Here is a 55,469-nt window from a genome sequence, read left to right on the forward strand (position 1 = left end):
GGTGAAGGTGGCGTACTGACTGAAGCTGCTCGTCGTAAACCTTATTCCGTGATCCTGCTGGACGAGATGGAGAAAGCACACCCAGGGGTGCAGGACATCTTCTACAACCTGTTCGATAAAGGCACGATCAAAGATGGTGAAGGTCGCGATATCGACTTCAAAAACACCATCATCATCATGACCTCGAACGCCGGTGAAGACGCCATCCGCGCCATCTTCAACCAGGTGGAAGAGAAACCAGAGCCTGAAGTACTGCTCGACAATATCCGTCCGTATCTGCTCCAACACTTCAAACCAGCATTCATGGGCCGTGCGAACACCATCGCCTACTATCCGCTGGATGATGAGAACCTGATGAAGATCGCAGCGATCAACATGCGTCGTATTGAAAAGCGCCTGACCGAGAAATACGGAGCAGAGTTCAGCTACGACGAAGACGTGCTTATCAACATCGTGGCTCGTTGTCAGGAATCAGATACCGGAGCACGTAACATCGAAACCATTCTTAACCGTACTGTGTTGCCAGCACTGGCATCTGAGTGTCTGGCTAAGATGGCTGAAGGTGAAGAAGTCACGAAAGTGCACATCGGAGCCACCGAAGACGGTGACTTCACTTACCAGGTGAGTTGATTATCTGGTAGGAATTGAAACGGGGCAAAAGCCCCGTTTTTTTTGTATTGGTCAATGTATATCTTGAGATTAACTTTATGAGGATGATTGATTTCGGATTATGACTGCTGTTTATAGCGGAATATATTCTATGAACTATTCAACCGGTAGTAGAGGGCTTGTCGAATTCGTATCTTTTTCACCGCTCTGATTTGCGTCGAAGTAACGGTAGATTATATTTCCTCTTGGTATGCTTCCAGGTAGCGGGCGAGGATTTATCTTCGATTCAATGAAACTCGAAACGTCACCCTTATCGGCTCTATGATCTGACTTTATAGGGCTTTTTGTGTCGGTATATTCTCGAGCACTCCACATATAAAGGACGTGCTTTGCCAGCTCGATGTAGTCTGGAGAGGCTTCAATAACGGGCATGTCTGAGGAATCTTTGCTGTTCCAGGTCTTTAACTCACTAGCTTCTGGAGGAAGATCTAATTCTACGGAGTCCATAATTTTATCGATCAGGGAGGTGAAGTTAGTAAGAGGCACTCTATCCTCGATCCGATAGGGATTTCCGGCATTTATTGCGGAACGAGAGATCAGAAATTGAAATGATATGTACACATCATGAGAAAGAGGTGTATAGAATGTGATAATAGTTTTGCCATTTACTAATGGCTGAGCTTCACAATATAACCATCGGGTATTACCCTTATCCACCCATTGGCTATTTATTGGGGCGAGATAATTAGGCCATTTTATGTCAGTCAGGTCATACGGGTCGTCGAATCGGGCCTTATGGTGTTTTGAAATAAATGAAGAATCATGCTCTTTTATGATGGCATTGGCCATCTCTTCTGGCGAGTATAGGGTGCAGTTAATGGCTGGATTTATCAATCGGCTGGCTGTTATGAAAAACCGAATACCCCCACAATATCCCTGTAGAACAGGAAGCCCTCGATATTTCCAGGAATTTGAATAGATTATTGTGCTATGTCTATTTTCGTATTCCTCAAGATATTTCTGAGCAATCAGGTTGAAATCTGGCAGCGGAAAGTGATCATCTTCGCAAGCCCAATTCCGGTCTGGAAATGGTGGGGAGGATGGTGGTACTTTAAATTTTAGAGTCGCTATTGACAGATCTTTGACGACGATTTGTGCCTTTGACCAGTCAGGCCCCTTTGGATTTTTTTCACTTCCAAAAATCATGATAGTACCTTGGAAATCTTCCTGCTAAGTTCAAGTGCGAATCTGCACTTTTTTGAAACTTATGGTGTCATATGACTGGAGTCGATGCGCGCTTGCCAACGAAATTTTCATAAATTTCAATGTTCGAGTTTTTAAGGTCATCTCTTTTGTTGCTAACGCCTCTGCCACTCCAGGCCATTAAAACCTCAGGTGCCAATTTCAGATCTTCTGGTTTTGGACTTAGTGTTGGCAGATCGTATTTATGATCGTTATTTACGCTAACTTTTATCGATTTGATTATATTTTTAACCAACTTCGAAAACTCTGAGATATCGACTATGGATTCGGTTGTGTATGCGTTTGAAGACTTTGGTGTCGACCTTACGATAGTGAATGAAACCTCAATGTAAGTGTCGTGACCTATTGGGGTGCTAATTATTACATTTGTAGGACCGTCAACCAGAGGCTGAGAATCATAGTATAGCCAGTTTCGGCTATTGACTCTTATTGTTTTACAATTCAGTGGACATAGATAACTCGGCCATTCGTCAGAATTTATCTGAAATGAATCGACGTTGGGCTTTGGGTGCTTATTTCCGAGAAATGAGTTGCATATTTCGCTATTAATTACTCTTTCAAAAACATCCTTGGTATAGATGCTCTCATTCACTGGAAGATCATTACACTTAACGAGTTCCACAAACATATTTACGTGGCCTTGATAAGATCTAAGTAAACCAGTAGTCGTGTACTTCCATGAACTTGAGTGGATGATCAGTGCAGAAACATCGCCGCGTTGCTGTATATCTTGGCTATAAACTAAATCAAAATTATGGGGAATAGTATCTGGCTCCATTTCCCAACCTCTATCAGGAAAGGGCGGATTCGACTTCGGAGCCTGAAACGATATGTTTCCGAGTTCAAAGTACTTTGTGAAATTATTTAGATCTTTCCACTTGGGACCTCGTAATGATTTCATGGTCATCTTGTTCACGATATAAGCTTATGAATCTTCTTGCCAGCTTCTATGTATGGCTGGTCTTTTGTATGGAAGCCCTCATTTAATGAAGGTACCGAGTTTATAGCAATATTGGGAGCTTTGGTTGCTATTGCAGCCGCAGAAAGTAAAGTTACAGCTAAACCGCCTGAAATACCATTTGTGACGACGGCTGCGCCAATTGGAGGGGTAACGCATACCCAGATAAAACCTACGATGGTATCAACCATACTACTCACAACATCGCTGAAAATTTTACTGCTACATGTCAATAGTTCTAAGTGGATATGCCCATTGGACTACGATGGTTAATATCGAGCCTGATTGAATTGATAATCGCATTCGCTTCCATAGATGCAGATCGGATAATATCTTCTTTCTTAGCCTCGGAGGCCTGCCTTACAAGTTTGATAAGAAAGTTAAACGAGATCATCGTATCTTCTGATGCGGCAATGTAGAAGAGCAAGCGATCGGGTGACGGATTGTGTGCATATATAGGTCGGCCGCCAACATCGATAACATGTACGTGTGGATCGATGACCGGAGTGACTTCATCGTCTGTATCTTCGAAATCTATCCGGTACATGCCATCGATTTCAGTAATTGCAACTTTTGCTAAAGTAGACGTTGACTCTCGACATTGGTTGATTACCCAAGCCTTTGTATTCTCGGGCACCATCAAGTGTTGAGGGGGACAGTCCCTGAGGTTTCTGGTCAACGCTGATGCACTGAAAACCAGTTCCGCTGCGGGTTTCCGTAACCAACCTTCAGGAAGAAGGTAACAAGCACGCCTTAAAAAGGTCTGACTGAAATAAAGAGGATCTCCATCTTCAGGATCGGGGCTATAGTCAATAGCGCTTAAAGGATTAATATACGGTCGCTCATCTATATGAGTGTATCCGTGTAGATCAGCCTTTAAGGGGGCATTGCCTTTGGGGCAATAGAAACTCAGTTTTGTTTTTAACAAGTAGATTTCGAAGAGTTCTTTGTCTCGTTCACTTACTTTGAATAAGCTTCTTGTATAGAGGCCCAGATTCCCTGTCACTCGTTATACCTCTGCTTCTGCCTTATCTCGTAGCGACTTCTGTGAGAGGCGGAGTACACAACGATCCATAAAGTCATTCATGGTCTGGTGGGTAACTTCTTCAAGATTATGCTCGGGGCTGTAGTACTTATAGCCAGAGTGGCGCTGCAAGCTGAAGTCGACAAGTAAGTAGTGATTTTTACTGACGGGCGCGACAAAGAGGTATTCAGGCTCTTCATGATGGTACTCAGATTTTGCCACCAACCAACGCGTAGAGTTGAATTCTTTATATTGAAAATCTTCACTTTTGACCGGATATACGTGATCCGCAGATCCCAGACTACCTAGCTTGGCTCCCGTATTGTTGCAAGCCCAGAACTCATTGCAAAGCTTAAGTATTGAAATCTCAAGATCGGACTGATCGAAAAAATTCAGTTCGGGATGAAATTGCTCAGGGAAGTGCATTAATGTGATTGTTAGTACAGTACTGCCAATAGAACTTGCTCTGTATCCCTTATGAGACCACCCTCGTTCGTATATGCGCAATGCATACACGTTTCCTTCTGATTCATAGAAATTTCTTAAATTGTAAATATCAGAATCTTCAGGGAATGCTGATATCGGATACATCGCAGTATGTTTTACGTCAGGCATTGCCAGAATGTTCGAAGACAGGTCGACCACAACATCCCTGAATCGTTTAATGTCCGGGCGGGAAAGGTCTGAGTCCGAGCCAAAGAGGCTTTTCAGGATATTCATTATTAACTCTTCAGCTTCATCTTTATGACATCGTAAAAGGTCTTGGCGAGGCTACCTGAGGCTTTCTCGGCGGTCAGGTTGAGCTCTGCTACTGTCATGTGGGGATTGAGATGAGGGTTGAAAGCCTCGTTCGTGAGCCCGTTAGCACTGATGTTACGTGCCATATGAGCAGTCTGGATCCCTTTATGCATTGATAGTATGCCGCCAATAGCCAATGCTGCGATCCCAAAACCTGTGGCGGGTAAAGTTAACGCGACTCCGCCAATTCCCATTGTTGCTACACCGGATACACTCGATGCCATGTTCACTAAGTCCTGGCGTCTTTCTCTGTGAAGCAGTATACCCTCGTCTCTATGACCCATAGCCTCTAGTTGCTGTTTCAGGCTGTCGCCAGACATAAGTTGAGTTTCACGGCTCTTCTGGTCATGAGGGTGAATTTTCATAACATTGCTATGCAACTGAATATTTGTTGACCTTATTGCAGGTAGAACATCAGCTACTGGCGAAGTAGGGGCCATGAATATAACCGTATGATTGCTTAAATTCGTCTGCTTTATACCAGAAATCGCTTTATGAAATACGTCGATACCTGATCCGTGGATAACCCACGAAACTTCCTTTTCCTCTTTTGCTGCTTTCTTTAATACGTGTTGCAGTCTTGCTGATGCAATCTCCAGAGTGGTCGTTTTCTGAGCAGGTGTTTTCCACCTTGTTGCACCCTTCTGAAGGTAGGGAGGATTATAGAACATTGAGTAGTTATTTATTTTTTCGCGCGCATCTTTATTGGAATAAGCATTTACGAGCATAGGAGGGATGATATTTTCGGAAGCTTGTTTTAAATTTTCACATAGTCCATTAACGGCTGCATAGCTTCTCTTTACTTCAAGATTGCAGGTCGTTCCTGATCGCCACGATCCATCTGCGTTCCGCTCAATATCATAAACCCCAGGTTTGGAATCTCTCGAAAAATCAGCAAGATCAACATCTGTGATGTAGACACCGGGAGCCTTTGCTTCATCGCTTGCATACTGAAAGATCTTATACTTTATCTTTGCTCTTCCGATGATGCCCATATGTTCTTTTGGATTAGCAACGTTGGTAAAGGAATCTATACCACCGGCTGTAGCACGAAGTTGTTTGATTCGTGAGAATGCCTCGTCAAGATCTGCCTGGCTATCAAATCCGGAGAATTTACGGATAAGATCAGATTTTATGAAAATGGCACGCCCCACGCGGCCATCGGTATCCTTATCCAGTAAAACATATTGGTTACCCGCTTTTTGTATTCCTTTGCTGAAGCCGGCATTTTTTGCTGCATTGTTAAGTGTCGCGCTATTCATATCGTTCCTTGAGAATAAAATTACATGTTTATCTGGTTATCAGCTCACAACCTGAGCTGCTTTCCTGACCAGCTCAGACACATTGTGATGCAGTCGGGTGAAGATCATCCTAATGAACGACACACTCAGGGTCGCGGTTTCTGACACGACTATGCCTAATGCCCGCGCCATACGGATAATCAGGCGCATCACCCAATACCCGAGATCCTTGGTGAAGTCGTACGCTTTGTGCATCAGGTAGGCCAGCCGGTCGAGAATAGTGAAGGTTGTCGTGCCTACTCCTACCAGTACTGCGACTCCCGCATGTATGATTTTCTTCACAACCCACATTAAGGCCGCGTCCAGTACGCGTGCAGTGTTAAGGCAGAGTGATACCGGACCATCGGATTTCAGCCAGTTCTCAACTGACTTTTCCAGCAGCTCTGGCGGACGCAAGGCTTTCAGGGTTGGCCACTCCAGGCTTGCGGTACTACCACCAGAAACGGAACTAATATAGTTCTCCATCTTGTGATATTCCCAGGGCAGTAGCGCTAATCCGGAGTTGAGAAGGTAATCTGTTCCCGTGTCTGGGACATGGGTGAAGGGCCAGGTTGGCACCATAGGGACTGGATCTGTCTTATGGTATACGCGATATACGTTGTCCGCGGTTACCCGATTCGTCAGATCGCTAGCGAAGTATGGAAAGCCTACACGCGGTGAGCCAAAGGTGTACAGTTTGACTGGTACTGAGGTATTGCTATTCAGCCAATCGGCAGCAAGGGTTGCGAGCGCGCCCCCGAGGCTGTGTCCTATGCAATGGACGACCTGAATTTTGTTGCGCTTAGCCAATTCTGTCTGAAACGCCTTCAGCTGCGGCAGAAAAGACTCAAATGTGTACTGGAACCCCTGATGGACCTGACCGCCAGAGTTTGAGCGTGTTATCCCGGCATTAAGATCGGTTAACGCATCGAAGCCACTAGCCGTGCCTTTCAGTATAACGAATGCCTGATTTTCGTACTGTTTGATCCCGAAAGCACATGCACCCATGATGTGACTGGATTTGAGAACGATGAAGGCTCCGGTTTTTCCTTTGAGCTCCTCTTCAACTTCAAACCTGTCTTTATGCTCGAACAACACAATTTTACGTGTGATATCGTCTTTCAGACGGTAAGCGTCCTGAGCGAGTGTGGCGGCGAATCGTGCATCCAGAGTTCCAGTACTCATACTCGGTTCCTCTAATTATTTTTCTTCCCAGGTGCAGTTGGTCAAAATCAACGAGCTGGCGGTCCTGTGTGTACGCAGTTCGTCACTAAGCTCACAGTTGAGGTTCAGTGGACGACCATCCAGTTCGGAATTTTCTTCAGCATTCATTTTCCCATTCGCCCAGATCTCATAGGATTCACCCTGGTATTCAACAATGATCTGTTGGGATATTACGATCTCGACGGGCAGAAATTTTTTTACTGATTTTTCGTAGTTTGCAGGGAAAGTGAATTCACCGTTACCGTCTGTATTCGTCGATTCAGTGATTGGGTCTTTCCACTTGGTAGTTCGTGTAACAGTTGCTCCGATCGCCGGACTCCCGTTTAAGGTGACTTTCGCCTTTACCGGTGAAAATGTGCATATTTTTCCTGCATCAAATAAAGACATAGCGTGTCCCGTTGGCGTTATAAGGAGTGAAATTAATAGGGTGGCGGAGAGGTGTCTGATCATATTCTTAATCGACCATTCACCCGCCCACCAACACTGTCGGGCAACCAAGCACGATCTTTCCTCCGTGCGCTGTGGAGTCCCCCATGCGGGCCGCTGGCTTATTACTCAGTAAAACGGTCGTGCTACCCATTGCTACCGAATCAGGTGGGCCGACACAAACACACATACTTCCTGCGGTTGCCGCTGGTAAGTTGCCAATTAATACGGTCGGTGCGCCGGGAGATACTATCGGGCCACCAACGTGGGGTACCGGGCCGGAGGACATCGGACAGACGTGCATATCAGTAATGCGTGAAGCGGGTTTACCCATGATCAGGCTCCTTCTACCATACCGTTTCCGCCGCGGGCGAGGTCGAGCCCTTGTGCGAGAAAGAGTTCGTAGCAATCTTCGAGATTTTCTGGGTCAATACTGGCAGCGGCAAGAGCGATGCTGCCAGCAACTGCGTGAGCATAGAGATACGGTGGTGGTGGCACTTCTGGCTCACCGGCTGGAGTCATGCTGCCAGTGCACCAGCTGGCAGCCGTTGCTGCCCAGCTCGCGGCTGTTTTGTACTGAGTTTTTTCGCCCAGTTCTTTGCAGCGCATGCGGTGATCTTCTGTTGGCTTTCTGGCCCAGGTTTCAGTGGCCAGTAAGGCATTGATGTTGTTTTCATCAGCGTCTGGCTTCTGTGCTTTACGAGCTGCAAGGCAAGCCCACCAGACGGCTTCGCGTTTGGGCAGGCCGTGGGCGAGTAACTTGATGGCATCTTGGTAATATCCTGCGGCCATCAGTTTTTCAATGCTGATCTGAGGTGCCGTGTCCGGAATCACCACGTCTTCAGCTTCAGGTTCTGTCAGCTCAAATTCTTTCAGTAATTCGGCGGCTGTCAGTGCTTCTATTTTGATCAGTTGGCTCATGTTACTGCTACCAGTCAGTTGATCTTAGTCAGTGCGCCTTTCACGGTGAGAATCCCGCCGGCGGATACTTCGCCCATTGCACTTGCCTTGGCTTTCACCATAGTGCCTTTGATCTGAATTCCGCTCTGGTCAATTTTAATGCTGTTTGCACCGACCTTGAGTTCGATTGAATTCTTAGAGGTAATCTTAATCGCGCCCATAGCATCGATGGTTGATGTACCTTTACTGATCTTCAGGCTGTGGTTGCCACTATTGATTTTGGTTGCCTGATTACCCTTGGCGACGGTCAGGGTGTCGTTACCCTTACTGATGGTCGCTGTCCTGTTCTGTTCTACCGTCAGGGTCTGGTCATTTTCTACGGTGCCGGTCTGGTCGTTGTGAACGAGCCAGTTGTGGTCTTTTCCGGCTTCCATATATATTTCTTCGCTGCCACCCTTGTCATCGAAGCGGAGTTCATTGAAATTGCCGCCTTTGATCATGGTTTTCCAGCCGCTCTGAGTTGCGGTGTAATTCGGACCTTCATTTGTTCCGTTATAGAGAGCTCCGGTAACAATCGGACGATCAGGGTCGCCGTTTATGTAGCTAACCACGACTTCCTGAAATACTCTTGGGACAAAATTGGCCCCCCAGCCTTTTCCAGCGAATTGTTGTACTACGCGGATCCAGCAGGAATTCTGTTCGGTGTTCCAGGGAAAGGTAACTTTTACCTGGGTCAGTTTGTCGTCTGAACTGTCGCTGCCAGTGGCTTTTACTTCGGCAACAGTTGCCAACTGAGGGGTCGTGATCATCCGGCGCTCGCCTTGGAACGACGGCCGTACCATAGTTTCTGAAGGTACTGCAGAAAAACGGTTGGAGAAGTGTGTATCTTCACCGTTACCATCGCGCGCAACGATGCTGAGCTGGGTCACGATGTGCTTTCCACACTCGCTTTTTATTGGATGATCCGTCTCGAATCGTCCGCCTGCGGTCAGAGTGATGACATTGCTGGTGCCCTGTGCAACGTCGTGACCGCCCTCAATGGACTCCATGGCCCGGCTTGCAATCGCTTTGTTGTACTGATCACTTAGCCGATGCTGTTTATTGCCATCGTCCTCCATGTGGTACCGACCAAAGGCTTCCAGCACAGTTCCAGAGATTTTATTGAGCTCTGATTTTGTTTTAACAACCTGCTTGTTGTCTTTGGTGGTCGTAAATTCGGAGTAATCTCGGAAGTCGACCGAGCCTGTATGGTAGTTGTATGTGCGCTGCCAGCTGTGAATCGAGTTCTCGGCAGGCTGAACGCCACCTCCGTCGTATTCAATTTTCGTGCTTTCGGCGTCAAAGAAGTCCTGCGCATCGCCAGCAAAGACGAGTTTATGCTCTCCGTCTTTGTGGGTGAAATAATAAGCGACACCCTCTTCAGCAAGTAGGCGGGAAATGAACTCGAAGTCAGTCTCTTCATACTGAACGCAGTATTCGCGCTTTACGAAGGGGCCTGATGCTTTAAAGTCGCTTTTGATCGCAGCGCCATAGTCAGCGAGGACATTGTTGATGATATCTTTTGAGGTTTGATTTTCGAAGATCCGGTTTTTCGCACCCAGAGTCGTGAACCAGAGCCCAGGTACAACTTCGATACGATAGCGGCGCAGGCCTTCGTCATTGATATCCAGCATGGCCAGATGATTGATGTAGCCATGGATAAATCGTTTATTCGGATTTTTGTCAGACAGAATGCTGATAGTGACGTCTTTCGCAAGGAGATCTTTCTGGCTGATGTCATGGTTATCCGAGAGAAGATCCAGGGTATACCTGAATAGATCCGATACCCTCTCTTCACCAGTGAGTTCACTGACGATCATGGCGTCTTTGCCAATGGGGGTTTCGATCTGAATAAGACGTTTGTTCTGGCTGAGTACCGTCATGCTATATCACCACCGCGCTTGTGATGGGTAGCGTAATGATGGGGGCTACGCTTCCGCTTGCGTTAGAAATTCCTTGATAAAAAGGGTGGTCAATTGCTGACCACCCTTCGCGAGTATAAGGGATTATGGCCCTTATTACAGCGGTTTTGCAGTGGTCAGGTCGTAACCCACTTTCATGTTCTTGGTGTTCTTGTTGGTCTTGTCTGCGTGAGTCAGATCTGCTTCGATTTTAGCGAAGCTCAGAGAGATAGACTCAGCAGGTGCACCGCCAGCGCTTGCGCTGATGCTGTAAGAAGAGATGATTACTTCTTCCAGAGTGTAAACAGCGTATTTCTCAACTTTTTCTGCGCCAGTCTGTACAACGTGGATTTCAACTTTAACACCCGCGTCGCCAGTAACGGAGGACTTGAACAGACCACCAGAAGCAGCATCCAGAGGCTTAGTCACAGTGACTTCGCTGATGCTTGGACGAGATGCTTCACGGTTAGCCATTGCACCAGCCTGCATGGTGATAGAACGACCTACGCCGAAGCTCATGCTGTCTACTTCGATCCAGTTTTCATAACCAGCAGCAGTCACGTTACCTTGTGGGTTGTTGCTGTTGAAATTCATGTAAATAGCCATTTAACAATTCCTCTATGTTATCGATGATTTTCCCTGTAGCCATGGCTGTGCACGCCGTTCCTGTGGCGTAATAACCACGGCCATATGGCAGGTGCGATGAAGTAAAACAGAATTCTTCGGGCCGTAAAACCCTGAATTTCAAAGTTTAATTCGACTCTGGCACGAATTTAATTGATTCCATCTGGGGAGGGTGAATGGGAGTCACAGCATGATATTTGCTCAGCGCCCGCTATAGCTGTTCCCGGGGAGCGAACCCCTGCCACCGCAGTGAAGATTTTCACTCTGACACGATTTAATGAAAGAAATTTTGTAAAGAAATGGGGCTGCGGGAATCGTTAGGTAATAACGCGCCAGGTCAGCAGGCACGCCACTCCTCAGGCTGATGCTTTTGACTTTTTCTTCTTAGGGCGTCCGCGCTTAAGTGGGCGGACTCTGTGGTTGGCGATCTTTTCGATCTTTTCTGTGAACTGGTCCCCACCGAGTACCTGCCCCAGTTTGATGGTCTCAGCAATGTAGCTCAGCAGGCCGCGATCAAATTCATACCGGAACAGGGTGCTGTATTCATTTGCTCTGTCTTCACGGGTGTCGCCCAGCGCCAGATACAGTCGATGATCAGCAATGAGGTCGCTCTTCCGTCGCCCGGTGTGATAGTTGAAGCTTGACCATTTATAGAGCTCTGGGCTTTCCACGAGTCCTTCGTGCATAGGTTTCAGCTCAACGTAGCGATAACAGGTCAGCAGGTAGGCTTCAGAATCAATCACGCTGGATTTGTAGCGGCCAGCCCAGAGGGTGCCGGAGCGTTGATAGCGGTGATTAACATACTGCACGTAGCGTCGGCCGAGCGACTGCATCATTGATGAGATGCCATTGGGGATATTCGGGGTGGCGACCATCTGTACCGCATTCGGCATGAGGACATAGGCATGAATGTTTACGTCGTACTGCTCGGCGGCTTTCTTCAGGCAGGATAGGTAGAAGTCGTAATCTTCATCGTCAAAGAAGCAGTTCAGATTATTGTGACCAACCTGAATGATATGCTGTGGGATGTTGGCGATGTTTATTCGCGGCAGTCGTGCCATGACGTTTCTGATTCCTTCCCTGTTCTGATTCACTACGCCCAGAAGCGCTGCCACGCCTGAGAGGCCAATTATGATGAAGGCATGTGCCAAAATCAACCGCGCTCATCCCGGCAAAATATCTGTCCCTGTCCGGTTTTATTTGTTTTAATCGGGCGGCAATCCAAGCAGAGCCGCTGTTATCCGCAGTCCGCCCGGAGGGAGAGTGCTCTGAAAATCTGATTTATGGAATATGGAATGAGCAGAAGTGTCACTCTAGCGGTGAATGGCCGTACGGACATCGGTCAGGTCAGGGAAGAGAATGAAGATTCTATTACCTGGTATAACCACCCGGAACATCCATTTGCTTATGTCGTCGTCGCTGATGGCATGGGTGGTTATAGTGGTGGAGCGCTTGCCAGCAGGATTGCAGTACAGACTCTCAGCCTCCAGTTCAGCCAGTTGTTGACGCCAACCTTTCTGGCCTGCTCGCCTGATCAGCAGAAGCTGATGATTCAGGCTGCCGTCCGTAACGGCATTCATAAGGCCAACCACTCCATAATTGAAGCCAAAGCTGAGAACCCTAACTTTGCTCACATGGGCACCACAGTGGTTCTGGTAGTGCAATGGGGGGATCAGCTCACGGTCGCACATGTTGGCGATTCCCGCGCTTATTTGTGGAGTCTCCGCGGTCTTGTTCAGCTCACCCGCGATCATAGCGTGGTTCAGGAGATGATTGATTCGGGGGCCATGAGCGAAGAGGAAGCCCGCACGAGTAATGTCCGGAATCATATTACCCGGGCGCTTGGGGTTCATGATGATGTAGAACCTGAGCTGATGACCTACCGGATTGCCGAGAGCGCGCTGCTCATGCTTTGCAGCGATGGGCTTACTGAGTATTTCGATAATCCGGATATCCAGCATGTACTTGCAACGCATCGCCCGGCACTTGAATGCTGCTATCGCTTCATTGATGAGGCTAATCACAAAGGCGGACGCGACAATATCAGTGTTGGCATTATGGAGGTCAGCTTTACGGCGCGTCCTTCATATGAAACTCCTCTGTCCGTACCTGCTGGTACCGGCGAAGACACTACGGTCCGGCGTAATCAGCCAGGGCGCACCTGATCCCTCAGGGCATTGCAGGTGCCTTAGCTGTCACTGAGTGACTTACCTGTCTTCTGACACATTGAGTGCTTCCTCAATAATTTAGTAAACTCCTGTTCATTGAATGAGTGTCAGCCCGTAGCAGATGTTCCTTGTGTTGTCAGGCCGGTATTCATTGTGAGGTCATGTTGTTATAATGCCGCCGCCCTGTTTATGGTCCTGCCAGGCCATGCGTGCGAGTGTTGGCGCGACAGCGGGGGTGAGTGCTTACTTGCACTTGTAATGAATGGATTGTTTATCTCAAAAGGGCAAGGATGTCTTCCGAAATCACTCCAGAGTATTTTTCACACCGCGACGGCCTGTATGGCCCGGCGCCGCTTATTGCTGCGCGTCTGATTTGTGTCGTGGTTGATAAGGGACAAGGAACAAGATGCTGAAGGTAAAAGGGCTTCACCGATCCTTTATTGTTGGCGCATTGATTGCGCTGACCAGCGCGCCGCTTCAGGCCGCTGAAAACATTAATGTGCCCGATCAGGATCTGATGACCCTGCGGGACGTGTTCGGGATTGATGCCCCTGATGCCCAGGGGGATGCCTCCGACAGACTGCGCCGGCGTACCGAAGCTCCGGATGTGATGCCGCGCCCTGATGGAGAGATACCTGAAGTTAACGAGCGGGATAGCGGCCCTCGGATCATTGTGAACAAGTTTACGTTTGAGCGGCTCGAAGAGTTTCCGAAGTTCGGTATCACGCGCGAGGGCGTGGAAGCAGAAGCCGAGCGCCTGCGTGTGATTTACATGAAAGAAGACCGTCGCCGGGAGGATGGATACACGCCGGAAGAGGTCAATGAAATCACGTCTTACCTCAAAGATATCGGTAGCCAGTCGGCAGTTGATGATCTGACTCATGAAGACATGCAGGCACTGATTGAGCTGGTGCGCGAACAGAACCGTAATCGTGGACTGAGCTTTGCCGACCTCGAGGAAGTCGCCAACGTACTTACTCAGTACTATCGCCAGAGGGGGCTGTTCCTTGCGCGGGTTCTTCTGCCTGCCCAGGAGGTGACCGATGGGGTTGTTACCTTCACGGTCATGGAAGGACGCCTTGGCCAGGTCGAGCCACTGAACAACAAGTGGTACAAGGACTCGACTCTGAAGTCGCCTCTCAAATCTGTAATGGGCGATATCGTCACTAGCAGGGAAATTGAAGAGGCGCTCTATATTCTGAATGACCTGCCGGGTATGACCCTCAGTGGTGCGTTCTCTGCGGGTGATAATCCAGGGGAAACCCGCCTGAAGCTGGTTGTCCGCGAGGAAGATAACATGGCCTTCCTGGTGCGTATGGACAACCACGGTGCGGATTTCACGGGTAAGGCCCGCCTGTTCGTCAACATGCAGATGTTCAATCCTATTGGTTTTGGTGACAGCCTGAGCCTGGGGCTGCTGCGTTCTGAGGATCTGGGTGAAAATAACTCGGACAAAGGCATGGAGGACACCGTTGGCTCGCGTGATGCCCACAGTAACCTGGGCCAGTTCAGATACACCTTCCCGGTGTTTGGGCTGCGTAACCGGATCGGAATTGCAGCGGACCGCAATAGTTTCGATCTGGTCGACGAAAAGGGCAGTATCGTAAACGCGCTTGAAATCAGTGGTGTGAACACGACCTATGCTCTGACCTTTGATCACACGATCACCCGCACCCGGGACTTTAATATGGCGGCTGGCCTGGCGCTGACGGATAAAACGTCCCGGGTCGACAGCTTTATTGATTTTCTCTCGACAGAAGATCGCGTTCGGGGAAGTGAGCTGAACTTCTATATTGATGGCCTGACTCAGTCGGGTATCAGAATGTTGAATACCGCAAGCCTGGCCGTTCAATATGGTGAGTTTTTAACGGATGTTGTGGCTGGCGCCGATGAGACCTTTTACAAAGGTGTGCTGCAGACAAATTCTCTCTTCTTTGTGCCACTTCCTTTCACAGACAACTTCAGCCGGTTGCTGACCAGTGTCCGTCTTCAGTATTCCGAGCAGATTCTTCCGTCATTCGAGCAGTTCAGTCTTGGTGGTGCTAATGGCGTGCGCAGTTTTCTTGTCGGAGACTTCTCTGCAGACAAAGCTCTGTATATCAATAACGAGTGGTATTTCAACTTACCGAACTGGTCTATCGGATCAGGTCGCACCATCAATGACGTGTTTCAGATGGGCCTTCTTTTTGACTTCGGATATGGCATCCAGAATGGAGGCTTTATTAATGACAGTGGTTCGGTTGCTGACAGTGAATGGGCCCGCCTGAGTGCGGCGGGTCTGGTATTTAAGACGAACTGGGGTAAAACCTTTGCGGGCAAAGTGTCGGTTGCCACACCGATTGATGGCGTATCCAGCCTTGATCCGGATGATGAAAATGACAGCGTGAAACCCATTCAGAATAATGCCGATGCGATTGAGATATTCGCCGACATTAATTTTTATTTCTGACATTCAGTGTGCGGGATAACCGGGTGATACATACCGGCAGGCACAAGGATAACGGCAGGTAATACCTGCAGCGTAATGAGAGTAGTGACAATGACCAAGCTCAGCCATACCACTCGTGGTACTCAAAAGAACGCAAACGGAGTAAATTTGTTAACTCAGGCAGTTCAGACGATGAATGCCGTAATGGCAGGTGTACGCGACGGCCTGAAAGGTGGCTTGTATGTCACCCTGATCGCCGGTCAGGTGGTTGCTCCTGTGGTGTGGGCTTTGCCTGATCAGTCAGGATATGAGGCAGGTAATGCCCCAGTGTCTGAGATTGAGATCAGTGGGAACGACATGATCATCGCTCAGGATAATTCCAGAATACTGTTGAACTGGGATTCATTTAACATCGCTGCAGGTGAGTCTGTCTCATTTATTCAAGACCTCAATCAGTTGGCTATCAACCAGGTCAATGGTGGTTCGCTTTCAGAAATCTTTGGCACTTTGAATGCCGATGCCAACATTATGCTCATTAATCCCGCAGGTGTTGCTATTTATAATGGGGCTATTGTCAATGTAGGCAGCCTTATTGTGTCAGGTATGACACTTGATGAAACGGCTTTAGAGCCGGGTGCAATCAACTCTGATGCTACTGGCCCTTTCGATTTCTCATTTGATGAGGCCAGTGGAGGACTAGTCACGGTTCAGGACGGAGTTAGTCTTACGGCTGGTAATCTGATTCTTCTTGGTAAGCAGGTTACGGTAGATTCTGACATAGATGTTGGAAGTGGATTGTTCGGAGCAGGGGCTGCGGGCTCGGCGGTAGTCACTTTCGATGACGACGGCCTTGTTGGCTTCTCGTTAAATAGTGACCTCACCTCGGTGCTCTCAAGTGATGCACAGGTTGCAATTAATGGAGCTGTGAATGCGGGGCGCGTTATTCTTACAACTCAGCAAGCAGCCGCTGCAGTCAATAACTCAATCAATATTACGGATACGATTACCGCCGAAAACATCAGTATTTCGGGCGATCGTATTCTCCTTGGCGGTAGCGTTGCGTCAGTTGAGGATGCTGCAACAGCGTCCGTGAGTCAGAATCTGGAAATCAGCGCAGAAGAAAGCCTGACCATTTCTGGTGCATCTACAAGTATTACTGCAGCCAATCATTCGGTAACCGCAGAAGCGTTGGATGTCAGTGCTGCCTCAAGCACATTTAACCAGTTAGATACTACCAGTACTGGTGCTGTCACTGCTGGTGGATTAACAGTGGGTGGGCTCTCTTCTGTCAGCGCATCATCCGCTGCTTTAACGACCAATGCGAATGCCACACTGGTCGGTGGTAGCAATAACGAAATCAGCACTAACGCAATAAATTTTACTGGTGTTGCTTCGGCTGATCTGTCGAGCCAATCACTGGCAGGTAGCTCTGGTATCGATAATTTCAACCTAAATGGTGGTGCGTTAACAGCGAACAATATCGCTATCACGAACGCGGCCTCGGCAATTAATGCTAGTGGTGAGAATGATACGCTCACCACAGACGCAGCGAGTGTCAGCCTGACAGGTTCAAACGAATCCGTTACTGTCGGCGCATATACCTTCAGCGATATAGAAGATGTCGCGCTCAGCTCCGGGGCGATTAACGGCTCAGTGACAGACGACATTTTTACAGTGACGGGAAGTAATGCGGTGACCGTGGATGGAATGGCCTTTACTGGTGTTTCGTCTGTTGATGGAGGGGCGTCAAAGTACGGAGATAGTGTATTTACAACAGGTACTACCTCTCTGGTTAGTTCGCAGATGAATGCTTTAAGTACTTTCGGAATCAACTTTACTGGTATTGAAAACGCAGATTTAAACGGTCAGTCACTGGCAGGCAGCACAGGTACCGATACCTTTACTCTGACGAATGCCGGCCTGACAGCGAATAATATTGTTATTACTGACTCTGCTGCATCGGTGGATACCAATGGCGGTAACGATGTGTTTGCAGGCGCCACTGGCGCCTGGGAACTGACCGGTGCTAATGGTGAACTTAAAGGCACTAACGCATCTGAATTTACCTTCACTGATGTCGCGGGTGCGAATCTCTCCGGCCAGTCACTGGCGGGTAGCACAGGTACTGATACTTTCACGCTGACGAATGCCGGTCTGACTGCTAACAGTATTGTAATTACTGACTCTGCTGCATCCGTTGATACCAATGGCGGTAACGATGTCTTTGCAGGCGCCACAGGTGCCTGGGAGCTGACCGGTACTAATGGTGAACTCAAGGGTACCAACGCGTCTGAATTTACCTTTACGGAAGTCACGAACGCAGATCTCTCTGGCCAGTCACTGGCAGGTAGTAGCGGCACCGATACCTTTACGCTGACGAATGCCGGTCTGACTGCGAACAGTATTGTAATTACTGACTCTGCTGCATCCGTTGATACCAATGGCGGTAACGATGTGTTTGCAGGCGCCACTGGCGCCTGGGAACTGACCGGTGCTAATGGTGAACTTAAAGGCACTAACGCATCTGAATTTACCTTCACTGATGTCGCGGGTGCGAATCTCTCCGGCCAGTCACTGGCGGGTAGCACAGGTACTGATACTTTCACGCTGACGAATGCCGGTCTGACTGCTAACAGTATTGTAATTACTGACTCTGCTGCATCCGTTGATACCAATGGCGGTAACGATGTCTTTGCAGGCGCCACAGGTGCCTGGGAGCTGACCGGTACTAATGGTGAACTCAAGGGTACCAACGCGTCTGAATTTACCTTTACGGAAGTCACGAACGCAGATCTCTCTGGCCAGTCACTGGCGGGTAGCGCTGGTGTCGATAATTTCACTTTGAATGGTAGCGCGTTAACAGCGAACAATATCGCTATCACTAACGCGGCCTCGGCAATTAATGCTGGTGGTGAGAGCGATACGCTTACCACTGACGCAGCGAGTGTCAGCCTGACGGGCGAAAACGAATCTGTAACGGCTGGCGCATATACCTTCAGTGATATCGAAGACGTTGCCCTCAGTTCAGGTGCGATTAATGCCAACGCTAGCGATGATACTTTTACCGTCACAGCCAATAATGCCCTGAGGACCGCAGGCATTGATTTTACCGGTGTTGCCTCAGTCGCAGCAGGCAGTGGCAGTGAAACTAACGGTGATACTGTTGATACCACTGATACAGTGTCGCTGGTTGATTCTGTGATGAATGCCTTAATAACATTCGGAATTAATTTCACCGGTGTTGAAAATGCAGATTTAAACGGTCAGTCGCTGGCGGGTAGCACTGGTGTCGATAATTTCACTTTGAATGGTAGCGCGTTAACAGCGAACAATATCGCTATCACTAGCGCGGCCTCGGCAATTAATGCTGGTGGTGAGAACGATACTCTCGCCACAGACGCAGCGAGTGTCAGCCTGACGGGCGAAAACGAATCTGTGACGGCTGGCGCATATACCTTCAGTGATATCGAAGAGGTCTCGCTCAGCTCAGGTGCGATTAATGCCAACGCTGGCGATGATACTTTTACGGTTACAGCCAATAATGCCCTGAGGACCGCAGGCATTGATTTTACCGGTGTCGCCTCAGTCGCAGCAGGCAGTGGCAGTGAAACTAGCGGTGATACTGTTGATACCACTGATGCAGTGTCACTGGTTGATTCTGTGATGAATGCCTTAACAACATTCGGAATTAATTTCACCGGTGTTGAAAATGCAGATTTAAACGGTCAGTCACTGGAGGGTAGCGCTGGTGTAGATACTTTCACTTTGAATGGTAGCGCGTTAACAGCGAATAGTATCGCTGTCACCAACGCGGCCTCGGCAATCGATGCTGGTGGTGGTAGTGACTCTATCAGCACAGATTTGTCTGCAGTCGCTTTAACCGGTGGAGATGGAGAGCTGATTGTTGGCGCTTATACCATGTCGGATATTGAGTCCGCTGACGTCAATGGAGCTGTTCTGTCGGGCAGTGATAACGCTGATAGTTTTATTGTTAATGGCCTGAACCTTACTGCAAATGGGGTTGTTATCAATGGTGCAGCATCTGCAATCGATGCTGGCTCTTCTGGCACAGGTAGCGACACAGTTTCATCCCAGGAAAGCTCAGTTAAGGTCTCAGGGCAAAGTGGCAAAATCACTACAGCAAATTATGAGTTTTCGGATATCGAAGCTTTTGATGGTTCGAATCTGACATTAACTGGTACCGATGGGAACGACATCTTTAATATTCAGGATGGCGAGGTAACTCTCGATGGCAGTAGCACTGTATTTACCGGTGTATCTGAAATCGACGCTTTGGATGGTGATGACACGCTGAATACACACGGTGTGGCCGCTACTCTTCTTGAGAGTGCGGGCATTGGGATTCTGAATGCAATTGAAGCTCTTGGAATTTCGTTCCTGCAACTGGAAGTTGTGAATCTCGGTGGTGGAGAACTATCTGGCAGCGCAGGCGCTGATACCTTTGCGGTAAATGGCGCGACACTCACTGCAAATGGTGTTTCTGTTACTGGCGCTGGCAATCAGATTGATGCCGGAGGTGGTAATGACGCCGTTGACCTGTCAGATTCCGTGGCGACACTCACAGGAACCGACGGGCAGTTTGGCACTTCAGCCTATACGTTCAGCGCCGTTGAAACTGTTGCCATGACCGATGGATCCCTGACGGGGACGTCAGGCAATGACGAATTTAATTTGACGGGCGATAACGCAGTAACCGCAACCAACATCGGTTTTACCGGCGTTATTTCAATCAGCGGCGGTGCAGGAGATCAGGACAGTGTGACCACACAGAATGCTGCTCTGGTTGGCGATGGTAGCAGCGGCACTGGTAAAGCCAATGCTCTGAGTACACAGGGTATTTCGGTCACAGGTATCGAGGTGGCTGATTTACAGGGTGGGGTATTATCCGGTAGCGATCAGGCCGACACTTTTGCTCTTGAGAGCGGAGAGCTCAGTGCGAATGGAATAACTTTCAGCAACGCCGCCAGTACCATTGATATGGGGTCGGGCTCAGACAGTTTAAGCAGCGACGAAACTCAGGTAACTCTGAGCTCCGGGCTCAAAGAGCTTAACGCTGGAGGTTACACATTCCAGGATCTGGACAGTGCCAACCTGAACAGTAACGAGTTGGTAGGGACAGCGGGTGATGATGAGTTCACCTTAGGTAACAGTAATGGTCTTCTTACCAGTAATGGCATCAGCTTCAGTGGTGTTGCCGGTGTCGATGCAGGCGAGGGAACCAATGACCAGGTAACGACCAACAATGGTGATGCCTCGCTTGTGGCAAGCGGAGGAACAGCGACAGATAATTCCCTGCTGTCACGTGGCATTACGTTCTCCGGTATTGACACTGCCAATCTGGGAAGCGGAACGCTTTCTGGTAGCTCTGAAGCCGATGCTTTTGTTGTCAACGGAACCACTCTGACTGCGAACCAGATTCAGGTGACGTCATCGAGCACGTCTGTTATCGATGGCGCAGGTGGCGACGATACGCTGTCGGTTGATGGCGGAAATGCAACTCTGACGGGCACGTCACAGCAGATTATTGCGGGCGGTAAAACATTTGGCTCTGTTGCTTCTGCGAGTCTGAACAGCAATATCCTCTCCGGTAGCAGCGCTGCAGATAATTTCGACCTTACAGGTACAACCCTGACCGCGAATGATATTGAGATCTCTGGTGCGGATTCTTCTATCGACATGGGCGATGGTCAGGATACGCTCACGACGGATGTAGCAAATGTCGACCTCACCGGGGCAGACAAGGAGCTGTCAGCAGGCGGTTATATCTTTGAATCGATTGAGGCTGCTGAACTGGCCTCAGCCAACATCACTGCTAATGATTCTGACGATACCTTCGACGTTACTGGTGCCAATAGTCTGTCTACAGCAGGAATGAATTTCAGTGGTGTTGCAACGGTTGCAGCAGGCTCAGGCAGCGAAGTTAATGGAGATACCGTCGAGACGACTGACGGTGTCTCATTGATTGACTCTCTGGCGAATGCGCTGTCGACCTTCGGGATCACTTTCAGCGGAATCGAAAATGCAGACCTGAATGGCAATGCGCTTTCTGGTAGTACGGGCGCAGACAGTTTCACTCTGACCGGTGCTGCATTGTCTGCCAATGGTATTTCGATCAGCGATGCAGCGCTGACTATCGACGCCAGCGGAGGCCAGGACATCCTGACGACCGACAGCAGCAGCGTCTCTCTTACAGGCACGGATGGGGAGCTTGCTGCGGGCACTTATACCTTCGCTGATATTGAGTCTGCCGGACTGAGTTCTGCAGCAGTCAATGGCAGTGCTGCGGACGATACCTTTACCGTGACAGGCACAAATACCATGACGGCGTCGGGAATCGACTTCACAGGAGTTGCCTCTGTAGACGCGGGTTCTGGCGGTGAGATCAGTGGCGATACAGTCGTTACCTCTTCTGATGTGTCGTTGGTGGATTCTGTGATGAATGCACTGGCCACATTCGGCATCAGCTTTACCGGAATTGAGAATGCAGACCTGAATGGCAGCTCGCTCAGTGGCAGTGCCGGGGTGGATGTATTTACTCTGAATGGATCTGCGCTGACAGCAAACCAGATTGCGATATCTGATGCGGCTTCGGGCATTAACGCAAGCGGTGGCGATGATTCGCTTTCCAGCGATGTAGCAAATGTCAGCCTCACTGGTACAGACGAGTCAGTCACTGCTGGAATTTATACCTTCAATGACATCGAAGAAGTCGCCCTCAGCTCGGGTGCGATCAGTGCTAATGCAGGGGACGATATCTTTACTGTGACGGCAGCGAACGCTCTGACTACCGCCGGAATTGACTTTACCGGGGTTACCTCTGTGGGCGCAGGCAGTGAAACGGACGGAGATACCGTCGATACCTCAGGCGATGTTTCACTGGTCGATTCTGTGGCAAACGCTCTGACAACGTTTGGAATCAGTTTCACTGACGTAGAAAATGCTGACCTGAATGGCAACTCGCTCAATGGCAGTGCTGGAATCGACGCATTTACTCTGAATGGCAGTGCGCTGACGGCAAACGATATTGCGATTGCAAATGCGGCGACAACCATTAATGCCGGGGATGGTCGTGACACACTGAGCACCAATGAAACTCAGGTCAGCCTGACGGGGAACGATGAAGAGTTAGTCGCAGGCTCTTATACATTTGCAGATCTTGAAACAATCGAGCTAACGGCTGGTACCGTTGTTGGTAATGCTTCAGATGATAATTTTGAAGTGTTGGGTACAAATTACATGACCGTAGCCCGAATGGAGTTCACCGGTGTCAACCAGGTTGTTGGCGGCACAGGTTCCGAAACTGACGGAGATTACGTAAGTACCGAATTTGATACCAGCCTGGTCGCTGACACTGATTTTGCGATATCTACCGGGGGCATCCTTTTTACAGAAGTTGAGAGTGCTGAGCTGGAGGGCGCGACACTATCAGGTAGTGCTGGAGACGACGCCTTTGAAGTCAATGGCTTTGAATTAATCGCAAATAAAGTAAACATCGCTGATGTGAACACCCAGATTGATGCCGGTTTGGGCAATGACTCTGTAAGTGCAACCGGTGAAGAGATATCACTGGACGGCACTGACGGTTCGATGAGTACTGCTCAATTCCAGTTTACCAGTGTCGAATCATCGGATCTTACCGGTAGTGTTCTTAATGGTTCAGATGCCAGCGATAGTTTTGTGATCAAAGGTGAGTCAAGCCTGGATATGAACGGTATTGCCTTCACTGGTGTTACTGAAGTGAACGCTGGCGGCGGAAATGACCAGTTAGATACCGACGGTAATAACGCCAGTCTGCTCTCTGATGTGGGAACCGCCGTAGAAAATGCCCTCATTGCCCTGGGCATTATTTTCCGGGACATCGAAGAAGTTGACCTAGGTGGTGCTACGTTGACTGGCAGTGATGCGGCAGACAGCTTTGAAGCAACAGGCACCAGCCTGACAGCGAACGGTATGGCGTTCACTGATGTTGCTGCAGACATTAATGCGGGTAATGGTGCAGACACCCTGGTCACGTCCGACAGCACAGTGACGCTCGCAGGTGTATCAGAGGGTATCAATACCAGCAGTTTTAATTTCACTGAGATTGAAAGCGCAGCGCTCTCTGGCGGAACCCTGAACGGCAGTACCGCAGCAGATGTGTTTACCATCACGGGTGATAACGCGATCAGTGCCTCCGGAATGACGATTACGGGCGTTGCTAACATTGTTGGTGGCAGTGGTAACGACCAGGTCGTGACAACGAGTGATGGTGCCGCGCTGATCTCCGATAGCGGGGTCGCTATATCCAATGCTCTCGCGGCAAATGATATGCGCTTTGACGGCATTGAAAATGTGAATCTTAATGCCGGCAATCTGCAGGGCTCTGATGCGGCTGAAAGTTATGCCATTAATGGCGTGTCTCAGTCGTTTGCAGTGAACTCCATGACCTTTACCAACGCTGACTCAGTCGATGGCGGAGCAGGCAGCGACATCATTACGACGCCGTCATCCACCACGGCGACGCTTGATGGTTCAGGGGTGCTTATCTCGGGTGTGAAGTTTGACGATATTGAAACAGTATCACTTTCCAGTGGCTCTCTTGTGGGGACCGGAGACGCTGATACTTTCTCTCTGTCTTCGGCAGTGAACCAGGTGACTTCAGGATCAATCCTGTTTACCGGTGTTTCTTCTGTTAATGGTGCCGGTGGTGCGGACTCTGTCGCCATGAGCTCCGCGGGTAGCGCAACTTTGGGGTCCAGCGGCTCTGGCTTTACGGCGTCACTTATTAACTTCTCATCGGTTGAAACGCTTAATCTGGCCGGTGGCGTTCTGACAGGTGCGGCAGCGAACAACGAAGAGTTTGCGCTGAGTACCTCAGCCAACAGCCTGACAGTTAACGGACTGACAGTGAATAATGTCGCAACGGTTAACGCGGACTCCTCTGACACCATCAGCGGAAGTACCGGGCAGGATAGCTTCGTTGTTAAGTCAGATAATACTGTGGCGGTTAACGGCATTACCTTTGATGGGCCGTTGAATCTTAAAGGTGGTTCGGGGGCAGATACCTTGACCAGCGAAATAGATACCGCTCGTTGGGTTATCAACGGTGTCGGCGATAGCCTGAATAAAGTTGGTGACTTCGTATTCAGTCAGTTTGAGTCTCTGGTGAATGCCGTCGGTGACCTGGATCTGGCGACTTCGTTGCAACTGATATTCAGCGGTGAATCTGCGTCTTTTGGTGGCGGCGCAATGACGCTGGGCTTCAATGGCGACAATGATGTCAGTGTCTTCTCAACCTTCGGATCGGGGGCTCAGGCGCAGGCGTTTGGCGATAACACCAGTGCCGCTATTCGAGGCAGTGTGACGGCTGATGAGCTGGTTATTCTGTCCTTTGGTGATATCGAGTTGATGACCAACGTAAATCTGTTGTCTGTCACCTCTGTTGATGGTCAGTCAATTAATGCAAGCATCGTTCAGGACGGTGATCTGGTTATCCGGGAAATCAGCATTGAAAACGGCGTACTGATACTCGACAGCCTGGTCTCAGGGACGGGGACAATCACTGCAGAAACCGTTAACACCGTTGACGTTTCTGCTTTGTCTGCCCATATCGGTTCGGGTAAATCCGGCGTGTCGGGTGCCGGTCAGTGGGCCAGCATCGGTTCTGATGGTGAGCAGCTGACGTTCGAGGTTCAGATTCAGCTGGATCTGACGGCGATCTCATTCGTAACGCCTTTCTTCCCGACAATATCGCCGGTGACGGTAAACAAAGAAGGTAACGAGACTGACTCATTGATCAGCTCACAGAATTCTGCAGTGATTATTATTGGCGGGATCAGTGATGTAACTCAGCTGAATCCAGCCGTCTTCGAAGCCCTCTCACCTTTTATTGCGGATGCTAACGCCGTCAGTGGCAGCAGCAGTCATACCGGTACCGATGTGCCATCGACACTGGATACTGAACAGTTAGCAGTTCTGTTGGCAGCCTACGAGCCAACAGCAGCAGGAGCGGCTGAAGATTATTCAGTGGATGGTACTTCTGAGGAAGAAGGCGAAGAAGAGAAAGCGGAGCAGGAGTTCGTTGATGACGGACAGGGGGATATTTCAGTCTCGCTTTCCCCTGATAATGAGGTAGTTGGTCTGGTACGCAACTATCGTTTCCGTAATGGTGATTCTCTCTGGAGTCTGGCTCAGCGCTTCCTTGGAACAGGCTTTGCCTGGAACAAACTGTTGGAGCAGAATCCAGCAATTGACAATCCTTCGGCAATTGCCGATGGTACAGTCATTAAGGTCATTACCACGGTTGATGAAGAAAAGGCCGCACAGATACAGGCCCTGATTGACTCAGGTGTTGGTGTCAAAGACGGTGCTAACATCATTCTGCCGGAACAGTACCGGGATCAATTGGAATTACGTTAATTCCTGAATTTTGATCTGAGAAACGCGCCTGAGGGCGCGTTTTTTATTGGCCGGGTGTCACCTACGTCGTTCGACGTAGATGACAATCTTTGGCTTGTATTTTGCTGGTTCACAGCCAGTAAACCTATGTGGAGCAAACGGTTTGAACGCGCTGGAAGCGGTGCCACTTACCCGAACCGGGTGGCAGGCAAATATGAACATCGGGCTCGAGAAGCGTGGCGAACGGACGGTTCTGGCCGACCTTACGCACAGCGGCCCTCTGCGTGTTCAACGCCCCTTCTACCCTGAGGGCGATACCTGTCATATCTATCTTCTGCATCCGCCTGGCGGCGTGGTGGGTGGTGATGGCATTCACCTGAATGTCGAAAGCCGTCAACAGGGCCACGGCCTGATTACCACTCCTGGTGCAACTAAGTTCTATTTGAGTGCAGGGTCAACCGCTGAAGTGAATCAAGTGCTTCATATTGGTGCGAGCTCTGCACTGGAATGGTTCCCGCAGGAGAATATCTTCTTCACGGGTTCTAAGGTTCGTATGGACACCCTGGTTGATCTCGATGACGATGCCATCTTTATGGGCTGGGAGATCAGCTGCTTTGGTCGCCCCGTGAATAATGAGCGCTTTCTGCGTGGCCGGGTCGACGCGAAGTTTGCGGTGCGTCGCAATGGTGTACCGTTGCTGACGGATTTTCTGCGTGTGCACGATGCCAGCCATTTGAGTGCCGCCGCCGGTATGCGCGATTACCCCATGCAGGGGCTGTTTATTGCCACTGGTGCTAGCGAACACCTGTTAGAACAGAGCCGCGAAATTCTTGAGCAGGCGATGAATAAATTGCCTGAGAAAATACCGGCGGGCATCACCTTACTGGATGACCTGTTGGTGCTGCGTGTTCTCGGGCATTCTACTGAAAAAATACAATCACTCATGATTCCTGTGTGGCAGATGCTGCGCCGGGAAATTCTGAATAAAGATGCGGTCATTCCCCGTATCTGGAACACCTGACGGAATAAGTTATGGAACTCACACCAAGAGAGAAAGACAAGCTGCTGATTTTTACCGCTGCATTGCTGGCCGAGCGCCGTAAAGAACGCGGTTTAAAACTGAACTATCCGGAAGCTGTGGCCTTTATTACTGCCGCCATTATGGAAGGTGCGCGTGATGGTCGTACTGTCTCTGACCTGATGGGTTATGGCCGTACCTTGCTGACCCGTGATGATGTGATGGATGGCGTGGCCGATATGATTCACGAAGTGCAGGTTGAAGCGACGTTCCCGGACGGCACCAAGCTTGTCACCGTACACACCCCAGTGATCTGATCAGGAGCTGACTATGATACCCGGCGAAATTATTACCGCAGACGGTGACATCACCCTGAACGAAGGGCGTACCACCATCGAGATTGAAGTCGCGAACACCGGCGACCGCCCGATTCAGGTGGGCTCTCATTATCATTTTTACGAGACCAATAATGCGCTGACGTTTGACCGCGAAAAAACCCGCGGCTTTCGCCTGAATATTCCGGCAGGCACGGCGGTGCGTATTGAGCCGGGGCAGACGCGCACGGTGGAACTGGTTGAGTACGCCGGTGCCCGTAAAGTGTATGGATTCCAGAATAAAGTAATGGGTGATCTCTGATGAGTGAGAGTAAAAAAACAATCAGCCGTCGTGCCTATGCCGATATGTTTGGCCCGACCGTGGGCGACCGTATGCGTCTGGCGGATACCGAACTCTGGATCGAAATCGAAAAAGACTACACGCTCTATGGCGATGAAGTGAAATTCGGCGGCGGTAAAGTCATCCGTGATGGCATGGGCCAGTCGCAGAGCGTGTCTGCCAAGGTCATGGACTGCGTAATTACAAACGCCACAATTATTGATCACACCGGCATTATTAAAGCCGACATCGGTATTAAAGAAGGGCGCATCGCTGCCATTGGTAAAGCGGGCAACCCGGACGTTCAGGATGGCGTGACCATGGAAGTCGGCCCGGGTACTGACGTGATCGCCGGTGAAGGCAAAATCATTACCGCCGGTGGTATCGACTCGCATATTCATTTTATCTGCCCACAGCAGATTGAAGAGGCGCTGGCCTCGGGTATTACCACCATGCTCGGTGGTGGTACTGGCCCAACCACAGGCACCAACGCCACGACCGTGACGCCGGGCCCGTGGAATATGGCGCGTATGCTGGAAGCCGCAGATGAATTCCCGATGAATCTGGGTTTTCTGGGTAAGGGCAACGCCAGCCTGCCAGAAGGTCTGCGTGAACAAATCGCCGCAGGTGCGATTGGCCTCAAGCTTCATGAAGACTGGGGAACAACGCCAGCCACGATTGATTGCGCCTTAACCGTCGCGGAAGAAACCGATACACAGGTGGCGATTCATACCGACACCCTGAACGAATCCGGTTTTGTTGAAGACACTATTGCCGCATTTAAGGGCCGCACGATTCACACTTACCACACCGAAGGTGCGGGCGGTGGTCATGCGCCAGATATTATTAAAGCGGCGGGTCTGCCGAATGTGTTGCCGTCGTCGACCAACCCGACGCGCCCTTACACAGTCAATACGGCTGACGAACACCTCGATATGCTGATGGTGTGTCACCACCTTGATCCGAGCATTCCGGAAGACGTGGCTTTTGCTGAGTCGCGTATCCGTCGCGAGACCATCGCTGCGGAAGATATTCTCCATGATCTTGGTGCCTTCTCGATGATCTCATCAGATTCACAGGCGATGGGGCGTGTGGGCGAAGTGGTGACGCGTACCTGGCAGACCGCGCACAAGATGAAAGTGCAGCGTGGCAACCTGCCGGAAGATCCGGAAACTCACGATAACTTCCGGGTAAAACGCTACGTTGCGAAATACACCATTAACCCGGCGATTGCGCATGGCATGTCGCATGAAATCGGTTCGGTGGAAGTCGGTAAACTTGCAGATCTGGTGGTCTGGAGCCCGGCATTCTTTGGGGTAAAACCCGACCTGATTTTAAAAGGCGGATTTATTGCCATGGCGAAAATGGGTGACCCGAATGCGTCTATCCCGACGCCTCAGCCTGTGCATTATCGTCCGATGTTTGGTTCTTACGGTAAAACCCGTAATGCAACCAGCATGACCTTTATTTCGCAGGCGGCACTGGATGCCGGCGTGCCAGAAAAACTCGGCCTTAAAAACCTGATCGGTGTGGTGAAAGGCTGCCGCACGGCGACTAAAGCCGACATGATATTAAATGACTGGCAGCCGGATATTTTGGTTGATCCACAGACATACGAAGTACGTGCGAATGGTGAGTTGCTGACCTGTGAGCCGGCGGAAGTATTGCCGATGGCACAACGTTACTTTTTATTCTAATTAAAGGCTCAGCCGATTCTCTAAATTGAAGAAAAACATGATTGAACTGATTAAAAAATTAACCGCTCACGACGTGTCGCACGCAGATTTATCTGCAGCGAAAACACTGAGCCTGCCGATTGAAGCACGCATCAAAAGCCGACAGCGAGCGACTCTTAACGACGGCACTGAAGCCGGTCTTTTTTTAGAGCGCGGTACGCTACTGCGCGGCGGTGATGTGATTACCGATGGTCAGGGTACGCTGGTGGTTATTAAGGCGGCGGATGAAACGGTATCGACCGTACGCTGTGCTGATCCGCTGTTACTGGCGAAGATTGCATATCACCTGGGTAACCGCCATGTGCCGCTGCAGATTGAATCGGGCTGGCTGCGTTTTCAGCATGATCACGTACTTGAAGATATGGTGCGCCAGTTACCAGGTGCGGCAGAAGCCGCCGAAGTGATTTGTGAGCAGGCACCATTTGAGCCTGAGTCTGGTGCGTATCAGCAGGGTGGTGGTCATCACCATCATTCACATGATCACGAACATACACACGAGCATTCGCACGGGCACTCTCATTAAGAGCCAGAGCGAATGAACGAGAAGATTTTACGGAGAACTACCATGAAAAAAATTATTACTGCAGCAGTCGCAACCGCTTTCTCAATCGCTTTCTCAACTACTGCTATCGCACACGAAGGCGATCACGCGGGTGAATCCCTCGGTGGCCTGGTGCATCACTCACTGTTCGATGCCGACCACCTGTTGATGCTGGTGGGTGCGGCGCTGGTAATCGGTAGTGGTGTTGCCATGTTTGTGCGCAGCCAGAAGCAGAATTCAAACTCTGAGAAGGCAGATAAGCGCTAAATTATGTCGGCTGCGTATTTTCGTCTTCAGCAACTGATCAGCCCGTCTCTGCCGATAGGTGCTTTTACCTATTCGCAAGGTATGGAGTGGGCGGTCGAAAGCGGCTGGATCAAAAAAGCAGACAGCCTGTACGACTGGCTCGATTCACTGCTCAGCGGCACTATGGTGACGATGGAGTTACCTATGCTGCTGCGCTTTGCTGATGCGATTGAAGCTGGCGATGCAGACGCCTGTCTGCAGCATGCGGCGTTTTTATTGTCATGCCGTGAAACCAGTGAGCTGCGCGCTGAAGAACACCAGCGTGGCCAGGCGTTTACCGCACTGCTGGATAAACTGCCTGAATCTGCTGAATGGCCAGAGCTGAATAACCCAGAATGGCGAGCTTCGCTTGAGATGAGCCAGCTTGCAGGCTTTGCGCTGGCTTGCCATAAGTGGCAGATCAACCGCGAAGATATGCTGCGTGGTTATTTATGGAGCTGGCTCGAGAACATGGTGATTGGTGCCGTAAAACTGATCCCTCTCGGGCAGAGCGATGGGCAACGGGTGTTGTTCCGCTTTACCGAAAAACTCGGTCAGGCCTGTGAGCAAGCCTTTGCGATAGAAGACGATGACATAGGTGCATCATCACCGGCACAGGCCATCGCCAGCAGTCTGCACGAAACACAGTATTGTCGTTTATTCCGCTCATAAATGGCTGCGGTTTAAACCTGAATTAAAAACTTAAACTTAATGAGTTTAAAAAGAGAAATTACAGGAATTAAAAATGGCTGATTACAAATCCCCACTGCGTGTTGGTATCGGCGGCCCGGTAGGCTCAGGTAAAACCGCGCTTTTAGAACAGCTCTGTAAAGCCATGCGCGACGATTACCATATCGCCGTAGTCACCAACGATATTTACACCAAAGAAGACCAGCGCATTCTGACTCAGGCCGAAGCGCTTGAGCCTGAGCGTATCGTCGGTGTCGAAACCGGTGGTTGCCCACACACTGCTATCCGTGAAGATGCCTCAATGAATCTGGCGGCGGTTGAAGCGTTGGCGAAGAAGTTCGGTAATCTGGATGTGGTGTTCGTAGAAAGCGGCGGTGACAACCTGTCTGCGACCTTCAGCCCGGAGCTGGCTGATCTGACTATCTACGTGATCGACGTTGCATCCGGTGAAAAGATCCCGCGTAAAGGCGGCCCGGGTATTACCAAGTCTGATCTGCTGGTGATTAACAAAATCGACCTGGCCGATCTGGTAGGTGCGAACCTGAGCATTATGGATTCTGATACCAAGCGTATGCGCGGTGAGAAGCCTTACGTGTTCTCAAACCTGCGTACCGATATTGAAGGCCTGAACGACATCATCAGCTTTATCACCCGTGAAGGGATGCTGAAGAGTCATGCGGAGAAGATGGCGGGGTGAGTAGCTTCCAGATATGTTAAAAAAACCGGCTAATGCCGGTTTCTTTAATCTTTCAGATCAGTTTTTTCTAACGAAATAAGATGTACCTGGCACGGTTAATACATATCCGTGATCGATAAACTGATCTTCTACAGGCTCGCAATCTACACATGGAGTATAAATAGTGTTGATCGTATATCCTTGATATGAATACTCAATCGGGTATTCCCATGAGGAAGTCTCACCTGTTGCCGGGATGTGCGCGCTTGCATATGTACCAGTCCCATCCGGTAGGAGTGTTAGATTATCAAAGCCTGAATCGTATAGCGCGAAACTCCGACTTACACGCTCTGAGTAGTATCTATAAGTAAGCGGATTTTCTTGGATTTTCTTCATGACTCCAGTTTTGAAGAACTCCTCATCACAATGTGTATAACTCCCCTTGATCTCAGTTCCAGCTGGAGAACTGGCAAGCGGTACTCCGACAGGAGTCACAGCGGAAACAGAGGCGAGAGCGTCCGCTTCCGTGCGTCCGATAGCGTTTTTCTCGTATTGAGTTGCAATATAGAAAAGACCTTCACGATATTCCCAGGCGCCGGTCTCACGAACGATATTATAGCGCGGTATGTAATCCAGCTCCTGAGCCCCCTTCATGACGTAACCCAATAAGTACGGAATTTCATATCGTTTCTCATGTTGCATGGTACCGTCTGCGAAAAACGTATAGTTCTCTTCATACGTGTCTTCTGGTAGTTTTCCTTCATTACTCCAGTTACCAACAACACACGATTGCATATCTGTAGTCGGTTCATTGAAAAGTGTGTCAGCACCACAGCCGGAAAAGAGGATAGCAAGGGAGGTTAACGCTAATTTTTTCATTACTAATATCCATGTAGATAAGCGATAGCCGGAACATAATGGTGATTCAATGTGTGGTCTATAGAATTGTTGTAGTTGAAATGGATGTGAGACTTGCTGCGTTACACTGGCTTTGATGGCCATGTCACGATTGAAGGATGGGCTTTAAAGGTCTAGTTATTTTGTTTGGTGGCCGCTTGATTCATGCGAATTCTTGGATAACTTCCGAGTCGAACCTGTCAGAGGTTCTCGTCCTTCTCAGACTTGCGGTTAAATAAAAAGGGCTGTCAGATATGAATGCTACGCAAGCATATCTGACAGCCCTTTTTATTTAATGGCCCGCCCGAGAGGATTCGAACCTCTGACCTTTGCCTCCGGAGGGCAACGCTCTATCCAGCTGAGCTACGGGCGGTTTACGGTTCAGCGTTAAACTGATGTCGTAAGTGCCCGCATTGTATATGGTTTTTTGGGGTGGTTCTACTGGGGTTTCACCTTGATTGATTCCGAATTCAGATCAGGGCAGCGGCTTTGATCTGTGCATAGAGTGAGAGGCCGGGGCGAAGTTGCAGGTGGTTGCCTGAGGCGCGTGTGATTCTGGTCAGCAGTGTGTGTTTGCCACACCGGAGGTAGACGATGCACATGGCAGGGTTGGCGTCCTGTCGTATGTCGGTGATGGTACAGGGCAGGGTGTTGAGTATGCTGCTGTGGCTTTCCGGCTGATGGCTGAGGCTGATATCCCGGGCCTGTATCCATAGTTTGACTGCTTGTCCCGGACGCAGCCCCTGTGCGGGTAATCGCAGAGAGACTCCGGTGTCGATATGCACGTGGGCAAGTTGCCAGTGGCTGTCGATGCTGCTGATGCCCCCCTCGATGATACTGCCTGCTTCACTGCCTATATCTGCCGGAAATGCCTGGTCAGTCAGTATCTCGTGCAATGGGCCGCTGATGGTGGTGCAGCCCTGTTCCAGAGCGACCAGGTAGTCGGCGAGCCGTGCAGTCTCGGCAAGTGAGTGGGTTACGTATATGACGGGTGTGTTCAGTTCGTCCCGGAGTCGTTCTATGTAGGGGAGGATATCCTGCTTGCGGCCCTCATCGAGTGACGCAAGTGGTTCGTCCATTAACAGCAACGCTGGTTGACGCATGAGGGCGCGGACGATAGCAACACGCTGACGCTCGCCACCTGATAGCGATTCAGGTGTCCGCTTCAGGGTGTGCCCTATATCAAACAGATCGAGCAGTGCGTCTTTTTCGGAGGAGGCGCTGCGTTTCAGTGCGTGGCGCTCTGCGAACGCCAGATTATCGGCGACGTTCAAGTGAGGAAACAGGCTGGCTTCCTGAAACACGTAGGCAATAGGGCGCTGATGCGCTGGCAGATTCACCGAGGGACTTAGCCAGACATGGTCACCAAAGGTAATCTGCCCCTTCGGCTGTTCCAATCCTGCGAGGCATCTCAGCAGGGATGTTTTTCCGCACCCTGAAGGGCCGAAAATCACACTGATGCCAGTCGCGGGAAGGTCCAGCTCTGCATCAAGAATAAAGTCGCCCAGCGAGTGTCTGATGTGCGCTGTCAGCCTTGGTTCAGCCACGGGCGCCCTCCTGTGGTTCTGCGTCCGTACACCAGGCTGAGCACGGCAAACGAGAAGACCAGCAGTATTAATGACAATGCGTGAGCCTGAGGGTAAGCCAACGCTTCTACGTGATCGTATATCTGCACCGACGCGACCTGAGTTTCACCGGAAATATTGCCGCCGATCATCAGCACGACGCCGAATTCTCCGACCGTATGAGCAAAGCCCAGGACAGCAGCGGTGATGTAACCGGGTTTGGCCAGCGGCAGTGTAATCAGCCGAAAGGTCGTCCAGGGTGTCGCGCCCAGTGTGGCTGCGACTTCAGCGGGGCGCTGCCCAATATTTCTGAAGGCGTTGGTCAGGGGCTGAACTACAAAGGGCAGTGAGTAAATCATTGAGGCCACGACTAAGCCCGGAAAACTGAACGCCAGTGAGGGGATTCCCAGAGCGGATAAAGTCTGGCCCGCCACACTGTCAGGGCTGAAGGCAATCAGAAGATAAAAGCCCAGCACCGTTGGCGGCAATACCAGTGGCAGGGCAACGGTGGCCTGAATAACTGCTCGTAGCCGGTCTTCGCCCCTCGACAGCCAGAGGGCCAGTGGCGTTGAGAGTATAAGCAGAGCAAGGGTCACGACAGTGGCGAGTTTAAACGTCAGCCAGAGCGCGGTTATGTCCTGTGGTGAAAGCAGCGTGTTACTCATCCGCAGCATCATACCCTTGTTTGTGAATAAATTTTTGGATGTCGTCTGATTTCAGAAAGTTCATAAACTGGAGGGCTGCCGGGTTCTTCAGGCCTTTTGGGGTGATAACACCCCGTTGTCGTATAGGAGCGTGCAACTCCCTGGGGGCGAGCCAGTGCGTCTGGTTATTCATTTTTCGCACCTGCGCGCGGGCGATAAAACCAATCGGTGCGCTGCCGCTGGCGATAAAACGATATGTCTGGCTGATATTCTCGCCCTGAACCTGTGTCACCGATGTAACGTTCAATTGGTTCAGAACTTCCATCGACGCTTTACCGTATGGCGCGACTCTGGGGTTGGCGATGGCCAGAGGGTTAAGCCTGCCGCTTTGCAGATCGGTGAGTGGTGCCTCGCAGCGTTCCGGGCACCACAGAACAACCCGGCCAAGAGCGTAGGTATAGAGGCTGAATTGTGTTTCTGGGTATTCCTGCGCCAGCAGTTCAGGCTTGTCGGCATCGGCAGACAGAAAAATATCGAAGGGAGCACCATGTCGTATCTGTGCATACAGTTTCCCGGAGGAGGCGGAGCTGACATTGATCTCGTGTCCGGACGTTGTCCTGAATCGTTCACCAATTTCACGGGCGCTGTCGGCAAAGTTGGAAGCGACTGCAATATGCAGGCTTTCCGCGCTGGCGGCAGCGCTGATGAATAAGGCCCAGCAACAGATAAAGGTGCGTAACAAAATACGGCCTCAATGTAAGGGGGATAAGTGGCATAATACCGTTTTTCATCTGAGTATCGGGAGCACTTATGCACTGGAATATTTATCTTTCTGGCGAGATTCACACTGACTGGCGTGAACAGATCATCGAAGGCTGCAAAGAACTTAATCTGCCAGTGAGCTTCACCTCTGCGAATACCGATCATGACTCCAGCGATGCAGCAGGAGATTGTCTTGGGCCTGACAGCGAGGGCTTCTGGCGCGACCACAAATCAGCCAAGGTGAATGCGATTCGCATCAAAACTCTGATCGAGCAGTGTGACCTGGCAGTCATTCGTTTTGGCGATAAATATAAACAGTGGAATGCTGCGTTTGATGCAGGTTTCTGTGCCGCGCTGGGCAAGCCATACATCACGTTGCATGGCGACGATATTGTTCATCCTCTGAAAGAGGTGGATGGGGCCGCGATGGCCTGGGCAACGACGCCAGCACAGGTGATTGACGTCATTCGGTATGTGACTCAGGGCTGAGCCTTTGCCCGACCCTGGATTCAGGGCTTAGTGGCAGTGATAAAATCCAGCTCCCAGCAGAGCCCTGTTTGTCCATCACTGAGTGTTTCGAAGCCCAGGTGTGATTTCAATGCCTGGCTCACTTCTTGTGCGGTTGCGAGATCAACCCCGAACATGAGTTTGCAGTATTTTCCGGCTTCCGCTTCGTCACTGTATATCCAGTGATAGCGGCGGGTCTCTCTGCGTACATCAACAAAGCCAGCGTCTCTGAGACTCTGTTCTGTCGCGCGATTAAAGTACCAGCCCTCGTGGCCCATGCTGTTGTGATCGCTTAACCAGCCGTCGAGAAACTGCGCTGTTGGGGAGTCTTCTCCGGCATCTGCGAGCATACAGGTACCGCCCTTGCGCAGAATCCGGAACAGTTCGGAAAAGAGAGGTTTCTTATCTTCGGTATGATGCAGTCCGGCAAGACTGATCGCGATATCCGTACTGGCGTTTTCAAGCGGGAGGGCGTCTATGCTGCACAGATGCAGAGGGAAGCGGCTGCCCGAGTATCCCAGTTCTCTGAATAACTCACTGGTTTCCAGGTGCGTTAACTGCACATCATCCGGAAGATAGTGCGCCAGGTAGCCACCCCCGGAAGGAATATCGACAACCTGCATTCCGGGTGTCATCTTCAGACCTTTCAGGGCCGCTAAGAATTCTTCAGTGCGCGCCTCAGGCCAGTTGAGCATGGCCTGGTGGTAGGCGTCTGCGCGCTTGTTGAAGATGTCTTTGTAACTTCTTAAGGGGGTATCAGTTTCAAACATCTTCAGATCCTGCAGACAAATTCTTCAAATTTTCCGGAAGCTGCGCGTGGAATCTCATTGGTTATCCGTATTTCAATGTTAAAGGGATATCCCATTGCTTCCTGAATAATACCCATCATCTTTTTTTCACGAGCCTTGTCCGGTGGGTTATCGGAGACAAGGTGGACAACAATGCCGGTGGCGGAGACCTGTTCGAGCTGAAACTGCGCGTCAGGTACGAGATCCATCAGGGCCATTGGGTTATAAGACGGCCAGCTTTTGCGGCCATCGGGATATTTCACCAGATTTCTTGTTCTGCCGATCACCCGTTTAATCACCGGGAGGGTAATGCCGCAGTCGCAGCCTGCACCTGCAATAGCGTAGTCACCGATTTCATATCGGAGCAGCGGCATGATGTAATTCTGCAGCGATGTAACGACTACCCGCCCAGTCTGGCCAGGTCTGCAAGGGGCATTGTTGTCATCAAGAATTTCGACAATGCAGTTTTCCAGCTGAATATGATAGTGATCGTGTCGGGGGCACTGCAGTGCCATGTAGCCCATCTCCTGAGAGCTGTACATGTCAGCGACACGACATGAGAAGGCCGTACGGCAGTACTGACGCATTTCTGGTGTCAGTGTTTCGCCTAAGGTGGAAATCCCCTTCAGAGACAGCTGTGCGCCCATACGGCGATGTATTTTGGCCAGCTCCAGCAGGTTGCTGGGATACGTCAGGAGATAATCGGGCTGGATTTCTGTGAGCCAGCGATACTGAAGTTCCAGAGGTTCGATACTGTTCAGCGTCGACATTTTACCGGAATATCCAAGGGTCGCGCTCGCAGGCCCCCAGTGGCCCTGGCTGACACCCGGATACCGCGCCTTCTCGGGCGCCTGATATTTTATAGCTGCCATGTGACCACTGAGGTCACGCCCAGCCCACAGGTGATCCCGCACGGTCTGTGCACGCCAGAACATCTGAGCGTAATCAGAGGAGTAACTGACAACCGGACGACCGGTCGAGCCAGAACTCCGGAACTCATACGCTTTACCGTGGTTCTCCGGTGGCGATTCGCTTTGCAGGGTAGTGCCGGCTTTCTGTAAGTTCGCGCGGGTCAGAATCGGAAACCGTTGCCAGTCAATCTTACCCTGCATCCGGATAATTTCCGGATGATTCCGGTAATAAGGTACCGTCTGAAGGGCGTGTTGCAGCAGCTGAGTAAGGCGCTGATCGACGAGGCGCGACTGCTCTTTCAGCGGCAGAGTCTGCGTCTGCTGCAGACGGAACTGTATTGCCAGCGCGCTGGCAGTATTTCCGGTAGGTATATCAATCATCGGATTTTTCTGTGGGGTTGGCCCGCTCCAGGCGCTTTGCGTACCGCTCAACCATAATGGCGTGTAAATCTGGGTTTTCGGTTTTCAGCTGCTCAATCGAGTCTGCAAACTCTCTGTCGCGCTGAAGACGCTGCTCCTGCGAGTATTTTCGGCTTTCTTCCTTGCGCTTTCTGTTTATTTCGCGCCGAACCGCCTGAGCCTCTTCTTTAGTCAGTGTTTTCCAGTCGGCTTCCGTAACGTTGGAAATATCGATGTGAGCAGGGATGCTGTTTGATCTGCCCTGTGCCGCCGTTGCCGGGTTCTGAGCCACTTTTGCCTCTGCGAGTTGAGCGACGGGAACCAGGTTCCTCTTTCCGCCGTACTCACCAAGGGGAAGTACATCAATAGAAGTAAGTTGCCCTTTGTCATCAAACCCCTGAATCGTACTGAATTGTCCTTCGACGACGCGAATCAGTTGACTGAGTCCCAGTTCAATACGGGGTAACTCAATAATGGCGTTCATCGTATCGTCACAACGAATACTGATACCCGCTTTATCGTTCAGTTCAGAAAGGAACAGAACAACATCGGCTTTCTCTTGCTGAGGTAGAAATGTTCCGTCTGTATTCCTGATCAGTAACTCAGCGTTCGCGAACAAAGGAAATAACAGGAGCAGAGGGATAAATAGTCTGTGGTATTTCATGGGAGGGTTATCCGGTAGAAACTACAGAGGGGCTTGCGCCCCTCTGTAAACGGAATTAACTCAGGTTAATTCGCAATCAGTCGAGCCAGTTGTACTGTACACAGTTACCCAGTGCACACTGAGCACCCGTCGTGATACCACCGGCCAGACCAGCTGTTTCACCCGTACCTGCAGTCAGGACAGCGTCATCGTTAACGGAAGAGTAACGATCGGCGCCACTGTAGAGGTACGCCTGACCAGCAAAGCCACCTTCGGTGTCTTCAATGGAAGCATCAGCATTACCACCGGCGAGGCTGAGATCGCCGCGCAGGGAAACACGCTCTGCAGCATTCATGAAGATGAAACCTGCCCAGCCGCCGTTGTTGCCACCATTACCGCCATTCATGGAGATATCCATATTAATGTTGGCATTGCCATAGAAAGACCAGGCGTACAGGTCACCAGCTTCATTACCGCTGTAGTAAGTGTCTGTCGTGGCTGTACCTTCCGCAGACCCACCATCAGAGTTCAGAGTACCAGTCGCTTCGACATCATCGAGGCCCGACAGGTAGAAGCTACCGCCGGATGCACCAGAGGCGCCATCTACGTCTTCGGCTGTGAAGCCGGTTGCGTTACCACCTGACAGTGACAGGTCACCCTCGAACGTCACAGGAGTTTCTCCCACCTCGGCCTGCATAAAGTAGCTCTCAGTGTATGAGGAGATACTTACGCTACCGCCGGCACCGGCTGAGCCGCCTTCAGCACCGTATTCAGTGTTGTAAACAGCGTCACCGCCTTCAGCGATGATACTGGTTGATACTGCAACAGGTGCGGTAGGAGCGTATGCATAGGAGTTATCCATTTCATTGCTCTCGGCGTAAATGTTTACGCTACCTGCTGGGTAACCTGTTGCGCCATTACCGCCAGATACATCGATAGACTGGTAGCCTACAACCAGGGTTTCGTATTCGGACAAGGAAGTAGCGTCATGGTTGAACGAAATATAACCACCGTTTCCTCCGCGGTATCCTGCAGCGTCGCTATAACCGTCGGCAATCAGGTTGCCAGTTACAGCGAACATACCTGCAGCACCTTCGCCACCAAAGCCATTGTCTGCTTCGTATGAGTTAAAGGAAATATATCCGCCATCGCCACCAGTGTAATCGCCAGCCGCGGAACCGCCAGATACATTGATACTACCAGTGTTAATCAGACGAGCATCTTCACGATTTACTATCTCATTGTAGTAAGGCTCGATTTCAAAGGTCACGTAGCCGCCTTCACCGCCGCTGCTGCCATCTTCGGTGTTGACTGCGTTGGCGCCCAGCGCACTGATATCGCCAGTGTTGATCAGAACCATTGGGCTGTAGAAGTAGACCTGGGCTTCGTTTGAGCTGTACAGGTTGTCACCGGTACCGCCATTCAGAGATATAGCGCCGGTGTTGGCAATCATAACTTCTGAACTAATGTAAACGTCACCACCTTCGTTGACTGAACCTTCCGCGCTGTCGCCTGCATTGGCCGTGATCGCGCCAGTGTTCTCAACAGCATACTCACCATTAAGGTTGATAGAACCGCCTTCACCACCGACAGCATCTGCTTCGGTCACATCAGCGCCGGATGCGTTAATCGCACCAGCATTAAAGATGTACATAGCATTAATGTTGAGATCGCGTGCATCCGGGTATTCAGCGCTCTGGCCGTTCAGTTCAATAGAACCGGTACCGGAGTATACAAACGGGTTCAGGTTCAGGTGAGGGCGCAGATCTGAATCTACTTCGTCGCCTTCCAGTGCATTGGCGGTAGTGATCGCGCCATTGTTCACGATGTCATTTGGCAGATACAGATACGCAGTGCTGCTATCTGTGGCCAGCGTCAGGGTTGCGCCTTCTGCGATTTCAATGCCAGTAATCAGAGTGGCCAGCTTGCCGAGAACAGGAGAATCTTCTTCGGTATCGCCGTCATAGCGATACAGGCTGCTGCCGTAATAGTAAACGTCGCCGCTTTCCAGAGTATCTTCGCTGGAGTAAGTCTTGATAGTGACGCTAGAAGACACGGTCAGAGGGTTGCTGCCCAGGTTTACTTCGTAATCAGGAAGATCGTAGTCAGCATCCGGGGTACCGCGGTTACTCAGGGTTACCTGGCCGTAGCTGGAGGATTTCTCCAGAGAAACACTACCGCCATAATTACCACGGTACATGCCATCACCACCTTTGGCAGAGATGACGGAAGTACCTTCGCTGTTGTTGCGCAGGCCATCGGCTTTTGAACTGGAAGAATCGCCGCCACAGGCGGTCAGTGTGATTGCAGTTGCGAGGGCCGCAACTTTAAACGGAAGAGCGTAGCTCATGATCGAGTTCCTTCGTCATTTATGTAGTAATCCGGGCTGAGGCATTTTTTGAGATAAGCCTGATCAGCTGACCCGCAACCATACCGTCAATCGAGTATCAGGTAAAAGGATTTGTCGGGTCAGTTTGTTGGCGTATCCGGTCTCAGTATGACTTCAGCGGTTAACTGATATCATAATTACCAGTATTTTTAAGGCATTGAGTCACATCATTTATTGGTGTCAGAAAGGTGCTCTGGCCCACAATTATGACAATTGATCGCGCAAGGGAGAGACATTTGGTTCAGAATAAGGCCACTCTGAATGGCGCAGGTGGCATCATGCCCGGAAAATCATTGGTTTCGTTAAACACCGGTTTCGGCGTGTCCTCATTAGGACTCGTGCTGGTGGCAGAGTGTGCCGGCGAGATCTGTGCTGTTTCTCTTGGGGATGATCGCCTGGCGATGCTCAATGAATTGCATAAGAGCTTTCCGAACGTGCCGGTCAACCGGGCGGGGTCGCCCCAGCTGTCAGGGCTGATCGCCAGAGTGGTTCGTTGTATAGAAAATCCAGATGAATCCAGAGCGGAGTTGCCACTTCATATTCTGGGCACCAGTTTTCAGTGTGATGTCTGGCGTGCGCTGCAGGAAATCCCTCCAGGCGAGGTGCGGACATACGCTGAGCTGGCCCGTGCGACGGGGCATCCTGACGCGACCCGGGCCGTAGCGAATGCGTGTGGCGCGAATAAGCTGGCGGTAGTTATCCCTTGTCACCGTGTGGTGCGTTCAGATGGTGGGCTTGGCGGCTATCGATGGGGCGTCACCCGCAAAGAGCGACTGCTGAATCGCGAAGCTGGTATTGAGCACGCGATCTGTACGGGTACCTTCTGATCTTCCCCTCGCTGATCCTTGAGTCGCTTACTTTCCTTTCTCAATTTCGCGAATCAGCTCTGGTGGATAGCGCACGCGAATTTTCTTATAGCGCTCAGGGTCTGACTCTCTGATTGCCATCAGACGAGTTTTCTGGCGTTCCATCTGTTCACGCTTCTGTTCTGAGAACGTGCGCTCCGTCATTTGCTGGCGCTCCTGATGGTAACGTTGTATGACGACTTGTTTGTCCTGTTGTGGAAGGGCAGCCCACTCTTCGGCGGAATATTCGCCTGCTTTTTTTGTGGTTGAACCTGTCGTTGTGTTCGAGGGGTTTACCTCTGAGCGGCGGATCAGAATCAGATCAGTAACAGACGTCCTTCCTTTGGGGAGAATATCAATGCCCGTCAGTTTCCCCCCCCGATAGGAAGAAATTGTGCTGAATTCCTGTTCCAGCCAACGCAGTAATGCGGGGTCACTCAGGTCGCTGCTATAACTCACTGAGTTGGCAATGGCCTCTTTTGAGTAGCGAACAGTGACGCCGGTGTCACTGAGTTGTGCAAGACGATTGAGCAGATTCTCTTCTGCACTGGTATGGCCGCATATCAGCATACTCGCGACAAGCAGGAATCTATGGAACATGACTTTTCTCCAGATACAGAAAAGGGAGGCGTGCCTCCCTTTTTGGGGTAAACCGGGAGCACTCCCGGTTCAGACAACCAGGTGGCTGATCAGTCGTCGACTGATAGCAGGCACTGGCCAGCAATACAGGTTTCATCTTCGAAGATGGAACCCAGAAGCCCACCACTGACACCACTACCGCCAGTAATAGTGTAGCTGGCGGACAGGTTGTAAGCGTCGGTTTCACTGTACATGTAAAGCTCACCGCCGTTACCGCCGAACGATGATTCCCGTGTCGCGTCGGCATCGCCACCATCCAGCGTCAGAGAACCCGCGATAGTGACTGAACCGCTTTCGCTGCCTACGTACATTTCACCAGCATCACCTGCCCGGTCAAGACCAGAGCCGCCAGCGAGGTTAACTGTTGAGCTCAGAGAAACGTTGCCTGCAGAGCTGTAGGCAGCAACATCGCCACCTTCGCCACCGGCAACATATTCCGCATCTGACTCTGTGCCAGTGAAGGTTGCATCTGCGCCAAGAGCGGAGATTGCACCTGTGAACGTAAGGTCGCCTGAAGCAAACATCAGGATCTCGCCGCCTTCGCCACCAGAGCCATAGATCACCTGTGTATCTGAGGAAACAGAAGTAGAGTCAGCAGTCAGATTTGCTTCAATTGATACTGCAGCTGGCTCAGCGTCTTCACTGTAGTAGTGACCAATCTGGATATAGCCACCAGACGCTGCATAGGCGTAGTCTTCGACGTTACCATCGATCAGAGTGCCAGAGCTCACAGTAATGTCTGAGATCAGGTTGACTGGGGCAGCGATTACGCTCTCCTCTGCCTCTTCTTCGACTGCGATGCGGATACCACCGTAACCACCACCAGTTCCGTCGATCAACACCGCTCCGCCTGAACCAGCGCGGTATGGTGCGTCACCCCCCTGAGCACTGATGGACTCATAGCCAAGCAGCTGGGTTTCTGTGGTAGACGCCTCTGAGGAGTAGTGCATGATACCAAGGCCACCACCGTAACCACCGGAAGCGCCGGTGTAGGTATCTATGTTCATTTCCGCGGTGTTGTCGCCACCATTGGAAGAGAAGTTACCGGAAATAGCGACCTGAACGTCCGTATCGTAATAGTTTACGGTCTCGTTTGTTTCTGTTTCGCTGTTGTATTCGCTGCCTGTTTCAATCGCCGTCAGGTAGATGTAACCACCGTTGCCTCCTCTGCGGCGATCGCTCGTCGTTGCACCACCATTAGCAGTGATGTCACCGGTGTTCACCAGCATTGGAGTAATGGCGCTCAGATCAATGCCGGCTGGAATGTCTTCGCTATCGAACTCTTCTTCGATCAATGTCAGGCCACCCGCCAGTTGAATCTGTACAGATCCTGCGGGGGTGCCATAACTGTCTGCTGTAGTTGCTTCGCCACTGGTATCAATTGAGCCAGTGTTCGCAATCACGAGGCCACCATAAATTGAGACGCTGCCACTACTGTAGCTATTGGATGAGTGTGTATTTGGCGCTGCAGATGTATCGATGCTGCCGCTGTTCAGAACACCCACACCGCCGGCCAGGCTGATGTAGCCCCCTGAGCCAGAGAACGTACCTTCTTCGGCGTTTTCTTCTGAGAGGCTTGCGCCTTCCGAGAGGAGTGCACCGGAATTGTCGATGGCCAGGGCGTACAGTGAGATATAGCCACCACGCTGACCAGATCCGGCTTCAGCGCTGGTGTCAATGTCGCCTGAGTTAGAGATAAGCGCCGCATTAATATTGAGAGAATTGCCTGGGTTTTTAATGGAGCCTTCATTAACAACCGCATACGCTTCCAGGGAAAGCGAACCTTCACCACCGCTTGTTAACGTTCCTTTAACAACAACATCGTTCTCGAAGGAGGCATAACCTTCACCTGCCTGGAGAGTGAGTGTTGCGCCCGCTCCTACCTCCAGACCAGTGACTTCTGAGCCTTCGCTGCCGTATACCGGCTCAACATCACCATCTACCTCTGCAGTGGCGCCGTCGTAACGGTACATACCACCACGATAGAGGTACAGTTCACCTGTCGCGAGAGTGTCGCCACTCACTTCGATGTCAGACAGAAGTGTATCTGTGGAAATGACGGCAGGGTTGGTGCCGAGGTCTGCACTGATTGCCGGAAGCTGTGGGTCAAGTACAACAGTGTCGGTATTTACCACGCGGATTGCCGCGCTACTGTTTGCTTTGGCGATAGAAATATAGCCGCCACCGCCGCCGATAGAACCGTTACCGCCGTTTGCGCTGATGCGGTAGGTCGGTACAGGGGCCTGTTCAATGACAGGCAGGTTGTCAGCAACGATATTGTTGCTTGAAGAGCCATTGTCGCTGCAGCCTGCTGTCAGGGCCACAGCCAGTGCAAGGGCACTGCTACGGTAAGGAAGTGACTGGTACATTCTATTGCTCCTGAATATTGGGAAATCCCTCACTTATCTGGAGGGTTTTGTCAGAATGCGACACTACATAATGCGATTACATTAGTAAACATGCGACAAAAGAATGTCACCAATATGTCACTTAAGGAAAACAAAAATGGCCCGATTTGACAGTTATTCGGGTGGGGCGAGAGAGTCAGATGTGAGGGGAAACGCAGAATGGTGTGGCGCAAATTGCCACACCATAAGCGCTGTCAGAGAACGTCTTTCAGAGGGGCATGCTGTTCGGCGTCAAGACGGGGGCCGAACTGGCTGACGACTGTGGCTGAGGCCAGGCTGGCGAGGCGGCCTGCGGCTGCAAAGTCATGTCCATGAGTGATGGCATAAAGGAAGGCGCCGGCGAACATGTCGCCCGCGCCATTGCTGTCGACCGCTTTGACGTTGTTAGGGGCAATGTGATGTAGCTGACTGCCATCCCAGGCGACAGCGCCCTTGCTGCCAAGGGTAACTGCGAATGTCTGAGCGACCGCTTTGAGCCCGTCGATGGCGGTTGGCAGGCTGTCAGCTCCGGTGTACAACATGGCTTCCTGCTCGTTACAGAAAAGCAGGTCAACGCCATCGCCAATCATTTCGCTCACACCGTCTTTAAAGAACTGCACCATGGCGGGATCTGAAAAGGTCATGGCGACTTTCACCCCATGTTTGCGCGCCAGTTCGCGCACCTGGATGGCTGCCGCCCGACTGGTATCTGAGGTGACCAGGTAGCCTTCGATGTAGACGTATTCAGATTGCGCCAGTGCGTCCTCGTGAATGTGCTTCTGATGTAATTCGCTGGTAATGCCCAGGTAGGTATTCATGGTGCGCTCCGCGTCTGGAGTCACCATCACGACGCACTTACCGGTCACGCCTTCGTCGCGGTTGTCGCCCATATTGGTGTCTACACCGGCGGCCTTCATGTCGGAGATATAAAAGTCACCCGCTTCATCGTTGGCTACGTTGCATGTATAAAACGTACGGGCACCGAAATAGCTGGCGCCAATAATGGTGTTGGCGGCACTGCCACCGCAGGCACGTTTTTTCAGACCGTAGCGGTTCTGCAGTATGTCCAGCATAGACGCGAGCTGATCCTGTTCGATCAGGGTCATCATGCCTTTTTCAATCCCTGCATCTGCAAAGAAGGCGTCGTCCACTTCAAATTCTTTATCGACCAGTGCGTTGCCGATCCCGTAAATGTGGTAACTCATCAGTTGTTCCATCCCATCTGTTTGGCGTCAGTGTACCGGAAAGTCGCCTGTCATTGTCACCGCCGACATTGAGAAAGCGGCTCAAACTGTGTATAACGTCGGCCCTTTGTTTGTAGCCGGTGGGTGGAATAGCCAAAAGCGACCTCCGGCGGGCGCCGACCAGCGCCAATGAACTACAGATTTTTACCTACAGGAAAAAATCACATGTCTACGATTAAGGCCGATGTATTGCTGGTAGGCGGCGGTGTCATGAGTGCAACTCTGGGCACGCTGCTGAGTAAGCTGGACCCTTCTAAACGACTGGTTATGGTGGAACGCCTTGACCACGTTGCCCACGAGAGTACCGATGGCTGGAATAATGCCGGTACCGGACATGCGGGTTATTGCGAACTTAACTACACCCCGCAGAATGCGGCGGGAGAGGTTGAGATTAACCGCGCGCTCGCAATCAATGCGAATTTTGAAATCTCACTGCAGCTCTGGAGCTCGCTGATTAATACGGGTGAACTGCCTGCGCCGTCGCAGTTTATTAATACTACCCCGCATATCAGCTTTGTCTGGGGCGAAGAGAACGTGGCGTTCCTGCGTCAGCGTTATGAAAAACTGTCTGCACATCATCTCTTTAAAGATATGGAGTACAGCGAAGACCATGAGGTTCTGCGTCAGTGGATGCCGCTGGTGATGGAAGGTCGTGGTGACGATGAGAAAGTCGCCGGCACCCGTGTTCCTTACGGTACCGATGTCGACTTCGGATCATTGACCCGCAACCTGGTCAGCTCACTGGAAAAACATGACCAGTTTGAGCTGAAGCTGTCACACGAAGTTCTTGATATTGAACCGGCCCGCGAAACGGGTTGGAAAGTCACGCTGAAGAATCGCGAGACCGGAAAAAAACTGGTCGTGATTGCTGGTGTGGTATTTCTCGGTGCGGGGGGTGGTGCATTGCCGCTGCTGCAGAAGTCCGGTATCCCGGAAAGCAAAGGCTATGGTGGCTTCCCGGTATCGGGCCAGTGGCTGGTATGTCAGGACGATGAGATCGTTAAGCGCCACTTTGCCAAGGTCTATGGAAAAGCCGCGATTGGTGCGCCACCGATGTCGGTTCCGCACCTGGATACCCGCATTATTAACGGCAAGCCGGCGCTGCTGTTCGGACCTTACGCTGGTTTCACGACCAAGTTCCTGAAAGCCGGTTCGAAAATGGATCTGATCAAATCCGTGCGTCCTAACAACCTCATGCAGATGATGGATGTTGGTGTGAACAATATGGATCTGACCAAGTATCTCATCGGCGAAGTAATGCAGTCGCACGAAGACCGTGTGACTTCTCTGCGTGATTACTTCCCGGGCGCAGAAGCTGGCAAGTGGACTCTCGCCCAGGCGGGTCAGCGTGTACAGATTATTAAGAAAGACGGCAAAGGTCGCGGCAAGCTTGAGTTTGGTACTGAGCTGGTGTCATCGAAAGATGGCAGCATGGCGGCACTGTTGGGGGCGTCCCCGGGTGCATCGGTTGCTGCTCAGGCCATGATTGAAGTGATTGAACGCTGTTTCGCGGAGCGCCTGCCTGAGGGCTGGCAGGACCGCCTGAAGGCACTGGTGCCTTCTTATGGAGAATCCCTGGTTGAGGATGCTGCACTGCTGGAGCGGATTCGCCCACAGGTGCTGGACACCCTGAACCTAGCAAAATCTTAACTTTTAATCTTTAAACCCTTACTGGAGTTGTCACTATGTTGATTGGTATACCTAAGGAAATTTTTCCTGGGGAAAACCGTGTCGCTCAGATTCCTGCGGGAATCCAGACGCTGCTCAACGCCGGCTATGAAGTCGTTGTACAGGCAGGTGCAGGCGATAACGCACATATCAGCGATGAAGAGTACCGTGGTTGTGGCGCGAGCATTGCTCCTGATGCTGCGTCCCTGTACGGTCAGGCCGATATTATCCTTAAAGTCCGTCAGCCGCTGGATGAAGAAGTTCCGCTGCTGAAAGAGGGCACAACCGTTATCTGTATGCTGGATGCCTGGTTCAACAAAGACCTGGTTAAGCAGCTGGCAGAAAACAAAGTCCGCACCTTTGCTCTGGAATTCATTCCACGTACTACCCGTGCGCAGAGCATGGACGTACTCAGCTCAATGGGTGCGATCAGTGGCTATCGTGCAGTTCTGGCAGGCGCCATGGCGTTGCCACAGTATTTCCCTATGCTGATGACTGCAGCAGGTACGATTCACCCTGCGCGTGTCTTTGTGATCGGTGCGGGTGTTGCTGGTCTGATGGCGATTTCTACCGCCCGTCGTCTGGGTGCCGTTGTTGAAGCTTACGATACCCGTGTTGAAGTGCGTGAACAGGTAGAGTCTCTGGGTGCTAAATTCGTTGAGTTCGATCTGCCACAGGAAGAGGGTACTTCTTCCGGCGGTTATGCGACTCAGAAATCCGAAGAGTTCTATAAAGCTCAGCGCGAACAGATGACCGCCAAAGTCTCTCAGGCAGATCTGGTGATCACCACGGCTGCAATTCCTGGTAAGGCGTCTCCACGTCTGATTACCAAAGAAATGCTGCACTGCATGAAAAAAGGCTCTGTCGTTGTCGATCTGGCAGCAGAGCGTGGCGGTAACGTCGAAGGCACTGTCGCGAACGAAAAAGTGTACCTCGATGGTGTCACTCTGATCGGTTATATCGATCACCCGGGTCGCGTACCTGTGCACGCGTCTCAGCTGCTGACTAAAAACATCACTACCTTCCTGCTCAATATGACCAAAGAAGGTGAGCTGAACGTAGATATGGAAGACGACATCGTTGCCGCCACTCTGGTGACTGAAAACGGTGAAATCAAACATGAAGGGCTGAAAGCCCTGATCGAACAGGAGTAAGACTGATGGAAATGTTTATCATGAGTCTGACCATTTTCGTACTGGCGATTTTCGTAGGTGTGGAAGTGATCAACAAAGTACCTCCAACACTGCACACACCTCTGATGAGCGGTACTAACGCTATCTCCGGTATTGTTGTTGTCGGTGCGATCCTGAGCTCTGGTGGCAGTGACCACACCACACTGTTCTCGACCATCCTGGGCGTTGCGGCCATTGCGCTGGCAACCATCAACATCGTGGCCGGTTTTATGGTAACCGACCGCATGCTGAACATGTTCAAGAAGAAGTAAGGTAGCGAGCTGACATGGAAACTTTGATTAACTTTGGTTACCTGATTGCCGCCGTTCTCTTTATCTTCGGCATCAAGGGCATGACCACTCCGAAAACCGCTGTACGCGGTAACCAGATGTCTGCGATCGGTATGCTGGTGGCTATTGTCGCCGCGCTGCTGGATTACAACGTGGTTGACTTCACCTGGATCATCGTGGGCGTTCTCATTGGTGGCACCATTGGTGCGATCATGGCGAAGAAAGTCCCGATGACCGATATGCCAGAAATGGTTGCCGCACTGAACGGCATCGGTGGTGGTGCTTCTCTGCTGGTGGCATCTGCAAACTACCTGGAAAGCCAGAAGCTGGCTGAAATGGGCAAATTTGTACCGACGTACGACTGGTCTATCGCGGTCATTCTGTCGATTCTTATCGGTGCGGTAACTCTGACCGGCTCTTTCATTGCAGTTGGTAAGCTGAAGGGCAAGATTGGCGATTCGAACAAGGTCATGTTGTTCAAGACGATCGTTAAGATTGTTCTGCTGACTCTGATCGCCGGTACGGTTTACTTCGCGATGAACAACCCGCTCGAACAGGACTACCTGGTTCTGGGTATGGTTGCGCTGTGTCTGGTACTGGGTATCTGTCTGGTGATGCCAATCGGCGGCGCGGACATGCCGGTTGTGGTATCGCTGCTGAACTCGTACTCCGGTCTGGCAGGCGCTGCGGCTGGTTTCGTACTGGGTAACAATGGCCTGATCATCACCGGTTCTCTGGTGGGTGCTTCGGGTATCATTCTGACCAGCATCATGTGTAAAGCGATGAACCGCTCACTGACCAACGTACTGTTCGGTGGTTCTATGGCGGCATCGGCGGGCGTTTCTAAGTCTGAGAACGATGCCTTCTACGAAGGTAAAGTGAAGTACTCCAGCTCTGACGAAGTCGCTATGCTGCTCGACGGCGCACAGAAAGTGGTTTTCGTCCCTGGTTACGGTCTGGCCGTGGCTCAGGCGCAGCATGCAACCCGTGAGCTGGCTTCTATGCTGGAAGCGCGTGGCTGCGACGTTAAGTACGCGATTCACCCGGTGGCGGGTCGTATGCCTGGTCACATGAACGTTCTTCTCGCTGAAGCAGAAGTTCCATACGATCAGCTGGTTGAGATGGACACGATCAACCCTGAGTTCTCTCAGACTGACGTAGCGATTGTTCTGGGTGCAAACGACGTTGTTAACCCAGCGGCCGCGAAAGATCCGGCATCGCCTATCTTCGGTATGCCTATCCTTGACGTACACAACGCTAAGACCGTTGTTGTTGTTAAGCGTGGTCTGTCTCCTGGCTTTGCAGGTATCCCGAATGAACTCTTTATCCGCGACAACAGCCTGATGGTGCCTGGTGACGCGAAGAAAGTTCTGCAGGAAATGATCGGTGCACTGAAAGATCTCTAAGATCTGATGTCACAGAGAAAGGGGCCGCTCAGCGGCCCCTTTTTTTATGCCTGCGATCTTGTCCGGCTGAAGGGAAGGGTTATGATGCAGCTATGAATAAACTCACCCGCTTTGTGCGTCATCGTAAGCGCGTCCGTCATGCTGTCTACATGACGGACAGCGCTATTATGCGCAGTGTCCGCAAAACCCTGGCGATTCTGACAGGCTTTGTGGCTCTGCATGTCGTGGCGATGCTCGCGTTTGAAAATATGCAGGCTCAGGATGCCCTGTGGTTGACGCTTACCACGCTCACGACGGTCGGGTATGGTGACTTCTCTGCGCAGACAACCATGGGCCGCCTTTCAACCGTCGTTCTTATGTACGGCATCGGCATCACTTTAATGACGCTACTGATCAGCGATTATGTGGATTTCCGCATTGCTCGTCGGGAGCGTATCCGCAGTGGACACTGGGACTGGAACATGGCTGATCACATCCTCATTATTAATTCTCCGAAATATAACCGCGAAGCGTATTTCGTTCGTATGATTATGCAGATGCGCGAGTGTGGTGACTTCAATGAAACGCCGATTATGTTACTTAACGAAGATTTCAGTGATGGTTTGCCCGACTCATTGAGGTCGCTTGGCGTCGTGCATGTTACGGGGCTTGCCAGTCGTCCTGATGACCTGAAACGTGCAGGTGCCGAGCGCGCGCGTCATATTGTTGTTCTTTCCCGCGATGAGTACTCATCAGACAGCGATAGCTACACCTTTGATGTGGCTCATCGTCTGTGGGAATTACACCTCGGTCCCCGGACGATTGTTGAGTGTGTCGACGACTTCAACCGTCCACGCATTCTGGATCTGGATATCCGCTCAGTGATCCGCCCGATCCGCTCTTACCCGGAGCTCGTAGTGCGCGCGATGGTCGCGCCGGGATCGGAAGTCATTATCGAGGATATGTTTACCCACGCTAACGACCACACGGTCCGCTATCCGGTGTGGCTGGAAGGAGAGCGCTGGGCGGATGTGGTTAATGCCGTTGTTCAGGCAAATATCGGTACGCCGCTGGCCTATGTGACGAAAAGTGGTGATGTTGTCACGCACCCGGACGGTGATCACCACGTGCATGCGCAGTCCCTGTTAGTCCTGGTGCATACCGAACACACCCCTACTGCAAAAGAACTGCACAGTGCGATTGAAGTCCACTTTAATAAACACCTGAAGGAGTTCCGTCAGTAGGTGGCGCCTTCCTCAACGGGTGTTTCTGACCCGGGAAAGTCCAGCCACAATACCTTGTCAGTTACGGGCGTCGAGGGTGGCAGGCGAGCGTTGCGCAGATTGAATATGCGGGCATGCTTGAATCGCGAGAGAGGAAACGCAGAGCGGGTGACAGGGTGTTGTTGCATAAATTCGTGTAAACGCCCCGACTGCACCATTGTCGTCAGAGCACCTTCCAGGTCGTCAGCCAGAGAAGCATCGTCATTATTGACGAAGAAGTACATTGGGAAGGGGTACGACAATACCAGATCATCGTATGCCATCAGCACGCCCTGACCGAACTGCTCCAGTTCGGCATAGATCTCAATGACCGATCGCGGAAAGTAGTCACAGCGGCCCGCTTCAATCATCCGGTACATCACTTCAAAGCGTGCGATGCGATCGACGCGATACCCATTTTCTTCGAGTATGTCTGAGTCTGGCCATTGATTACCCTGACAGGCCACGAGTGACTTCAGTTGATCCGGGTCTGTGATCGCATCAAACCGTGCTTTATCGGCGATGCGGATGACGGGAATCCTTTTACCCAGTAACCCACCGAAGAGAGGGATACGGATAGCACGGTAAGCGGCTTCCCGCTGGAGGTCTGTGCCCGCCCAGTGGATGTCAATCGAGTGATCATCCAGAAACCGGAACGCCCGGTTCTGCGTGATGGTCTGATCAATCGCAGACAGGCGATATTCAGCGCTGAGCAGCTCGTCGAGAAGATCCGTATAGTAGGAGTGCGAGGCGTCCAGATCTGTGCGGGAGTGCTGAATTTTGAGTTCCCTGCGTTCGTCTGCAGCAATGCACTGAGTCAACAGAAGAAGGCTGGCAACAAGGACACCCTGCAGCCGGTTCATATAAGCATCCATGAGTTTTCTGCCAGCATAATATGTTCTGACGCTGGTGTCGCGGATTTGGCCTGTGCGACGTAATTTCTGTGAGGTATGTCCGTCACCGATGTCTGATATAGTCGCAGTAGGAAAGGAGAAGCGTTTGATGCTGAATAAATTACTTGGACTGCTGGCCGACGGTCGCTTTCACTCGGGTGAAGAGCTTGGCGAGGCTCTGGGTGTGAGTCGCGCGGCGGTGTGGAAGCAGTTAAAGAAGCTCGACGATCTGGATATCCCATACTCATCAGTAAAGGGAAAGGGCTACCGCCTGCATGATGCCATCGAGCTGCTGGATACGCAGAAAATCCGTGATCAGATCACCCAGCGCCTGGATCTCCTCGATGTTCTTCTTGATGTTGATTCGACTAACAGTTATCTCTTCAGTCGGGCGTCCGATCATATGGGTAAGCGCTACGCGGTTCTCGCTGAAAAACAGAGCCATGGTCGGGGGCGTCGTGGTCGTCGTTGGGTAAGCCCGTTCGGAAAGAATATTTACCTGTCGGTGCTGGTGTCTTTCTCCGGTGGGATGTCTGCGCTGGAGGGGTTGAGCCTTGCGGTCGCGGTCGCGGTCGAGCGTGCCTTGACCCGATTAGGGATCGAGGGGGTAGGACTGAAGTGGCCGAACGATATTTACGCTGATGGACGCAAGCTTGCAGGTATTCTTCTTGAGGTGACCGGCGAATATAACAGTCATTGTCAGGTCGTGATGGGGATTGGCCTTAACCTCTCCATGAGTGATGAGGAGGCCACTGCGATTGATCAGCCGTGGGTAGATCTGCGGAGCCTGAAGTCTGATCTGTCGCGAAATCAGGTCGCGGGCATGCTTCTGAACGAAGTACTGGCCGTGGTAGACGAATTTCAACGCGAAGGATTTGCTCCGCTGCAGGGATACTGGAGTGATCGGGATATATACCACCAGAAAGAAGTCACGATTACATCGCCTTCTTATGAAATCGGTGGCGTCGTCAAAGGCGTAAACCGCAAGGGGGAGCTACTGTTGCAGACGAGTCGTGGCATGGAAGTGATCAGTGCAGGAGAGCTCAGTGTCCGCGCTGCTGGTTGATATAGGTAATACCCGGATCAAATGGGTCCTGAGAGATCGTGGTGAAACGACGGCAACCGGCGTAACCGACAAGGCCAATGCTGCGCGGTTTAACTGGCCGCAGTCACCGGAGCGGATTGTGGTGTCGAGCGTTCAGGACAATCGCGAGCTTCATGAGCTCTTTGAGGGGCTGTTTGGTGAGCGTCTGCGTTGGCTTGGAACCCCGGTGTATGACTACCAGCTTTTCCGTCACTGTTATCGTGATCCGGCCCGACTCGGTGTGGATCGCTGGTTGGCGATGATAGGGGCTCGTCAGCACAGTGATGGCGATTTGTTGGTGGTCGATGCCGGTACCGCACTCACACTGGATATATTCTCTGCTGAAAATCAGCATCAGGGCGGGTACATAGTGCCGGGATTGCAGATGGCACGTCAGGCGCTGTTTGGTGGGACAGACAAAGTCCGCCAGTTTGGTGATGAGCAGGACGCCGCGACCCTGACGCCGGGGACAAATACTGTGAACTGCGTGGCTGCCGGAACACTTCGTCAGCAACTGGCGCTGGTGCAGCACGTAGTGGACGAGTACCCTGACCATCACATATTTATTACCGGTGGTGATGGTGAACTCATCGCCGACAACCTCAACGCCCGGTATTATCCGGATCTGATTTTTGATGGCATGGACTCCTTATGCGCTGGATTGTTTACAGCCTGATTTTAATAAACCTGACGCTCGCAGCGTATTTTCTCTATTTCCGTCCGGTGGCTACGGTTTCTGTATCTCCCCGGGTAGCTGCAGAGGCTGCTCCGCAGCTGACGCTGTTGCGGGAAGAGCAGGACGCGCCTGCGCGTCCTGCAGTAAAGCCCGGCACTAAGCTCTGTTATGCCCTTGGACCGTATGAGGACGACCTGAGCATCCGTATCGCGCAGGCGCGCGCAAAAGAACTGTCACTTACCGGTATTGTGAATCCTGTCGAAGTACCACTCGACCGTGAGGCTGAGTACTGGGTGCACATTCCACCCCTTGAAAGTCGTTCTGAAGCGATGGATACATTGAGGGCTCTGCAGAAACAGAATGTCGACAGCTACATCATCACTCAGGGGGATCTGGCAGAGGGCATTTCTCTCGGGTTGTTTCACAAAGAAGAGTCGGCGGCGCGCCTGGCATCAAAAGTCGGCAAGCTGAACTTTAACGTGGCTATCCGGGAAATTGGCAAGTCACGAACAGAGTACTGGCTGGAAATCCGGGAGATCACCCGCCTGGATGACAAGACCCGTCAACGGGTAAAAGCGACCGATCAGGGTGTCGATTGGCAGATGATTGGCTGTAAACACCAGGGAAATCGCTAAGTCGATAATAAATAAGCAAAAAGTTGTTGACAGGTATCGGGGTTGTCCTGATAATACGCGCCACTTCGGTGGGGTTCCCGAGCGGCCAAAGGGATCAGACTGTAAATCTGACGCGAAAGCTTCGCTGGTTCGAATCCAGCCCCC

The 55,469-nt window shown here is 51.2% G+C and carries 47 protein-coding genes and 1 tRNA gene (1 of these 48 running past the window's edge); 22 read left to right on the forward strand and 26 right to left on the reverse strand.

The window, feature by feature from the left end; translation table 11 throughout:
* Positions 1-630: the 3' portion of a type VI secretion system ATPase TssH gene (gene tssH / locus Q1L85_RS01555; protein ID WP_300424426.1), read on the forward strand. 2,031 nt of this gene lie to the left of the window's left edge; the window shows 630 of its 2,661 coding nt (coding positions 2,032-2,661); the start codon falls outside the window, past its left edge; its stop codon occupies positions 628-630.
* A 135-nt stretch (positions 631-765) separates the two neighbouring features.
* Here tssH and Q1L85_RS01560 read toward each other — a convergent pair whose 3' ends face one another.
* From Q1L85_RS01560 to Q1L85_RS01620, 13 genes are all read right to left on the reverse strand, one after another.
* On the reverse strand, positions 766-1,815 hold the full coding sequence (locus Q1L85_RS01560) for a hypothetical protein (protein ID WP_300424428.1): 1,050 nt from the start codon (positions 1,813-1,815) through the stop codon (positions 766-768).
* Between the two features lie 67 nt (positions 1,816-1,882).
* A complete protein-coding gene (locus Q1L85_RS01565) occupies positions 1,883-2,773 on the reverse strand; it encodes a hypothetical protein (protein WP_300424430.1) in 891 nt (296 codons plus the stop codon).
* An 11-nt stretch (positions 2,774-2,784) separates the two neighbouring features.
* Positions 2,785-3,021 carry a hypothetical protein gene (locus Q1L85_RS01570; RefSeq protein ID WP_300424431.1) on the reverse strand — a complete coding sequence of 79 codons (237 nt, stop codon included), beginning with the start codon at positions 3,019-3,021 and terminating at the stop codon, positions 2,785-2,787.
* A gap of 47 nt (positions 3,022-3,068) precedes the next feature.
* Positions 3,069-3,836 carry a hypothetical protein gene (locus Q1L85_RS01575; protein ID WP_300424432.1) on the reverse strand — a complete coding sequence of 256 codons (768 nt, stop codon included), beginning with the start codon at positions 3,834-3,836 and terminating at the stop codon, positions 3,069-3,071.
* Positions 3,837-3,839: 3 nt separating this feature from the next.
* Positions 3,840-4,574 (reverse strand): hypothetical protein, encoded by a 735-nt coding sequence (locus Q1L85_RS01580; RefSeq protein WP_300424433.1) that lies wholly within the window; start codon positions 4,572-4,574, stop codon positions 3,840-3,842.
* Between the two features lie 2 nt (positions 4,575-4,576).
* Positions 4,577-5,914: a hypothetical protein gene (locus Q1L85_RS01585; protein WP_300424435.1), complete on the reverse strand. Its 1,338-nt coding sequence runs from the start codon at positions 5,912-5,914 to the stop codon at positions 4,577-4,579.
* Positions 5,915-5,953: 39 nt separating this feature from the next.
* Positions 5,954-7,117, reverse strand: a complete 1,164-nt coding sequence (locus Q1L85_RS01590; RefSeq protein ID WP_300424437.1) for a lipase family protein — start codon at positions 7,115-7,117, stop codon at positions 5,954-5,956.
* Positions 7,118-7,132: 15 nt separating this feature from the next.
* Positions 7,133-7,543 carry a DUF6795 domain-containing protein gene (locus Q1L85_RS01595; RefSeq protein WP_300432086.1) on the reverse strand — a complete coding sequence of 137 codons (411 nt, stop codon included), beginning with the start codon at positions 7,541-7,543 and terminating at the stop codon, positions 7,133-7,135.
* Between the two features lie 79 nt (positions 7,544-7,622).
* A complete protein-coding gene (locus Q1L85_RS01600) occupies positions 7,623-7,916 on the reverse strand; it encodes a PAAR domain-containing protein (protein WP_307726789.1) in 294 nt (97 codons plus the stop codon).
* 2 nt (positions 7,917-7,918) lie between these two features.
* On the reverse strand, positions 7,919-8,503 hold the full coding sequence (locus Q1L85_RS01605) for a hypothetical protein (RefSeq protein ID WP_300424440.1): 585 nt from the start codon (positions 8,501-8,503) through the stop codon (positions 7,919-7,921).
* A 14-nt stretch (positions 8,504-8,517) separates the two neighbouring features.
* Positions 8,518-10,404, reverse strand: coding sequence for a type VI secretion system Vgr family protein (locus Q1L85_RS01610; protein WP_300424442.1), 1,887 nt, complete (start codon positions 10,402-10,404; stop codon positions 8,518-8,520).
* Positions 10,405-10,539: 135 nt separating this feature from the next.
* A complete protein-coding gene (locus Q1L85_RS01615) occupies positions 10,540-11,028 on the reverse strand; it encodes a type VI secretion system tube protein Hcp (RefSeq protein ID WP_300424444.1) in 489 nt (162 codons plus the stop codon).
* A gap of 374 nt (positions 11,029-11,402) precedes the next feature.
* Positions 11,403-12,107 carry a transposase gene (locus Q1L85_RS01620; RefSeq protein WP_300424446.1) on the reverse strand — a complete coding sequence of 235 codons (705 nt, stop codon included), beginning with the start codon at positions 12,105-12,107 and terminating at the stop codon, positions 11,403-11,405.
* Between the two features lie 234 nt (positions 12,108-12,341).
* Between Q1L85_RS01620 and Q1L85_RS01625 the strand changes: the two genes are divergently transcribed.
* From Q1L85_RS01625 to ureG, 11 genes are all read left to right on the forward strand, one after another.
* On the forward strand, positions 12,342-13,211 hold the full coding sequence (locus Q1L85_RS01625; RefSeq protein WP_300424447.1) for a Stp1/IreP family PP2C-type Ser/Thr phosphatase: 870 nt from the start codon (positions 12,342-12,344) through the stop codon (positions 13,209-13,211).
* 409 nt (positions 13,212-13,620) lie between these two features.
* Positions 13,621-15,663: a ShlB/FhaC/HecB family hemolysin secretion/activation protein gene (locus Q1L85_RS01630; protein WP_300424448.1), complete on the forward strand. Its 2,043-nt coding sequence runs from the start codon at positions 13,621-13,623 to the stop codon at positions 15,661-15,663.
* A 147-nt stretch (positions 15,664-15,810) separates the two neighbouring features.
* Positions 15,811-26,061: a filamentous hemagglutinin N-terminal domain-containing protein gene (locus Q1L85_RS01635; RefSeq protein WP_300432089.1), complete on the forward strand. Its 10,251-nt coding sequence runs from the start codon at positions 15,811-15,813 to the stop codon at positions 26,059-26,061.
* Positions 26,062-26,203: 142 nt separating this feature from the next.
* The gene (locus tag Q1L85_RS01640) at positions 26,204-27,061 is read left to right on the forward strand and encodes an urease accessory protein UreD (protein ID WP_300428366.1); all 858 of its coding nucleotides are present in this window, start codon (positions 26,204-26,206) and stop codon (positions 27,059-27,061) included.
* Between the two features lie 11 nt (positions 27,062-27,072).
* Positions 27,073-27,375 carry an urease subunit gamma gene (ureA, locus tag Q1L85_RS01645; protein WP_300428365.1) on the forward strand — a complete coding sequence of 101 codons (303 nt, stop codon included), beginning with the start codon at positions 27,073-27,075 and terminating at the stop codon, positions 27,373-27,375.
* A gap of 13 nt (positions 27,376-27,388) precedes the next feature.
* Complete coding sequence (locus tag Q1L85_RS01650; RefSeq protein ID WP_300428364.1) at positions 27,389-27,694, forward strand: urease subunit beta; 306 nt, start codon at positions 27,389-27,391, stop codon at positions 27,692-27,694.
* On the forward strand, positions 27,694-29,409 hold the full coding sequence (ureC, locus tag Q1L85_RS01655; protein WP_300428363.1) for an urease subunit alpha: 1,716 nt from the start codon (positions 27,694-27,696) through the stop codon (positions 29,407-29,409). Before Q1L85_RS01650 ends, ureC begins: the two co-directional genes overlap by 1 nt.
* A 37-nt stretch (positions 29,410-29,446) precedes the next feature.
* Positions 29,447-29,971: an urease accessory protein UreE gene (gene ureE / locus Q1L85_RS01660; protein ID WP_300428362.1), complete on the forward strand. Its 525-nt coding sequence runs from the start codon at positions 29,447-29,449 to the stop codon at positions 29,969-29,971.
* A 42-nt stretch (positions 29,972-30,013) separates the two neighbouring features.
* The gene (locus tag Q1L85_RS01665; RefSeq protein WP_300428361.1) at positions 30,014-30,256 is read left to right on the forward strand and encodes a hypothetical protein; all 243 of its coding nucleotides are present in this window, start codon (positions 30,014-30,016) and stop codon (positions 30,254-30,256) included.
* A gap of 3 nt (positions 30,257-30,259) precedes the next feature.
* Positions 30,260-30,946, forward strand: a complete 687-nt coding sequence (locus tag Q1L85_RS01670; protein WP_300428360.1) for an urease accessory protein UreF — start codon at positions 30,260-30,262, stop codon at positions 30,944-30,946.
* Between the two features lie 73 nt (positions 30,947-31,019).
* On the forward strand, positions 31,020-31,661 hold the full coding sequence (gene ureG, locus Q1L85_RS01675) for an urease accessory protein UreG (RefSeq protein WP_300432094.1): 642 nt from the start codon (positions 31,020-31,022) through the stop codon (positions 31,659-31,661).
* A 57-nt stretch (positions 31,662-31,718) separates the two neighbouring features.
* Here the strand turns inward: ureG and Q1L85_RS01680 are convergent, their stop codons facing one another.
* From Q1L85_RS01680 to modA, 5 genes are all read right to left on the reverse strand, one after another.
* Positions 31,719-32,519 carry a hypothetical protein gene (locus tag Q1L85_RS01680; RefSeq protein WP_300426538.1) on the reverse strand — a complete coding sequence of 267 codons (801 nt, stop codon included), beginning with the start codon at positions 32,517-32,519 and terminating at the stop codon, positions 31,719-31,721.
* A gap of 314 nt (positions 32,520-32,833) precedes the next feature.
* A tRNA-Arg gene (locus Q1L85_RS01685) sits at positions 32,834-32,910 on the reverse strand.
* A 97-nt stretch (positions 32,911-33,007) separates the two neighbouring features.
* Entirely contained in the window at positions 33,008-34,084 is a 1,077-nt protein-coding gene (gene modC / locus Q1L85_RS01690; protein ID WP_300426537.1) for a molybdenum ABC transporter ATP-binding protein, read from the reverse strand.
* The gene (modB, locus tag Q1L85_RS01695; RefSeq protein WP_300426536.1) at positions 34,066-34,767 is read right to left on the reverse strand and encodes a molybdate ABC transporter permease subunit; all 702 of its coding nucleotides are present in this window, start codon (positions 34,765-34,767) and stop codon (positions 34,066-34,068) included. The genes modC and modB overlap by 19 nt, the downstream gene beginning before the upstream one ends.
* Positions 34,760-35,488, reverse strand: coding sequence for a molybdate ABC transporter substrate-binding protein (modA, locus tag Q1L85_RS01700; protein ID WP_300426535.1), 729 nt, complete (start codon positions 35,486-35,488; stop codon positions 34,760-34,762). The genes modB and modA overlap by 8 nt, the downstream gene beginning before the upstream one ends.
* Before the next feature lie 68 nt (positions 35,489-35,556).
* Here modA and Q1L85_RS01705 point away from each other — a divergent pair, with 68 nt between their 5' ends.
* Complete coding sequence (locus tag Q1L85_RS01705; RefSeq protein ID WP_300426533.1) at positions 35,557-35,997, forward strand: YtoQ family protein; 441 nt, start codon at positions 35,557-35,559, stop codon at positions 35,995-35,997.
* Between the two features lie 20 nt (positions 35,998-36,017).
* On the opposite strand, the gene Q1L85_RS01710 is transcribed toward Q1L85_RS01705, so the two are convergent.
* From Q1L85_RS01710 to Q1L85_RS01725, 4 genes are all read right to left on the reverse strand, one after another.
* The gene (locus Q1L85_RS01710; protein WP_300426531.1) at positions 36,018-36,785 is read right to left on the reverse strand and encodes a class I SAM-dependent methyltransferase; all 768 of its coding nucleotides are present in this window, start codon (positions 36,783-36,785) and stop codon (positions 36,018-36,020) included.
* A 2-nt stretch (positions 36,786-36,787) separates the two neighbouring features.
* Complete coding sequence (locus tag Q1L85_RS01715; RefSeq protein WP_300426529.1) at positions 36,788-38,095, reverse strand: hypothetical protein; 1,308 nt, start codon at positions 38,093-38,095, stop codon at positions 36,788-36,790.
* Positions 38,088-38,777 (reverse strand): hypothetical protein, encoded by a 690-nt coding sequence (locus Q1L85_RS01720; protein ID WP_300426527.1) that lies wholly within the window; start codon positions 38,775-38,777, stop codon positions 38,088-38,090. Before Q1L85_RS01720 ends, Q1L85_RS01715 begins: the two co-directional genes overlap by 8 nt.
* 76 nt (positions 38,778-38,853) lie before the next feature.
* The gene (locus Q1L85_RS01725; RefSeq protein ID WP_300426525.1) at positions 38,854-41,106 is read right to left on the reverse strand and encodes a hypothetical protein; all 2,253 of its coding nucleotides are present in this window, start codon (positions 41,104-41,106) and stop codon (positions 38,854-38,856) included.
* A 275-nt stretch (positions 41,107-41,381) separates the two neighbouring features.
* On the opposite strand from Q1L85_RS01725, the gene Q1L85_RS01730 reads away from it, so the two are divergent.
* On the forward strand, positions 41,382-41,972 hold the full coding sequence (locus tag Q1L85_RS01730) for a methylated-DNA--[protein]-cysteine S-methyltransferase (RefSeq protein ID WP_300426523.1): 591 nt from the start codon (positions 41,382-41,384) through the stop codon (positions 41,970-41,972).
* 27 nt (positions 41,973-41,999) lie between these two features.
* Here the strand turns inward: Q1L85_RS01730 and Q1L85_RS01735 are convergent, their stop codons facing one another.
* From Q1L85_RS01735 to Q1L85_RS01745, 3 genes are all read right to left on the reverse strand, one after another.
* Complete coding sequence (locus Q1L85_RS01735; RefSeq protein WP_300426521.1) at positions 42,000-42,590, reverse strand: hypothetical protein; 591 nt, start codon at positions 42,588-42,590, stop codon at positions 42,000-42,002.
* Positions 42,591-42,679: 89 nt separating this feature from the next.
* Positions 42,680-44,998: a hypothetical protein gene (locus Q1L85_RS01740; protein ID WP_300426519.1), complete on the reverse strand. Its 2,319-nt coding sequence runs from the start codon at positions 44,996-44,998 to the stop codon at positions 42,680-42,682.
* Between the two features lie 233 nt (positions 44,999-45,231).
* Complete coding sequence (locus Q1L85_RS01745; RefSeq protein WP_300426517.1) at positions 45,232-46,221, reverse strand: adenosine kinase; 990 nt, start codon at positions 46,219-46,221, stop codon at positions 45,232-45,234.
* Positions 46,222-46,425: 204 nt separating this feature from the next.
* Between Q1L85_RS01745 and mqo the strand changes: the two genes are divergently transcribed.
* From mqo to Q1L85_RS01770, 5 genes are all read left to right on the forward strand, one after another.
* Complete coding sequence (gene mqo / locus Q1L85_RS01750; protein ID WP_300426516.1) at positions 46,426-47,910, forward strand: malate dehydrogenase (quinone); 1,485 nt, start codon at positions 46,426-46,428, stop codon at positions 47,908-47,910.
* A gap of 35 nt (positions 47,911-47,945) precedes the next feature.
* Entirely contained in the window at positions 47,946-49,082 is a 1,137-nt protein-coding gene (locus Q1L85_RS01755; protein ID WP_300426515.1) for a Re/Si-specific NAD(P)(+) transhydrogenase subunit alpha, read from the forward strand.
* 5 nt (positions 49,083-49,087) lie between these two features.
* Positions 49,088-49,372, forward strand: a complete 285-nt coding sequence (locus tag Q1L85_RS01760; protein WP_300426514.1) for an NAD(P) transhydrogenase subunit alpha — start codon at positions 49,088-49,090, stop codon at positions 49,370-49,372.
* Between the two features lie 14 nt (positions 49,373-49,386).
* Positions 49,387-50,796, forward strand: coding sequence for an NAD(P)(+) transhydrogenase (Re/Si-specific) subunit beta (locus Q1L85_RS01765; protein WP_300426513.1), 1,410 nt, complete (start codon positions 49,387-49,389; stop codon positions 50,794-50,796).
* A gap of 92 nt (positions 50,797-50,888) precedes the next feature.
* Positions 50,889-52,019, forward strand: coding sequence for a potassium channel family protein (locus Q1L85_RS01770; protein WP_300426512.1), 1,131 nt, complete (start codon positions 50,889-50,891; stop codon positions 52,017-52,019).
* On the opposite strand, the gene Q1L85_RS01775 is transcribed toward Q1L85_RS01770, so the two are convergent.
* Complete coding sequence (locus Q1L85_RS01775) at positions 52,013-52,900, reverse strand: transporter substrate-binding domain-containing protein (protein WP_300426511.1); 888 nt, start codon at positions 52,898-52,900, stop codon at positions 52,013-52,015. The genes Q1L85_RS01770 and Q1L85_RS01775 overlap by 7 nt on opposite strands.
* Positions 52,901-53,039: 139 nt before the next feature.
* Between Q1L85_RS01775 and birA the strand changes: the two genes are divergently transcribed.
* From birA to Q1L85_RS01790, 3 genes are read left to right on the forward strand one after another with little or no spacing between them, the layout of a single operon-like run.
* The gene (gene birA, locus Q1L85_RS01780; protein ID WP_300426510.1) at positions 53,040-53,996 is read left to right on the forward strand and encodes a bifunctional biotin--[acetyl-CoA-carboxylase] ligase/biotin operon repressor BirA; all 957 of its coding nucleotides are present in this window, start codon (positions 53,040-53,042) and stop codon (positions 53,994-53,996) included.
* Positions 53,977-54,690 carry a type III pantothenate kinase gene (locus Q1L85_RS01785; RefSeq protein ID WP_300426509.1) on the forward strand — a complete coding sequence of 238 codons (714 nt, stop codon included), beginning with the start codon at positions 53,977-53,979 and terminating at the stop codon, positions 54,688-54,690. Before birA ends, Q1L85_RS01785 begins: the two co-directional genes overlap by 20 nt.
* Positions 54,666-55,325: a hypothetical protein gene (locus Q1L85_RS01790; protein ID WP_300426508.1), complete on the forward strand. Its 660-nt coding sequence runs from the start codon at positions 54,666-54,668 to the stop codon at positions 55,323-55,325. The genes Q1L85_RS01785 and Q1L85_RS01790 overlap by 25 nt, the downstream gene beginning before the upstream one ends.
* Positions 55,326-55,469: the final 144 nt, after the last annotated feature.

The organism is uncultured Thalassolituus sp., from assembly GCF_950066645.1.
Lineage (GTDB): Bacteria > Pseudomonadota > Gammaproteobacteria > Pseudomonadales > Oceanobacteraceae > Thalassolituus.

Bases quoted from the DNA above. Each gene is read 5' to 3' on its own strand.
- Q1L85_RS01560 (WP_300424428.1), bottom strand. From the start codon at position 1,815: ATGATTTTTGGAAGTGAAAAAAATCCAAAGGGGCCTGACTGGTCAAAG.
- Q1L85_RS01565 (WP_300424430.1), bottom strand. From the start codon at position 2,773: ATGAAATCATTACGAGGTCCCAAGTGGAAAGATCTAAATAATTTCACA.
- Q1L85_RS01570 (WP_300424431.1), bottom strand. From the start codon at position 3,021: ATGGTTGATACCATCGTAGGTTTTATCTGGGTATGCGTTACCCCTCCA.
- Q1L85_RS01580 (WP_300424433.1), bottom strand. From the start codon at position 4,574: ATGAATATCCTGAAAAGCCTCTTTGGCTCGGACTCAGACCTTTCCCGC.
- Q1L85_RS01585 (WP_300424435.1), bottom strand. From the start codon at position 5,914: ATGAATAGCGCGACACTTAACAATGCAGCAAAAAATGCCGGCTTCAGC.
- Q1L85_RS01590 (WP_300424437.1), bottom strand. From the start codon at position 7,117: ATGAGTACTGGAACTCTGGATGCACGATTCGCCGCCACACTCGCTCAG.
- Q1L85_RS01595 (WP_300432086.1), bottom strand. From the start codon at position 7,543: ATGTCTTTATTTGATGCAGGAAAAATATGCACATTTTCACCGGTAAAG.
- Q1L85_RS01600 (WP_307726789.1), bottom strand. From the start codon at position 7,916: ATGGGTAAACCCGCTTCACGCATTACTGATATGCACGTCTGTCCGATG.
- Q1L85_RS01605 (WP_300424440.1), bottom strand. From the start codon at position 8,503: ATGAGCCAACTGATCAAAATAGAAGCACTGACAGCCGCCGAATTACTG.
- Q1L85_RS01610 (WP_300424442.1), bottom strand. From the start codon at position 10,404: ATGACGGTACTCAGCCAGAACAAACGTCTTATTCAGATCGAAACCCCC.
- Q1L85_RS01615 (WP_300424444.1), bottom strand. From the start codon at position 11,028: ATGGCTATTTACATGAATTTCAACAGCAACAACCCACAAGGTAACGTG.
- Q1L85_RS01620 (WP_300424446.1), bottom strand. From the start codon at position 12,107: ATGGCACGACTGCCGCGAATAAACATCGCCAACATCCCACAGCATATC.
- Q1L85_RS01625 (WP_300424447.1), top strand. From the start codon at position 12,342: ATGAGCAGAAGTGTCACTCTAGCGGTGAATGGCCGTACGGACATCGGT.
- Q1L85_RS01630 (WP_300424448.1), top strand. From the start codon at position 13,621: ATGCTGAAGGTAAAAGGGCTTCACCGATCCTTTATTGTTGGCGCATTG.
- ureA (WP_300428365.1), top strand. From the start codon at position 27,073: ATGGAACTCACACCAAGAGAGAAAGACAAGCTGCTGATTTTTACCGCT.
- Q1L85_RS01650 (WP_300428364.1), top strand. From the start codon at position 27,389: ATGATACCCGGCGAAATTATTACCGCAGACGGTGACATCACCCTGAAC.
- ureC (WP_300428363.1), top strand. From the start codon at position 27,694: ATGAGTGAGAGTAAAAAAACAATCAGCCGTCGTGCCTATGCCGATATG.
- ureE (WP_300428362.1), top strand. From the start codon at position 29,447: ATGATTGAACTGATTAAAAAATTAACCGCTCACGACGTGTCGCACGCA.
- Q1L85_RS01665 (WP_300428361.1), top strand. From the start codon at position 30,014: ATGAAAAAAATTATTACTGCAGCAGTCGCAACCGCTTTCTCAATCGCT.
- Q1L85_RS01670 (WP_300428360.1), top strand. From the start codon at position 30,260: ATGTCGGCTGCGTATTTTCGTCTTCAGCAACTGATCAGCCCGTCTCTG.
- ureG (WP_300432094.1), top strand. From the start codon at position 31,020: ATGGCTGATTACAAATCCCCACTGCGTGTTGGTATCGGCGGCCCGGTA.
- Q1L85_RS01680 (WP_300426538.1), bottom strand. From the start codon at position 32,519: ATGAAAAAATTAGCGTTAACCTCCCTTGCTATCCTCTTTTCCGGCTGT.
- modB (WP_300426536.1), bottom strand. From the start codon at position 34,767: ATGAGTAACACGCTGCTTTCACCACAGGACATAACCGCGCTCTGGCTG.
- Q1L85_RS01705 (WP_300426533.1), top strand. From the start codon at position 35,557: ATGCACTGGAATATTTATCTTTCTGGCGAGATTCACACTGACTGGCGT.
- Q1L85_RS01710 (WP_300426531.1), bottom strand. From the start codon at position 36,785: ATGTTTGAAACTGATACCCCCTTAAGAAGTTACAAAGACATCTTCAAC.
- Q1L85_RS01715 (WP_300426529.1), bottom strand. From the start codon at position 38,095: ATGATTGATATACCTACCGGAAATACTGCCAGCGCGCTGGCAATACAG.
- Q1L85_RS01720 (WP_300426527.1), bottom strand. From the start codon at position 38,777: ATGAAATACCACAGACTATTTATCCCTCTGCTCCTGTTATTTCCTTTG.
- Q1L85_RS01725 (WP_300426525.1), bottom strand. From the start codon at position 41,106: ATGAGCTACGCTCTTCCGTTTAAAGTTGCGGCCCTCGCAACTGCAATC.
- Q1L85_RS01735 (WP_300426521.1), bottom strand. From the start codon at position 42,590: ATGTTCCATAGATTCCTGCTTGTCGCGAGTATGCTGATATGCGGCCAT.
- Q1L85_RS01740 (WP_300426519.1), bottom strand. From the start codon at position 44,998: ATGTACCAGTCACTTCCTTACCGTAGCAGTGCCCTTGCACTGGCTGTG.
- Q1L85_RS01745 (WP_300426517.1), bottom strand. From the start codon at position 46,221: ATGAGTTACCACATTTACGGGATCGGCAACGCACTGGTCGATAAAGAA.
- mqo (WP_300426516.1), top strand. From the start codon at position 46,426: ATGTCTACGATTAAGGCCGATGTATTGCTGGTAGGCGGCGGTGTCATG.
- Q1L85_RS01755 (WP_300426515.1), top strand. From the start codon at position 47,946: ATGTTGATTGGTATACCTAAGGAAATTTTTCCTGGGGAAAACCGTGTC.
- Q1L85_RS01760 (WP_300426514.1), top strand. From the start codon at position 49,088: ATGGAAATGTTTATCATGAGTCTGACCATTTTCGTACTGGCGATTTTC.
- Q1L85_RS01765 (WP_300426513.1), top strand. From the start codon at position 49,387: ATGGAAACTTTGATTAACTTTGGTTACCTGATTGCCGCCGTTCTCTTT.
- Q1L85_RS01770 (WP_300426512.1), top strand. From the start codon at position 50,889: ATGAATAAACTCACCCGCTTTGTGCGTCATCGTAAGCGCGTCCGTCAT.
- Q1L85_RS01775 (WP_300426511.1), bottom strand. From the start codon at position 52,900: ATGAACCGGCTGCAGGGTGTCCTTGTTGCCAGCCTTCTTCTGTTGACT.
- birA (WP_300426510.1), top strand. From the start codon at position 53,040: ATGCTGAATAAATTACTTGGACTGCTGGCCGACGGTCGCTTTCACTCG.
- Q1L85_RS01790 (WP_300426508.1), top strand. From the start codon at position 54,666: ATGCGCTGGATTGTTTACAGCCTGATTTTAATAAACCTGACGCTCGCA.